At 66.5% G+C, this 57671-nt stretch carries 43 protein-coding genes and 4 pseudogenes; 24 read left to right on the top strand and 23 right to left on the bottom strand.

Features of this window, described 5'->3' with window-relative positions; translation table 11 throughout:
- Window positions 1-318: 318 nt before the first annotated feature.
- The 4 genes from MAAFP003_RS20840 (at window position 319) to MAAFP003_RS20825 (ending at window position 5120) form a co-directional block, all read left to right on the top strand.
- Entirely contained in the window at window positions 319-750 is a 432-nt protein-coding gene (locus tag MAAFP003_RS20840) for an MmpS family transport accessory protein (protein WP_096291304.1), read from the top strand.
- Complete coding sequence (locus tag MAAFP003_RS20835) at window positions 747-3620, top strand: MMPL/RND family transporter (RefSeq protein WP_096289633.1); 2874 nt, start codon at window positions 747-749, stop codon at window positions 3618-3620. The genes MAAFP003_RS20840 and MAAFP003_RS20835 overlap by 4 nt, the downstream gene beginning before the upstream one ends.
- Entirely contained in the window at window positions 3617-4291 is a 675-nt protein-coding gene (locus MAAFP003_RS20830) for a TetR/AcrR family transcriptional regulator (protein WP_096289632.1), read from the top strand. The genes MAAFP003_RS20835 and MAAFP003_RS20830 overlap by 4 nt, the downstream gene beginning before the upstream one ends.
- A 151-nt stretch (window positions 4292-4442) precedes the next feature.
- Window positions 4443-5120, top strand: a complete 678-nt coding sequence (locus tag MAAFP003_RS20825) for a Crp/Fnr family transcriptional regulator (protein ID WP_096291303.1) — start codon at window positions 4443-4445, stop codon at window positions 5118-5120.
- A 71-nt stretch (window positions 5121-5191) separates the two neighbouring features.
- Here the strand turns inward: MAAFP003_RS20825 and MAAFP003_RS20820 are convergent, their stop codons facing one another.
- Entirely contained in the window at window positions 5192-6547 is a 1356-nt protein-coding gene (locus MAAFP003_RS20820) for an FAD-binding oxidoreductase (RefSeq protein WP_096291302.1), read from the bottom strand.
- A gap of 33 nt (window positions 6548-6580) precedes the next feature.
- The gene (gene tap / locus MAAFP003_RS20815; protein WP_096289631.1) at window positions 6581-7828 is read right to left on the bottom strand and encodes a multidrug efflux MFS transporter Tap; all 1248 of its coding nucleotides are present in this window, start codon (window positions 7826-7828) and stop codon (window positions 6581-6583) included.
- A 71-nt stretch (window positions 7829-7899) separates the two neighbouring features.
- On the opposite strand from tap, the gene MAAFP003_RS20810 reads away from it, so the two are divergent.
- The 3 genes from MAAFP003_RS20810 to MAAFP003_RS20800 are packed head-to-tail and all read left to right on the top strand — an operon-like array spanning window position 7900 to window position 10955.
- Complete coding sequence (locus tag MAAFP003_RS20810; RefSeq protein WP_096289630.1) at window positions 7900-8736, top strand: uracil-DNA glycosylase; 837 nt, start codon at window positions 7900-7902, stop codon at window positions 8734-8736.
- A 6-nt stretch (window positions 8737-8742) separates the two neighbouring features.
- Window positions 8743-9873 (top strand): FAD-binding protein, encoded by a 1131-nt coding sequence (locus tag MAAFP003_RS20805; protein WP_096289629.1) that lies wholly within the window; start codon window positions 8743-8745, stop codon window positions 9871-9873.
- A gap of 38 nt (window positions 9874-9911) precedes the next feature.
- Window positions 9912-10955, top strand: coding sequence for an LLM class flavin-dependent oxidoreductase (locus tag MAAFP003_RS20800; protein WP_096289628.1), 1044 nt, complete (start codon window positions 9912-9914; stop codon window positions 10953-10955).
- On the opposite strand, the gene MAAFP003_RS20795 is transcribed toward MAAFP003_RS20800, so the two are convergent.
- The 3 genes from MAAFP003_RS20795 to MAAFP003_RS20785 form a co-directional block, all read right to left on the bottom strand.
- Entirely contained in the window at window positions 10952-14920 is a 3969-nt protein-coding gene (locus MAAFP003_RS20795) for a bifunctional diguanylate cyclase/phosphodiesterase (RefSeq protein WP_096289627.1), read from the bottom strand. The two genes, MAAFP003_RS20800 and MAAFP003_RS20795, sit on opposite strands and share 4 nt — an antisense overlap.
- Before the next feature lie 110 nt (window positions 14921-15030).
- Entirely contained in the window at window positions 15031-15483 is a 453-nt protein-coding gene (locus MAAFP003_RS20790) for a nitroreductase family deazaflavin-dependent oxidoreductase (RefSeq protein WP_096289626.1), read from the bottom strand.
- 10 nt (window positions 15484-15493) lie between these two features.
- Complete coding sequence (locus MAAFP003_RS20785; RefSeq protein ID WP_096289625.1) at window positions 15494-15922, bottom strand: HIT family protein; 429 nt, start codon at window positions 15920-15922, stop codon at window positions 15494-15496.
- A 48-nt stretch (window positions 15923-15970) separates the two neighbouring features.
- On the opposite strand from MAAFP003_RS20785, the gene MAAFP003_RS20780 reads away from it, so the two are divergent.
- Entirely contained in the window at window positions 15971-17359 is a 1389-nt protein-coding gene (locus MAAFP003_RS20780) for an amidase (protein ID WP_096289624.1), read from the top strand.
- Between the two features lie 5 nt (window positions 17360-17364).
- On the opposite strand, the gene MAAFP003_RS20775 is transcribed toward MAAFP003_RS20780, so the two are convergent.
- A complete protein-coding gene (locus MAAFP003_RS20775; protein WP_096291301.1) occupies window positions 17365-17859 on the bottom strand; it encodes a DNA-deoxyinosine glycosylase in 495 nt (164 codons plus the stop codon).
- Between the two features lie 39 nt (window positions 17860-17898).
- On the opposite strand from MAAFP003_RS20775, the gene MAAFP003_RS20770 reads away from it, so the two are divergent.
- The gene (locus tag MAAFP003_RS20770; protein ID WP_096289623.1) at window positions 17899-19026 is read left to right on the top strand and encodes an adenylate/guanylate cyclase domain-containing protein; all 1128 of its coding nucleotides are present in this window, start codon (window positions 17899-17901) and stop codon (window positions 19024-19026) included.
- A 242-nt stretch (window positions 19027-19268) separates the two neighbouring features.
- Window positions 19269-19829 (top strand): hypothetical protein, encoded by a 561-nt coding sequence (locus tag MAAFP003_RS20765; RefSeq protein WP_096289622.1) that lies wholly within the window; start codon window positions 19269-19271, stop codon window positions 19827-19829.
- Between the two features lie 47 nt (window positions 19830-19876).
- Here the strand turns inward: MAAFP003_RS20765 and MAAFP003_RS20760 are convergent, their stop codons facing one another.
- The 11 genes from MAAFP003_RS20760 to MAAFP003_RS20710 all read right to left on the bottom strand — a co-directional run bounded on the left by MAAFP003_RS20760 (window position 19877) and on the right by MAAFP003_RS20710 (window position 34897).
- Window positions 19877-21778 (bottom strand): serine/threonine-protein kinase PknH/PknJ, encoded by a 1902-nt coding sequence (locus MAAFP003_RS20760; protein WP_096289621.1) that lies wholly within the window; start codon window positions 21776-21778, stop codon window positions 19877-19879.
- Between the two features lie 178 nt (window positions 21779-21956).
- Window positions 21957-24326 (bottom strand): FHA domain-containing protein, encoded by a 2370-nt coding sequence (locus MAAFP003_RS20755; protein ID WP_103175420.1) that lies wholly within the window; start codon window positions 24324-24326, stop codon window positions 21957-21959.
- Between the two features lie 153 nt (window positions 24327-24479).
- Entirely contained in the window at window positions 24480-26285 is a 1806-nt protein-coding gene (locus MAAFP003_RS20750) for a serine/threonine-protein kinase (RefSeq protein WP_096289619.1), read from the bottom strand.
- A gap of 243 nt (window positions 26286-26528) precedes the next feature.
- Entirely contained in the window at window positions 26529-27683 is a 1155-nt protein-coding gene (locus tag MAAFP003_RS20745) for a BTAD domain-containing putative transcriptional regulator (RefSeq protein ID WP_096289618.1), read from the bottom strand.
- 282 nt (window positions 27684-27965) lie between these two features.
- The gene (locus MAAFP003_RS20740) at window positions 27966-28664 is read right to left on the bottom strand and encodes a C39 family peptidase (RefSeq protein WP_096289617.1); all 699 of its coding nucleotides are present in this window, start codon (window positions 28662-28664) and stop codon (window positions 27966-27968) included.
- Window positions 28665-28790: 126 nt separating this feature from the next.
- Window positions 28791-29147, bottom strand: a complete 357-nt coding sequence (locus MAAFP003_RS20735; protein ID WP_096289616.1) for a DUF4189 domain-containing protein — start codon at window positions 29145-29147, stop codon at window positions 28791-28793.
- 51 nt (window positions 29148-29198) lie between these two features.
- Window positions 29199-29933, bottom strand: coding sequence for an LppX_LprAFG lipoprotein (locus MAAFP003_RS20730; protein WP_096291300.1), 735 nt, complete (start codon window positions 29931-29933; stop codon window positions 29199-29201).
- A 346-nt stretch (window positions 29934-30279) separates the two neighbouring features.
- On the bottom strand, window positions 30280-30615 hold the full coding sequence (locus MAAFP003_RS20725) for a DUF732 domain-containing protein (protein WP_096289615.1): 336 nt from the start codon (window positions 30613-30615) through the stop codon (window positions 30280-30282).
- Between the two features lie 165 nt (window positions 30616-30780).
- Window positions 30781-31116, bottom strand: a complete 336-nt coding sequence (locus MAAFP003_RS20720; protein WP_096289614.1) for a DUF732 domain-containing protein — start codon at window positions 31114-31116, stop codon at window positions 30781-30783.
- 131 nt (window positions 31117-31247) lie between these two features.
- Window positions 31248-33143 (bottom strand): ABC transporter ATP-binding protein, encoded by a 1896-nt coding sequence (locus MAAFP003_RS20715; RefSeq protein ID WP_096289613.1) that lies wholly within the window; start codon window positions 33141-33143, stop codon window positions 31248-31250.
- The gene (locus MAAFP003_RS20710) at window positions 33140-34897 is read right to left on the bottom strand and encodes an ABC transporter ATP-binding protein (protein WP_096291299.1); all 1758 of its coding nucleotides are present in this window, start codon (window positions 34895-34897) and stop codon (window positions 33140-33142) included. The genes MAAFP003_RS20715 and MAAFP003_RS20710 overlap by 4 nt, the downstream gene beginning before the upstream one ends.
- A 185-nt stretch (window positions 34898-35082) precedes the next feature.
- Here MAAFP003_RS20710 and MAAFP003_RS20705 point away from each other — a divergent pair, with 185 nt between their 5' ends.
- On the top strand, window positions 35083-35634 hold the full coding sequence (locus tag MAAFP003_RS20705) for a DUF3558 domain-containing protein (RefSeq protein WP_096289612.1): 552 nt from the start codon (window positions 35083-35085) through the stop codon (window positions 35632-35634).
- Window positions 35634-36179, top strand: coding sequence for a DUF3558 domain-containing protein (locus MAAFP003_RS20700; protein ID WP_165796463.1), 546 nt, complete (start codon window positions 35634-35636; stop codon window positions 36177-36179). The genes MAAFP003_RS20705 and MAAFP003_RS20700 overlap by 1 nt, the downstream gene beginning before the upstream one ends.
- Window positions 36180-36185: 6 nt before the next feature.
- Here MAAFP003_RS20700 and MAAFP003_RS20695 read toward each other — a convergent pair whose 3' ends face one another.
- Together MAAFP003_RS20695 and MAAFP003_RS20690 are read right to left on the bottom strand one after the other, a co-directional pair.
- Entirely contained in the window at window positions 36186-36662 is a 477-nt protein-coding gene (locus MAAFP003_RS20695) for a SixA phosphatase family protein (RefSeq protein ID WP_423790926.1), read from the bottom strand.
- Between the two features lie 32 nt (window positions 36663-36694).
- Window positions 36695-37968 (bottom strand): annotated as a pseudogene (locus tag MAAFP003_RS20690) (HNH endonuclease signature motif containing protein).
- Window positions 37969-38457: 489 nt separating this feature from the next.
- On the opposite strand from MAAFP003_RS20690, the gene MAAFP003_RS20685 reads away from it, so the two are divergent.
- The 3 genes and pseudogenes from MAAFP003_RS20685 to MAAFP003_RS20675 all read left to right on the top strand — a co-directional run bounded on the left by MAAFP003_RS20685 (window position 38458) and on the right by MAAFP003_RS20675 (window position 43517).
- Complete coding sequence (locus MAAFP003_RS20685; protein ID WP_096289610.1) at window positions 38458-39600, top strand: metallophosphoesterase family protein; 1143 nt, start codon at window positions 38458-38460, stop codon at window positions 39598-39600.
- A pseudogene (locus MAAFP003_RS20680) lies at window positions 39597-42218 on the top strand (AAA family ATPase). The gene MAAFP003_RS20685 and the pseudogene MAAFP003_RS20680 overlap by 4 nt, the downstream one beginning before the upstream one ends.
- 48 nt (window positions 42219-42266) lie before the next feature.
- A complete protein-coding gene (locus MAAFP003_RS20675) occupies window positions 42267-43517 on the top strand; it encodes an alpha/beta fold hydrolase (RefSeq protein ID WP_096289609.1) in 1251 nt (416 codons plus the stop codon).
- Here MAAFP003_RS20675 and MAAFP003_RS20670 read toward each other — a convergent pair.
- Genes MAAFP003_RS20670 through MAAFP003_RS20655 form a run of 4 tightly spaced genes read right to left on the bottom strand, consistent with a single transcriptional unit; the run spans window position 43504 to window position 48956 of the window.
- Window positions 43504-45204, bottom strand: coding sequence for an ABC transporter family substrate-binding protein (locus tag MAAFP003_RS20670; RefSeq protein ID WP_096289608.1), 1701 nt, complete (start codon window positions 45202-45204; stop codon window positions 43504-43506). The two genes, MAAFP003_RS20675 and MAAFP003_RS20670, sit on opposite strands and share 14 nt — an antisense overlap.
- On the bottom strand, window positions 45188-47038 hold the full coding sequence (locus MAAFP003_RS20665; protein ID WP_096289607.1) for a dipeptide ABC transporter ATP-binding protein: 1851 nt from the start codon (window positions 47036-47038) through the stop codon (window positions 45188-45190). Before MAAFP003_RS20665 ends, MAAFP003_RS20670 begins: the two co-directional genes overlap by 17 nt.
- Window positions 47035-47982, bottom strand: coding sequence for an ABC transporter permease (locus MAAFP003_RS20660; RefSeq protein WP_096289606.1), 948 nt, complete (start codon window positions 47980-47982; stop codon window positions 47035-47037). The genes MAAFP003_RS20665 and MAAFP003_RS20660 overlap by 4 nt, the downstream gene beginning before the upstream one ends.
- On the bottom strand, window positions 47979-48956 hold the full coding sequence (locus MAAFP003_RS20655; protein WP_096289605.1) for an ABC transporter permease: 978 nt from the start codon (window positions 48954-48956) through the stop codon (window positions 47979-47981). Before MAAFP003_RS20655 ends, MAAFP003_RS20660 begins: the two co-directional genes overlap by 4 nt.
- A gap of 165 nt (window positions 48957-49121) precedes the next feature.
- On the opposite strand from MAAFP003_RS20655, the gene MAAFP003_RS20650 reads away from it, so the two are divergent.
- From MAAFP003_RS20650 to MAAFP003_RS20610, 9 genes and pseudogenes are all read left to right on the top strand, one after another.
- Complete coding sequence (locus tag MAAFP003_RS20650; RefSeq protein ID WP_096289604.1) at window positions 49122-49466, top strand: lsr2/espR transcriptional regulator; 345 nt, start codon at window positions 49122-49124, stop codon at window positions 49464-49466.
- Between the two features lie 4 nt (window positions 49467-49470).
- The gene (locus MAAFP003_RS20645; RefSeq protein WP_096289603.1) at window positions 49471-49950 is read left to right on the top strand and encodes an NADH-quinone oxidoreductase subunit B family protein; all 480 of its coding nucleotides are present in this window, start codon (window positions 49471-49473) and stop codon (window positions 49948-49950) included.
- Window positions 49947-51900, top strand: a pseudogene (locus MAAFP003_RS20640) (proton-conducting transporter transmembrane domain-containing protein). Before MAAFP003_RS20645 ends, MAAFP003_RS20640 begins: the two are co-directional and overlap by 4 nt.
- Window positions 51901-51905: 5 nt before the next feature.
- Window positions 51906-52856 carry a respiratory chain complex I subunit 1 family protein gene (locus tag MAAFP003_RS20635; RefSeq protein WP_096291297.1) on the top strand — a complete coding sequence of 317 codons (951 nt, stop codon included), beginning with the start codon at window positions 51906-51908 and terminating at the stop codon, window positions 52854-52856.
- Complete coding sequence (locus MAAFP003_RS20630; RefSeq protein ID WP_096289602.1) at window positions 52853-53515, top strand: hypothetical protein; 663 nt, start codon at window positions 52853-52855, stop codon at window positions 53513-53515. The genes MAAFP003_RS20635 and MAAFP003_RS20630 overlap by 4 nt, the downstream gene beginning before the upstream one ends.
- Entirely contained in the window at window positions 53515-54987 is a 1473-nt protein-coding gene (locus MAAFP003_RS20625) for a proton-conducting transporter transmembrane domain-containing protein (protein ID WP_096289601.1), read from the top strand. Before MAAFP003_RS20630 ends, MAAFP003_RS20625 begins: the two co-directional genes overlap by 1 nt.
- Window positions 54984-56456 carry a hydrogenase large subunit gene (locus MAAFP003_RS20620; RefSeq protein WP_096289600.1) on the top strand — a complete coding sequence of 491 codons (1473 nt, stop codon included), beginning with the start codon at window positions 54984-54986 and terminating at the stop codon, window positions 56454-56456. Before MAAFP003_RS20625 ends, MAAFP003_RS20620 begins: the two co-directional genes overlap by 4 nt.
- 136 nt (window positions 56457-56592) lie before the next feature.
- Window positions 56593-57084, top strand: a complete 492-nt coding sequence (locus MAAFP003_RS20615; protein WP_096289599.1) for a beta-class carbonic anhydrase — start codon at window positions 56593-56595, stop codon at window positions 57082-57084.
- A gap of 214 nt (window positions 57085-57298) precedes the next feature.
- Window positions 57299-57538: pseudogene (locus tag MAAFP003_RS20610) on the top strand (sulfate adenylyltransferase subunit CysD); the annotation flags it as partial.
- Window positions 57539-57671 lie beyond the last annotated feature (133 nt).

Below are 57671 nucleotides of genomic sequence, written 5' to 3'. Positions count from 1 at the left end.
TAGTGATCTGAATCATAGCAACGCCAGATGCTGGCTGACCGCCCCGATCGCGGCGGATCAGCGCAGGCTATCGGGCCTTTCGGCGAGGTCTCGCCGGTGCGGTCGTGGTAGAACTTGGCGTTCCCGCCTCGGCGCTTCAGGCAGCCGTGGCCAGCCTTGGTGACGCCGCTCACCGCGCGTGGGCGGGTGTCCGCCCGTATGTGGGGTAAGTTTCTGACGGTCCGGTTATGGAACTCGGGTTCCGTTATGGCGAGGGGCATGGCTACTCGACTGCCATGCCTTGAATGAACGAAGCAGGGGGCGGGGGGGCATGCAGTGTTGTACCGGCTGATGAAGCGCTTCTGGATCCCCATGGTTCTTGTTGTCGTGGTCGCGCTCGGCGCCTACGCCATCGTCCGCATTCACGGGTCTACAGGACCGCGAGCGCCGAAGTCGGCTGAGGGGTCAGGGATTACCGCGAACTTCAACCCGAAGCACATCACCTACGAAATCAGCGGGTCCGGCGGCACCGCGAACCTCAACTACCTCGATGAGAACGGTCAACCCCACCTCATCGAAAACACGCCGCTGCCTTGGTCGTTCACTATCGTGACGACACTGCCCTCGATGTCGGCCAACGTCATGGCTCAGGGTGACCGAAACGTCAGTGACCTTCGATGCCGGGTCACGGTCGACGGCGACGTGCGCGACGACCGGGCCAGCACCGACTTGGTCAAACCGTTCATCTACTGCTTGGTGAAATCCGTATGAGCATCCAACATTCGAAGCCCCATCGTCCGTTCTTGGGGCGGATGGTCCGGGTCTTCTCGCTGCCGATCATCGTGTTCTGGGTGCTCGTCGCGGTCGGCCTGGGCATCCTGGTCCCGTCACTCGACGACGTCGCGGCGAGCCGGTCGGTGCCGATGAGCCCGACCGACGCGCCGTCCTATCGGGCGATGCTGAACATCGGCAAGGTCTTTCACCAGTACGATTCGGATTCTTCGGCGATGGTCGTGCTCGAGGGGAAAGACAAGCTCGGCGATTCCGCGCATAAGTTCTACGACGAGATCGTCGCGAAGCTGACTGCCGATCACCAGCATGTGCAGAACGTTCAGGATTTCTGGAGTGATCCGCTGACCGCGGCGGGCTCGCAGAGCGTGGACGGCAAGTCCGCCTACGTGCAGATCTTCCTCAACGGCTCGCAGGGCACTAGTGAAAGCCATGAGTCGGTGGCTGCTGTTCGTCAGATCGTCGCTTCGGTGCCCGCGCCTCCGGGTATCGAGGCCCATGTCGCGGGCAACAGTGTGCTCAACGCCGATACCAGCGTCGCGGGGCACCAAAGCATGGCGACGATGGAGTTGGTGTCGGTCGCCGTCATCGTCGTGATGCTGCTCGCCATCTACCGCTCGGTCGTGACGATGCTGGTGTCCATGGTCATCATCGGGCTGGAACTCTTTGCCGCACAGGGTGTTACAGCCGGAGCGGGTTACCTGCACATCATCGGTTTGACCCCGTACGCGGTGAGCATGGTGACCATGCTGGCCTTGGCCGCCGGAACGGACTATGTGATCTTCCTGCTGGGCCGATATCAAGAGGAAAGATCGAAAGGCTTGGATCGCGAAGACGCGTTCTACGTGGCCTATCACGGTGTCTCGCACGTTATTCTGGGTTCCGGCTTGACGATTGCGGGTGCCACCATGTGCCTGAGCTTCACCAGACTGCCGTACTTCAATACCATGGGTTTGCCGTGCGCGATGTCGGTCTTGGTGGTCATCGCCGCGGCGCTGACGCTGGCACCGGCGATTCTCACGGTGGGGTCCAGATTTGGTCTGCTCGACGCCAAACGTGAACTCTCGACGCGGAGTTGGCGCAGGGTCGGCACCGCGGTCGTCCGGTGGCCGATCCCGATCATCTTTGTGACCACCATGGTCGCCGTCATCGGCTTCGTCAGCCTGCTGACTTACGTACCGCAATACAACGACCAGAAGTTCACCCCCGCCGACATGCCCGCCAACCTCGCAATGGGCGTCGCGGACCGGCACTTCTCCCAGGCTCGGATGAACCCGGAATTGTTGATGCTGCAGGCCGATCACGACCTGCGCGACCCCGCGGACATGCTTGTCATCGACCGGGTCGCCAAGAACGTGGCACACATGCGGGGCATCGACCGGGTGCAGACCATCACCCGCCCATTGGGTGCACCGATCGATCACAGTTCCATCCCGTTCATGCTCGGTGCGCAAAACGCCGGCACCCTGCAAGCCGCCAAGTTCAACAACGACAACTCGGCTCAAATGCTCGAGCAGGCCGACGAGATGAGCAGGACCGTCGCCAGCATGGAGCGCATGTACACCATCACCTCCGAGCTGACCGCGACCACACACAGCATGGTCGGCCGCACGCACGAGATGCTGGAAACCACCAAGGAGTTGCGCAACAACATCTCCGACTTCGAGGATTTCTTCCGGCCACTGCGTAGCTACTTCTATTGGGAGAAGCACTGCTTCGACATCCCGATCTGCTGGTCACTGCGCTCCATCTTCGACACCATCGACGGCATCGACGCGCTCAGTGACCAGATCCAGGGGCTCACAACCGATCTGGACCGCATGGATCAGTTGATGCCACAGATGTTGCCAATTCTGAGGTCGACCATCGACTCGATGACAAAGATGCGCGACTTCATGATCGCGACCCACAGCACCATGGCCGGCACCCAGGCCCAGCAACAGGAATTGGCCAAGGGCGCGACCGAGATTGGCCTGTACTTCGACCAGGCCAAGAACGACGACTTCTTCTACCTGCCACCGGATGTGTTTCAAAACCCCGATTTCAAACGTGGCCTGAAGATGTTCGTCTCGCCCGACGGCAAAGCGATCCGCTTCATCATCACCCACCAGGGCGACCCCGCCTCTACCGAAGGCATCGCACACGTCCGCGACCTCAAAGGTGTCGTGGCGGACGCCGTCAAGAGCACCCCACTAGCCAACGCGAAGGTTTCGCTTGCCGGCACCGCGTCGATGTACGCCGATATGCAGGACGGCGTCAAGACCGACCTGATGATCGCTGTCATCGCGTCGATGATCCTGATCTTCGCGATCATGTTGGTGATCACCCGCAGTCTGGTGGCAGCACTGGTGATCGTCGGCACCGTGGCCGCGTCGCTGGGCACCGCATGCGGGCTGTCCGTGCTGCTGTGGCAAGACATCCTGGGCTTGGGAGTGCAATGGATCGTAATCCCGCTGTCCATCGTTATCCTGCTGGCAGTGGGCTCGGACTACAACTTGCTTGTGGTCTCTCGCCTCAAAGAGGAGATACACGCAGGTCTCAACACCGGCATCATCCGAGGTATGGGCGCAACCGGACGCGTCGTCACCGCGGCTGGAATGGTGTTCGCGTTTACCATGATGTCAATGATCGTCAGCGACCTGCGTGTCATCGGCCAACTGGGCATGACCATCGGCATCGGCCTCGTCGTCGATACGTTGATCGTGCGTGCGTTCATGACCCCATCGATCGCCGCGGCACTCGGCCGCTGGTTCTGGTGGCCCCTGAACACCTTCAAAATCGTCACGAGGACGCGTCCCGGGCGGCATTCTGACGACAGCACCGCGCCAATCCCGCTGCTGGCAACCAGATGAGTGACACGCGAACGTCTGGTCGACCCGAGGACTGTATCGCCGAACCCGAGTCCAAGCTGCGCCAACGCACCAGCGGGCGCCTCGACCGGTCACGTGATCCCGCAATCCTCAACGCTGCCTTGGAGATTCTGGCCGAACAAGGCTATAGCGCCACCAACATGAACGACATCGCCGCGCGTGCCGGTGTCGGTAAAGCTGCTATCTATCGCCGCTGGTCATCGAAGACGGCACTGATCACCGACGCGTTGGTCTATTGGCGACCGCATCTGTTGGACGACGGCCCGCCCGATACCGGCAGCCTATCGGGTGATCTGCAGGTCATCGTCGAGCGTGTAGCCCGCAACGACGACGACCTGATCTCCAATGACCTGATCCTGCGCGTCGGGTTGGAAGCTGCCCAGGATCCCGATATGGCTTCTGCGCTCGACGAATTGATTCTCTTCAAAGGCCGCCGCGTGCTGTCAGCCATTTTCACCCAAGCTGCCGACCGCGGCGAGATAGCCGGCGACCGTGATTGGTCACTGGTCGCCGACGTGATCGTGGCGATGGGTCTGCTACGGGCCCTGAGCGGCCAGACCGTCGACGCCGATTTAGTGCGGAACGTCATCGATACGCTTGTGCTGCCGGCAGTCACCCGCCCCTCCAGTGCTGCCGGACCCGATCGGTCGTAACTCGCGAGGCCTGCGCACACCCGGCCAAAGCCAGGGTTAGATGAGCTAACATTCTTCGTGAACACCACGCCGGGAAGGTGCGCGAAACATGGTTGTGCCGCAGCCCTCACACCGGACTTCCCGTGACGCCGCGGACGCGAAAGGCGCTCTGGTGCAAGATGTTCTAGCGCGAGTTGCAATGCTGCACGGCGTTGGCCCCGACGCCCTTGCCGTCCTGGCGGGCGAGCTCGAGCAGGTGAGCTTCCCGCCCCGCCGCACCGTGTTCACCGAAGGCGAACCAGGCAACGACTTGTACGTCGTGCTCGCCGGGAAAGTCAAAGTCGTGCGTAAGACTCCAGACGGCCGCGAAACCCTGATCGCAGTGCTCGGCCCGACTGACATGTTCGGCGAGCTCGCCCTGTTCGATCCGGGACCACGAACCTCGACCGTAGCCACGTTGACCGAAGTACAGGCAGTGCGGATGGACCGCGGTGCGCTGCGGGCCTGGACCGCCGCCTACCCCAGCATGGCCGAACGACTCCTCACAATGCTGGCCCGCCGACTACGACGCACCAACGACACGCTGTGCGACCTGATCTTCACCGACGTTCCGGGCCGGGTGGCCAAACAATTGCTCTACCAGGCGCAGCGATTCGGGGGGGTCGGCACCGAACAAACGCTCAGCGTCGTGCTCAATCTCACCCAAGAAGAGTTGGCTCAACTCCTTGGCTCCTCCCGTGAGACGGTCAACAAAGCACTCTCCGACTTCACTCAGCGCGGCTGGATCCGCCAAGAAGGCAAGACCCTCTTCATCCTTGCTCCCGAAAAACTCGCCCACCGCGCCCGCTGATCATTCACGCCGGGATTCCCTTCACCGTCTGGGCACACCGCCAACCCGCCGCCGCACGCCGACCCGTAGAACTAGATCGCCGCGCCGGGGTTGAGGATGCCCAGCGGGTCCAGGGCCTGTTTGATGCGCTGGTTGAGCGCCATCACCTCGGGCCCGAGGTAGCCGTCCAGCCAGGGCCGCTTCAGCCGGCCCACCCCGTGCTCGCCGGTGATGGTGCCACCCAATCCGACTGCCAGGTCCATGATTTCGCCGAACGCGAGCTGGGCGCGCGCGGCCATCGCGGCGTCGGCGGGGTCGAACACGATCAGCGGGTGGGTGTTGCCGTCGCCGGCGTGGGCGATCACCGAGATCATCAGGTCGCGCTGCGCGGCGATGTGGGCAATCCCGGTCACCAGCTTCCCCAGCGCGGGAAGCGGCACCCCGACGTCTTCGAGCAGCAGCGAACCCTTGGCCTCGACGGCGGGGATACAGAACCGGCGCGCGGCCACAAACGCCTCGCCCTCGGCCGGATCGTCGGTAGTGAAAACGTCCGTTGCCTTGTTCTCGGCGAATATCGAGGCGATCAGTTCGGCGTCCTGGCCGCTGGCGCGGCCGCGCTCATCGGAGCCGGCCACCAACATCGCGGCGGCCCCACGGTCCAGGTCCATGCGCAAGATGTCCTCGACGGCGTTGATCGCCGCCGAATCCATGAACTCCAGCATTGCGGGCCGCAGCCGCGACGTGACGCCCAGCACCGCGTCGACGGCCGACTCCACCGAGGCGAAGCTGGCCACCACGACGCTCGACGTGTTCTGCGCGGGCAGCAGCCGCAGCGTCACCTCCGTGACGACGCCCAGCGTGCCTTCACTGCCGACGAACAGCTTGGTCAGCGACAGCCCCGCGACGTCCTTCAACCGCGGACCACCCAGCCGCACCGCGGTGCCGTCGGCCAGCACCACCTGCATCCCCAGCACGTAGTCGGTGGTGACGCCGTATTTCACGCAGCACAGGCCGCCGGCGTTGGTGGCGATATTGCCGCCGATGCTGCAGATTTCATACGACGACGGGTCCGGCGGATACCACAGGCCGTGCTCGGCGACGGCCTTCTTCACCTCGGCGTTGAGCAGCCCGGGCTGGCATACCGCGGTCCGGGTGACCGGGTCGATGGTGATGTCGCGCATCTTCTCGGTCGACAGCACGATCCCGTTGGCCAGCGCCGTCGCCCCGCCCGACAAGCCGGTGCCGGCCCCGCGCGGCACGACGGGCACCCGGTGGGCGGTGGCCCAGCGCAACACTTTCTGCACGTCTTCGGTGCAGCGCACCCGCACCACGGCCAGCGGCGTGCCGGCCGCCGGATCGAAGGCGCGGTCGTGGCGATAGCCGTCGGTAATGGTCGGGTCGGTGACCACCATCCCGTCCGGTAGATCGGCGATCAGGCCGGCCAGCATGTCTTCATTGACTGTGGTGCTCACGTGCCGATTTTACGGCGCGGAATCCTCAGCAAACTCCGGCGCGCGATCGAGTTCGCGCAGCGACGGCAGCGCGCAGGCGATCAGGCCGACCACGATGATGGGCACCGCCAACGCCAGGAACGTGACCCGCAGCCCGGCGGCGTCGGCCAGCGGACCGGCTACCAATAAGCCCAGCGGGCCCGCGGCGAAGGTCAGCCCCGTCATCACCCCGACCACCCGGCCGCGCAGATGGTGCGGAGCCCGGGTCTGCATCACGTAGTTGTAGATCGGCTGGATCGGCCCGTATACCAAGCCGGTCAGCGCGCACAGCACCAGGATCACCGGCAGCGGCGGCAGGAACGCGATCCCGACCGACGCGGCACCGAACGTCAGCGTCGCGGTCAGCACGGCCGTGCGCCGCCGCAGATACTTCGACAGCACGGCATAACCGAGGGCACCCGCCACGCCGCCGGCCCCGAGCGCCATCAGCGCCCAGCCCAACTCCGCGGGTTCGTGACGATCGCTGAAGTACTTGGGAAACAGCACGCTTTCCATCGGCAGATACAGCGCCGTGACAACCAGATCGACCAACGCGAGCGTGCGTAGCACGCGCATGTTCCAGACGAAACGCAAACCCTCGGCGACGCCGGACACCAACCCGTCGGGCCGGGTGGCGTGATGCGGCTTGCCGATGCCCTCGAGCCGCAGCACCCCAATTGCGATGAACGACAACCCAAAACAGCCCGCGGTGATCCACATCGTGTTGACGCCGCCGACCGTGGCGATCATCAAACCGCCGATACCCGGACCCACGATGTAAGCCAGATTGAGAATCGCCTCGTACACGCTGTTGGTGCGGTCCAGCGACCAGTTGGCCCGCGCGGCGGCCTCGGGCAGCATCGACTGGCGCGCCGTTGTCCCGGCGGGGTCGAATCCGGCCGAAAGAAATGCCAATACGGCCAGCTCGGCGACATTGAGCGCATTCGCCCCGAATAGCCAGGCGATCACCGGAACCGAGGCCACCGCCATGCCGGACAACCAATCGGAGACCAGCGAAATGCGCCGGCGCCCGAAAAAGTCGACCGCGGTCCCGGCGACCAGCGTGGAGAGCACCAGCGGCACCGTCATCGCCGCTGCCACGATCGACGCGTCGCCTGCGCTCTCCCGGTGCTGCAGCGCCAGCCAGGGGAAAGCGACCAGCGAAATGCCGGTACCCGCGGTCGCCACCAGCGTGGCGAACAGGATCAGAAGTGCCGGACCTCGGCTGGAATGTGTCATAAATATCGCCGGGAGAATCTAACCCCAAAGCGATCGCGGCAGCCACCGAATTTCGTGCTCCTGTCGGCTGAATGCAGGATGTTCATGTGCTTGTTCATCCGAATACCGGATTGGCCTTCGATTCGCCGGTGCTGCCCGGCACCGGATGGCCCGGCGATCCGGCCGAACCGGGGACCCCGAAGGCCGCCGACGCGGCACAGGTCCGGGCGCTGGCCGGCGCGGCCGGCTCGGTGCCGGAACTGGACGCCGTGGTCAGCGTCTGTCGCGCCTGCCCGCGTCTGGTCGCCTGGCGGGAGGAGGTCGCCGTGGCCAAACGGCGTGCGTTCGCCGACCAGCCGTATTGGGGCCGGCCGGTGCCGGGATGGGGATCGATACGGCCGCGAATCTTCATCGTCGGGCTGGCGCCGGCCGCGCACGGCGCCAACCGAACCGGGCGGATGTTCACCGGCGACCGCTCCGGCGACCAGCTGTACGCCGCCCTGTATCGGGCCGGGCTGGTGAACCAGCCGACCAGCGTGGACGCCGCAGATGGGTTGCACACCAAGCAGGTTCGCATTTCCGCCCCGGTGCGATGCGCGCCGCCGGCCAACGCCCCGACCCCGGCCGAGCGTGACACGTGTTGGCCCTGGCTGGAAGCCGAATGGCGGTTGGTGGCTGAGCACGTGCGCACCATCGTCGCCCTTGGCGGGTTCGGCTGGCAGATCGCGTTGCGGCTGCCGGGTGTCACCGCGATGCGAGCAACGCCCAAGCCGCGCTTCGGCCACGGTGCCGTCGCCGAGTTACCGTCGGGCGTGCGTTTGCTGGGTTGCTACCACCCCAGCCAGCAAAACATGTTCACCGGTAGGCTGACTCCGGCAATGCTTGACGATATCTTCATTGAAGCCAAGAAGCTGGCAGGGATTAAGTGACCTTCTATGGTTAAAGTACTGATTTCCGGGGCCAGCGTCGCCGGTACAACGTTGGCGTATTGGCTTGGGCGGCATGGCTATTCGGTGACCGTTGTGGAGAGCCACCCAGGCCTGCGCCCGGGCGGGCAGGCCATCGATGTGCGCGGTCCGGCGCTCACGGTGCTGGACCGCATGGGTCTGCTGGCCGCCGCCGCCGATCGCAAGACGGGCATTCGCGGCTCCTCGGTCGTCGACCGCGACGGCAACGAGCTCTCCCGCGACACCGAATCGACGCCGACCGGTGGCCCCATCGACAACCCGGACATCGAGCTGCTGCGCGACGATTTGGTCGAGTTGCTTTACGAGGCAACGCAGCCCGCGACCGAGTACCTCTTCGACGACAGCATCACCGGTCTGCAGAACCGCGGCCTGGCCGTCGATGTGACGTTCGAACGTGCACCCGCGCGCAGCTTCGACCTGGTGATCGGCGCCGACGGTCTGCATTCCAATGTGCGCCGACTGGTTTTCGGTCCCGAGGAACGATTCATCAAGCGGCTGGGCACGCACGCCGCGATCTTCACCGTGCCCAATTTCCTGAATCTGGACTTCTGGCAGATGTGGCACTACGGCGACACCACGATGGCCGGGGTCTACAGCGCCCGCAACAACACCGAGGCGCGCGCCATGCTGGGCTTCATGGACACCGAACTGCGGCTGGACTACCGCGACATCGAAGCCCAATTCGCCGAGGTCGAGCAGCGGATGGCCGGCGACGGCTGGGTACGCCCACAACTGCTGAAGTACATGCGCGACGCACCGGACTTCTACTTCGACGAGATGGCGCAGATCGTGATGGATCACTGGTCGATCGGCCGGGTGGCGCTGGTCGGCGACGCGGCGTACTGCTGCTCGCCGCTGTCGGGCCAGGGGACCAGTGTCGCGCTGCTGGGCGCCTACATCCTGGCCGGCGAGCTCAAGCGGGTCAGCCAGGGCGACTGGGTCGACCACGGGGTCGGCTTCACCAACTACTTCAAGCGCTTTCACGGCTATACCGAGCGCACCCAGTTCCTGGCCACCGACAACATTCCCGGCGGGGCCCCGATCTCGCAGGAGCAGTTCGAGGCCGTCGTGAATTCGATTACGCCGAGCAACTACTAGCCGGGAACGAACCCCGCGCCGAATGCGTTGAGGCCATCGTGCGCCTTTCCGTCCTCGATCTCGTCCCGGTACGCACCGACCAGTCGACCGGTGACGCGCTGGCCGCGACCGTGCAGCTGGCGCAGAGCGCCGACCGGCTGGGCTACACCCGCTACTGGGTCGCCGAGCACCACAACATGCCCTCGGTCGGCGCGACCAGCCCGCCGGTGTTGCTGGCCTACCTGGCCGCCCAGACCTCGCGGGTGCGGCTGGGATCCGGCGGAGTCATGCTGCCCAACCACGCGCCGCTGGCCGTCGCCGAGCAGTTCGCCCTGCTGGAAGCCGCGGCGCCGGGCCGAATCGACCTGGGCATCGGACGGGCGCCCGGCTCCGACCCGGTCACGTCGTACGCGTTGCGCGGTGCCCGCTCAGCAGCCGAGCAAGATCGCGACATCGAGAACTTTCCCGAATACCTCGACGACGTCGCGGCGTTGATGAGTGCGCGCGGCGTGCTGCTTCCGTTGCGCTCCGGCGACTACCGGCTCAAGGCCACGCCGGCCGCGGCGAGCGAACCGCGGTTGTGGCTGTTGGGCTCGTCGATGTACTCGGCGCGTTTGGCGGCGGCCAAGGGGCTGCCGTATGTGTTCGCACATCACTTCTCCGGCAACGGAACCGAAGAGGCGCTCGAAATCTACCGCACGCGATTTGAGCCCAGCGCACTGACCGCCGAGCCCGTGACGTTCTTGACGGTGAACGCCGCCGTAGCCGAAACACGGGAAGAGGCAACGGCATTGATGTTGCCCAACTTGCAGATGATGGCTCGGCTGCGGACCGGACAGCCGCTGGGCCCGGTCCCGCTGGTCGAGGAGGCCGAGGTGGCCGAACTGACGCCGGCTCAGCAGCACATCGTGGACAGCGGGTTGGCGCGTGCCGTCCTCGGCACTCCGGCCCAGGCCGCCGAGCAGGTGCGAGCGCTGGCCGGGCAGTTCGGCGTCGACGAGGTGATGGTGAACCCCGTCGCGTCGGCTCATCGCGGCACCGACCCGGCCACCGCGCCGGGCCGGGTGGCAACGCTGGAGCTGTTGGCCAAGGAGCTGTTCTAGTCGGCTACCCCGGCCTGCTCCGACGTTCTCGGATTCTGTTGGGGCACATTGTGACTGATCCATTCCTCAAGCTCGGCCGGCGGCAACGGCGGGGTGTGTACGAACCCCTGGGTGATCGTGCAGCCGAATCGCTGCAGGGCGCTCAGCGTGACCTCATCTTCGACTCCCTCGGCCACCAGGTCCGCGCCCAGGCTGTCCGCCAGCGCCACCGTCGACCGCACGATGGCGACCGAGCGCGCGTCTTGGGCCAGCCGCGCCACGAAAATGCGGTCGAGCTTCAATTCGTCGACCGAGACATCCTGCAAGCGCGCCAACGACGACCAGCCGGTGCCGTAGTCGTCCAGCGAGACGCGCACCCCCAGGCGCTGCAACTCGGCTACGGTGTTACGCGACCGCGCCGAGTCGACCAGGGCGCTTTCGGTGATCTCGACGATCAGGGCGTCGGCGGGCAAACCGCGTGCCCACAGCAGCCTTTCGATCGAGCCGACCAGCTCGAGGTCGAGCAGGTTGGTCGTCGCCAGGTTCACCGCGACCGACGATGTGACACCCTTTTCGCGCCAGTACTGGATCTGTGAGAGAGCGAGTTTGAGTGTGCGATCAGCGATCTTGCGCATCAGCCCGGCTCGTTCGGCGGCGGGCAGGAATTCTTCGGGCAGCAGCACCCCGCGGGTCGGGTGGTCCCACCGCAGCAGTGCCTCGACGCTGTGCACGCTTCCGTCGCTGGTGTTGATCTTGGGCTGGTAATACAGCGTCGGCTCCTCACCCTCGAACAGCGCGGCGCGCAATTCCTCGACGAGGTTGGGGTCGGTGTCGCGGTGCAACTCGAACGCCGAGTCGTAGACCGCGATCTTGCCCAGAGCGGATTTGGCGTGCGGCATCGCCGCCTCGGCGCGACTCAGCAGGTCCTGCGGATGCTCGCAATGGTCCGGGCACAGCGCGATGGCGATGCGCGCATCGACTCGCACCGTGATTGCGTCCAATGCGAATGGCTCGCTTAGGGATTCGAGCAAGCGGCCCGCCTGGGCCCGGGCGCCGGTCAGGTCGGATCCCTCGGTCAGCAGGATCGCGAATTCGTCATCGGTCACCCGCGCCAGAAGATCCTCGCGGCGCACGGTCGTGGCAAGCCGGTCGGCGATATGGCGCAACAGCTCGGCACCGAAATGGCGGCCGAGTGAGTCGCTGATCTCGTCGATCTCGTACAGCTTCACCAACAGCAACGCCTTGCGTGACGGCGTCTTGAGTGCCGGGTCGAGCTCTGCCGACGGGGAGTCGGACATCGACGTCAGCGCGGTGGCCAGTGACCGCCGGTTGGGCAATGTCGTCAACTCGTCGGTCATGGCGTGCTTGTAACTTTCGGCCATCATGCTGACGTCGCGCAGCGTCAGCGAAAACCGCACGGCGGCCGTAACCAGGCTCAAAGCCGCCAAAGCCGTTGCCAGTCGCGAGTTTTCGTCCAAGATGATCACGCTCAGTGCGACTGCCGTGCACGCTACCGGCACGGCGTAGGAGCCGAATCCTCGCTTGAGTGCCGGCGGTACCGACGCGGCGGGCGCCCAGCTGGCCATGGCCACCAGTAGCGACGCCGCGGGCCAGGCGGCATCCAGCGTGGTGCCGACCCGGTAGGAGCCCGCGGCCGTCTCGAAGAGATAAACCGTGTCGGCGAGCGCAAATCCCACCAGCCCGGCCACCAGTAAGAGCCAGCGAAATTCGTTGCGCCAACCCACTACTGGCAGCATGCCGGCGGCCAGGGCCGCCAGCACCAGATCTCCCCACGGGTAGAGCAGTCCTACCAAGACGGTGTCCGGCGTCCGGGTCGCCGCCGCGTGGAAGGGTCCGGCCCGCAGCGCCACACCCAGTGCGGCCATGGCCAAACCACATACCAGCGGATCGAGGCGGATCGGGATCGGTACGGCGGCCAGGCGTGCCCGGACGAGCAGCAGCAGCCCGAGATAGACGAATGGGTAGAACGCCAGATACTCGGCGTCGGCCACCGAGGGCGACTGCCCGTCGGGCACCCGCAAGAGGTAGACAAAGTCGCCGACGGCCGAGCTTGCCATACCGAGCGCAATCAGCCACCAGGCCAGTCGATCGGCCGCGACGCGATAGGCGCGTGCTCCAATGAGCATGGCCGCCAACAGGTTCAACGCCGCGTACAGGATATTGGTGAAGGCGGTGTCTTTGGCATTGAGTCCGGCCAGGCTGGTCGCGGTAAAGGTGATCACGCCAATTGCCAAGAACGCCATAGTAATTCGTACTGGCAACGGTCCCCATTGTGGGCCTTCGGGCGGGTCCGCCGCGACGGCCGGCATCGATGTGTTCGGGTGTGCCCCCGCGGTGCGTGGCGCGCCGGAGGCGCCCGAGACGGCGGCCGAAACGGGCACCCAGTCCGCCAGTTTGGCCGGCAACGCCGAGGCCGCCGAGACCGCCGACTCGGTGGACCGCGGGAATGTATAGGAGAACGGAATGTCGGGCACAAAACTGCGGACGCAGTGTCCGCCTTCCCGTTTCGCGGTGTACATGGCCAGGTCGGCGTGCCGGAGAAGCTGGTCGACGGTGCACGTCGACGCGGCCGTGGCCACGGTGAAGCCGATGCTGGGTCGCACCGCGACGGGCACGCCGTCGATCACGATCGGGGCGCTGAACGCCTCGAGCACGTCCTGCGCGGCGGCCTGGGACTCTTCGACGGAACCTTCGAGCAGCACCGCGAATTCGTCACCGCCGAGGCGGGCGATCAGGCCGTTGTCGTGCAGGGCGGCGGTGAGGCGTCCGGCTACCCGGATGAGCAGCTCGTCGCCGGCCGGGTGCCCAAGGCCGTCGTTGACCGCCTTGAAGTTGTCCAGGTCGAGGCACAGCACCGCTATCGGTGCGCCGTCTTCATTTCGAGCCGCGACGGCGTCTTCGAGCCGATGCAGGAAATGCGGCCGATTCGCCAGGCCGGTCAGGCTGTCCCGAAACGCCTCCCGCGCGACCGCCGACAACAGCTCCTGGTTCTCGGTGAGCGCGATGAATTGCCGGACCAGCACCGCGCCGACGAGAATGCCCAGCAGAGCGGTCAACACCCCGTGCTGGGCCCGGACGATGGCGCCGAATCCGACGACCGCGGCCAGCGCCAGCGGCAGGTAGGGCAACCACAGCAGGGTGCGCGACAACACCTCGCTGCGCGACGCCGAGACCTGGGTGGTCTCGTTGACGCTGGCCAAGGCGCCGAGCGTGATCATGCACAGTCCGGCCACTCGGCCCAGGTCGCCCAGATCGCTGACGTGATAGCTGCCTATCCCGGTGTCGAACACCATCGTGATGTCGGCAATGCTGATCACCGCGATGCCGGCGGCCACCAGGCTGCGGCTTGGTCGCTCACCGGGGCGGCCCCGGGACAGCATCAGGATCGCCGTCGTCAGCAGGATGCCGTCGTTGACCACCTGTGCGACCGTCGCGGTCCGGGAGCCGGTGGTGTCACGCAGCTGCTTTTCCAGCACGAAGACCCACGACACCACGAGCAGCGAGGTGACCAGGATCAGGCCGTCGAGCACCAGCCGCCGCGAACTGTGCCGAGACACGTTGGACAGCGCCACCAAGGACGTCATGGCGCCGAATGGCCACAGCAGCAGCACGATCTCGGCGGCCGCCGGGTGCGATGCGTGGTCCAGCTGGGAGCGCACGTCGTAGAACGCCCAGATGAGCTCGCCGATCGCCCAGCCCAGCTGGGCCGTCACCATGGCCAGCCAGCCCAGTCTTCGACGCCCGTCGGCGAAGCGCGCGGCTCGCAGACAACATGCCGAACCGAACAGCAGACTCCCCGCCAGCGCGATCTCGTCGACCGGGCGGGTCGCGTAGGCGCCTTCCAGGTTCCGGACGTCCGCGATGACGATCAGCAGGCCGGCGCAGCCGTATCCCGCGACGACGAGCCACCCGAGGCGCGCGGACAGCCCGAATCGCTGCCACGGGATCCCCGTCCAGCGCTTCATTGCCGCTCCAGCCGATCAGTCCCCCCGGGTGAACGCATGGAGGCTTCACCAGTGCTAGGGCAGAATAAACGTCCCCGTTGGCTTAGCTGGTGCTTTTGTGCAGGTTAGTGCTATTTGGTAGGCGTTAACGCGACGATCGGGATCGGCCGCGACGTCCGGGTCTGATAGCCCTCGTACCGGTTGGCGTTGTTCTTGTTGACGATCTGCCACAGGCGCGCATAGTCGGGGTCATCGGGACCGATGCTGCGCGCGGTGACCGCGAAGCGCTTCGAGCCGACGTTGATTTCGCACTCCGGACGCTTGCGCAGGTTGTGGTACCAGCCGGGCGCGCTGTCGCTACCTCCATAGGACGCGACGACCAGGTACGAGTCACCGTCCTTGGCGTAGCTCAGGGTGGAGGAGCGCTGCTGGCCGGTCTTGGCGCCGATCGTGTGCAGCAGCAGGCTGTCCGGCATGCCGGGTATGTGGTGGCCGATCCGGCCGTCGGTTTTCCGGTAGAGCGAGTCGTGAACGCGCAGCAGTGGAGCCAGAAAGATCCGCTCCAGGGTGGTGAGGTTGCTCATGAAGTCAGTTCTACTGACTGGCGTCGATGCGTGCCAGCGCGTCGCGCAGGATCTGCCCGGTGGCCTCGCGATCGGGGTCGCGGCGTAGCAACATCCCCTTGGCCACCGACAGCTTGTCGCCGTTGCGGCGGGGCAGCACGTGCAGGTGGATGTGGAACACGGTCTGGAAGGCCGCACTGCCGTCGTTGATCCCGATGTTGGTCGCGTCGGCCAATTCGGTCGCCCGGGCGGCGCGCGCGATCCGCTGGCCGATGGCGATCATCCCGGCCAGCGTCGACGGCGGGGTGTCGGTCAGATCGACGGTGTGCTGTTTGGGGATCACCAGCGTGTGCCCGCGGGTGAACGGGCGGATGTCGAGGATCGCCAGGTAGTCGTCGTCTTCGTAAATCCGGATGGCCGGAGCCTCCCCGGCGACGATCGCACAGAACACGCAGGACATGTCGCCACCGTACTGGGGCCGGGCCGACCCGAGGGTTACGCTGCCGCAGTGGACGCTCGCGATGTCGCATTCGCCGGTGCGGGCGCACTGGCACGGATGCTCGCCGACGGTGAAATCAGCGCTGTCGACCTGCTCGAGGTCTACCTGGAACGGATCGCTCGGCTGGACAGCGACCTGCGCTGTTACCGCGTGGTGCTGGCCGACAGCGCACGTGAGGACGCCTACGCCGCTCAGGAACTGCTCGACGCGGGCGAGCGGCTGCCGCTGCTGGGCGTGCCGATCGCGATCAAGGACGACGTCGACGTCGCGGGCGAGGTGACGGCCTGCGGCAGCGGCGGCCACGGTCCGCCGGTGACCTCCGACGCGGAAGTAGTCCGCCGGTTGCGCGCGGCCGGCGCGGTCATCATCGGAAAGACCAATGTGCCCGAGCTGATGATCTTTCCGTTCACCGAGTCGCTGACGTTCGGCGCGACCCGCAACCCGTGGAATCTCGGGCGCAGCCCCGGCGGGAGCAGCGGGGGTAGCGGCGCCGCGGTCGCCGCCGGGCTGGCCCCGCTGGCGTTGGGATCCGATGGCGGCGGCTCGATCCGTGTCCCGTCGTCCTGGTGTGGGCTGTACGGTCTGAAGCCGCACCGCGATCGCGTCTCGCTGGAACCGCACGACAACGCCTGGTACGGCCTCTCCGTGAACGGCCCGATCGCGCGCTCGGTGGCCGATGCGGCGCTGTTTCTCGATATCACCTCGACGATCCCGGGACCCGAGGGCGAGTTCGTCGCCGCGGCGTCGCGCGATCCGGGCAAACTGCGAATTGCGTTGAGCACCAAGATCCCGACGGTTCCGCAGCGGGTCGGTCGCGAAGAGCTGGCGGCGGTCGAGGCGGCCGGTGCGCTGCTGCGCGATCTCGGGCACGAGGTGATCACCGCCGATCCCGACTATCCAGTGGCCCAGCTCTATACGAACTTCCTGCCGCGCTATCTGCGCGGCATCTGCGACGACGCCGACGCGCAGGCTCACCCGGAACGGCTCGAGTCCCGCACCCGCACGCTGGCGCGGATGGGGTCGTTCTTCTCGGACCGCAGGATGGCAGCCGTGCGGGCCGCCGAGGAAGGCATGAACACCAAGATTCAGTCGATCTTCGACGATGTCGACGTCGTGATCACGCCGGGCACCGCGGAAGGGCCGTCGCGCATCGGTGCGTACCGGCGCCGCGGCGCGGTGTCGACGCTGTTGCTGGTCGCCCAGCAGGTGCCGTACTTCGCTCCGTGGAACGCGACCGGTCAGCCCGCCGCGGTGGTGCCGTGGGATTTCGACGGCGACGGCCTGCCGTTGTCGGTACAGCTGGTGGGCCGGCCGTTCGACGAGGCGACGCTGCTGTCGCTGTCCGCGCAGATCGAAGCGGCGCGACCGTGGGCGCGCCGCCGACCGCCGGTGTCATGACGGGGTCATAGCCGCAACATCTCGCGCCAGGCCGCCAGCTTGACGCCGGGCCGGGTGGCATGGGCCGGGCTGCTGGACGGCAGCCGGTGGAACTCGATCCGCTCGTCGGGCTGGGCCAGCCTGCGGTACATCTCGGCCGCCTTGGCGCCGTTGAAGTAAACCCCGGCGATTCCCGGGTAGTCGGCGAACAACCCGGCAAAGTCGTTGACCACCAAGCTTTTCGGATCGATCGCCGAGTCGGCACTACCGGCTCGGCGGCAGCTGCGCAGCACGTCCCACAGCGCCACCCCGCGGGATCGCAAAACGGTCAGCCGGGACTCGTAGGGCGCGTCGGGGTCGAATCCGAAAAGCGCACCGGCGATGGGCCAGAACGCATTTCGCGGATTGGCGTAATACTGCTGGGCCACCAGCGACTGGGCACTGGGAAACGAGCCCAGGATCAGCACCCGGGCGCGCTCGTCGACGACGGGTGCGAAACCATGCAGCAGCGGCGGGGTCATCACTGCCATCATCGCCCGCCGGCGTTGTAGGTTGGCCACGTGGACGACGAGGTCGACGCCAACATTGACGATCTGCTCGACGGACTCGACGGCGACGCGCGCAGGGAACGCGCCGAGCTGGTCGCCTGGCTACTGGGACAGGGCGTCACCCCCGCGGAGATCCGGGCCACCAATCCGCCGCTGCTGCTGGCCAGCCGTCGCCTGATCGGAGACGACGGCACCTATGTGTCGGCGCGCGAGATCAGCGAGCAACACCACATCGACCTGACGCTGCTGCAGCGCGTGCAGCGGGCGATCGGGCTGGCCCGGGTGGACGATCCGGACGCGTCGATCCACATGCGCGCCGACGGCGAAGCGGCCGCCTACGCGCAGCGCTTCGTGGAGCTGGGGCTCAACCCCGACCAGGTCGTGCTGGTGGTGCGGGTGCTCGCCGAAGGCCTCTCGCACACCGCCGAGGTGATGCGGTATGCCGCGCTGGAGGCGATCATGCGCCCGGGAGCCACCGAGCTGGAGATCGCCAAGGCATCCCAGGCGCTGGTGGGCCAGATCGCGCCGCAGCTCGGACCGATGATCGAGCAGATGCTGTTCATGCAGCTTCGGCACATGATGGAGACCGAAGCGGTCAACGCCGCCGAGCGCGCCGCGGGCGAACCGTTGCCGGGCGCGCGCGAGGTCACCGTCGCGTTCGCCGACCTGGTCGGTTTCACCAAGCTGGGCGAGGTGGTCTCGCCCGAGGAGCTGGGGCAACTGGCCAGTCGGCTGGCGGGGCTGGCCCGGGACGTGACGGTCCCACCGGTCCGGTTCATCAAGACGATCGGGGACGCGGTGATGTTCGTCTGTCCCGAGCCCGCGCCCTTGCTCGATGCCGTGCTGAAGCTTGTTGAAACGGTCGATACCGACGACGACTTTCCCCGGCTGCGGGCGGGGGTGGCCGCCGGGATGGCGGTGAGCCGGGCCGGTGATTGGTTCGGCCGCCCGGTCAACGTCGCGAGCCGGGTCACCGGCGTGGCCCGCCCCGGCACCGTTCTGGTCGCCGACTCGGTGTGGGAGGCCGTCGGCGAAACCCTGGAGTTTTCCGCGTCTTTCGCGGGCGCACGCCGCCTCAAGGGCGTCAAGAATGAGGTCAAGCTGTTCCGGGTGCGCCGCGGCGACGGTGACAACGACTGAGTCCGTTACAGGTTTAGGCAGGCCCGGGCGGCGCTGGGGGGCGTCTGACACGGTCCGACGCGGCCGGCTCCTTCCCCTCTGCCGGCGCTTTGACTTGGCCGCTTCCGGGCCTGCTTCGTGATCAAAAATACGCCTGTGAGCGGGCCATATCAACGGTTTTGCGGTCCATGCCCAGGACCGGTTGCCGTTCGCCGCGAGCGAACCGGTCCTGATTACATGTGCAACGGTGTAATGATGTAATCATGAAATCACACCATCACAGTTCTAGGCGGTACGGCCGCCCCGGGGGCTGGCAGCAAGCCCAGCAACCCGATGCCACCGGCGCGGCGGAATGGTTCGCCGGACGCCTGCCCGAAGGCTGGTTCGACGGCGACCCGACGGTCGTGGTGGACCGCGAGGAGATCACTGTCATCGGCAAGCTCGCGGACGCGGCCGAAGACAGCGAGGCGCGCGCCGAGGGCCGGGCCTCACGGTTCCGCGAGGAGACCCGCTCGGAGCGGATGCGCATCGCCGACGAGGCGCAGGATCGCTACGGCCGCAAGGTTTCCTGGGGCCTGGAGATCGGTGGCGAGCGAATCCTGTTCACGCACATCGCAGTTCCGGTGATGACGCGCTTGAAGCAACCGGAACGCCAGGTGCTCGACACGTTGGTGGACGCCGGTGTCGCCAGGTCTCGCGCCGACGCTCTGGCGTGGTCGGTCAAGCTCGTCGGCGAACACACCGAGGAATGGCTCGCCAAGTTACGCGACGCGATGTCGGCGGTCGACGACCTGCGCGCCCAGGGGCCAGACCTACCCGAATAGGCTCCCGAATAAGCTAATGCCGCAGCGCCGCTTAGGTATTGGCGTCGCTAGGTGTTGTTCACCTTGTCGACGATCTTTTCGGCGATCTGGCTGGACTGATCGCTGATGTGGTAACCGCAGGCGTTGACGTCGACGATCACATTGTTCGCCACGCTCATCGCGTGCTCACACTGCCAGCCGTCGGCCCCCTCCTGGGTCTGCAGCACCGATATCTTCGGTGAATTGCCTTGGACGGGGGCGAAAGTCCACCGATAGGTCTTGCCCGAATTGTCCACCGTCACCGTCTGGCCGACACACTTCTTCCACTTGTCCAGCGAGCCCTGCAGGAACGCCTTGGCCTTGTCGGCGGTCGGGAAGGCCACCACCGCCTGGTTGACCCAGTGGTCGTTGTTGTCGCCCGGTTCGGCGGACACCAGGCCGTAGATGCCCGTCCAGCCACTGCCGGCGTACACCGGATCCTGAGTCGTGTACAGCGCGCCCTCGCAGTCCGGTATCGACACCGTCATCGAGGAAGTGCCCATCGTCGTAATGGGCTTGCCGGGCTGGATGTTCGTCGCGCCCATGATGGTGTTGATATCCGAGGCGCTCAGCAGCAGCGAGTTGAGCCGCGTGGACGCAATCGGTTCCGGTGGCGGCTTGGGGTCGGGAATGATCAGCCAGATAGCCACCGCGCTGACCACGACCACGAGCAGCACGGCGGCCGCGGCGATGATCGGCCACGGATTGCGCTTGGGTCGGGGCGGCTGCTGGCCCAGGTTCCACTGGGTGGGGCCGACGGGCTGCGCGTGCGGGTGGGCACCCGATGGCGGGCCGCCCCAGTTGCCGCTGCTGCCTTGGTAATACTGCGGGCCCGAGACGGGCTGACCCGGGGTGGGGACGGGCCCGCTCTCGGGCGCCCAGGGCCGCGGGCTCGGAGCGTGGTGCGGCGGCACCGGCGGGGAGCTCGGACGCGGATACGGCGTCGGCGTCGGCGGCGGCGAGGGTGTGGCCGGCCGCTGCACGGGCGGCGCGGCCGCGGTGCCCGCGATCGTCGGTGGCTGCTCGAGCTTGTCCTTGCCGGGCAGGGTCGCTTCCTGACTGCGGCGCAGGATGTCCGACGCATGGTCTTGATCGGGAGTGCTCAGTGCCTCATGCGCGGCCAGCGCCAGATCGCCCGCGCTCGCGTAGCGGTCTTCGGGCTTCTTGGCCATCCCGCGTGCGATCACCGCGTCGAAAGCCTTGGGAATGCCCGCGCGGACCGCGCTGGGCAGCGGGACGGGATCGCTCATGTGCGCCTTGACCAGCACACCGGCGCTGTCGGCGCGGTACGGCGGGGCTCCGGTCAGGCATTCGTGCAGCACACACGCCAACGCGTAGATGTCGGCGCGGTAGGTCACCTCGTCGTTGGTGAATCGCTCCGGGGCCATGTATTTCCAGGTGCCGACCGCGGTGCCGAGCTGGGTGAGCTTCTCGTCGGTGGTGGCGCTGGCGATGCCAAAGTCGACGAGGTAGGCGAAATCATCCCGGGTGACCAGGATGTTGGGCGGCTTCACGTCACGGTGCATAACGCCGGCGGCGTGGGCGGCATCCAGAGCCGACGCGATCTGGGTGATGATCGCGACCGCGCGTGGCGGCGTCAGCGGACCGTACCGTTTGAGCAAGCTGTCCAGGTCGGTGCCCTCGACGAGGCGCATCTCCATGAACATTTTTCCGTCGATCTCGCCGTAGTCGTGGATCGGCACGACGTGCGGTTCCTGCAAACGGCCCGCGGTGCGCGCTTCGCGCTTCATCCGCTCACGAAAGACGGGGTCCGAGCTGAACTGGTCCGACATCAGCTTGACCGCGACGGTCCACTCTTTGACGGTGTGCTCGGCCTCGTAGACCTCGCCCATCCCACCCCGGCCCAGCAGCCGTTTCAGGTGGTAGGGCCCGAACGTCGAGCCCTCCCGTGAGGCCTGCCCCTCGCTCATCGCTGATCCTCCAAACCAACCGCAGACCCGCCGACCATATCAACAAAATCCCCGCAAACCCGTCGGCCGCAATGCCCGGCAAGCACGCACGACGGTGGGCGCGGCCGACCCGCCGCTCGGCGACGGCAAACGCCGACGGAACGCCTCCGTCTCGATCGCGGCCCCCGGGGGGCGAGCGTCACTTGGCCGCTTTGCGTTGCGGGTCAAGCTGTCTGAGTCGCAGCGCGATCAGGATGATCAAGACGATCGCCTGGATGGCGCAGGCAGCCGCGGCCGTCCACCAATCGCCGGGGTCGTACTCCCACAGCGGGTCTTCGTCGCCGCCCGCGGTGCGGCGCAGATCGTCGAGATCGATGGTCGAGGCGGCCATCGCGTAGGCCCAGCGTGACGGCGATAGCCACGCCAGTTGCTCCAGCGGGATGCGGCCCTTCACCCCAAACATGCCGCCGCACAGCACGAGTTCGGCCATGACGACGAGCACCAGCAGCGGCATGCCGCGGTCGGCGTTGCCGATCATCGCCGAAATCAGCAGACCGATCAGCATCGAGACCACGGTGACGGCGACGACCGCCATCGCCACTTCGGCTCTGGGCCAAGGCAGGACGACGGCCTGGTCCGGGGGAGGCAGGCCGACCACCCCCAGGAAGCCCAGAATCAGCCCTTGCAGTGTGGTCAACGCCGTTAAAACCACCACTTTGGAGGCCAGATAGGCGACGCGCGACAACCCGATGCCGTGCTCGCGTTGATAGATGGCCCGTTCCTTGACGATCTCGCGGATCGAGGCGGCGCAACCCATCAGGGCGCCCCCGATGATCAGCAGCACCAGCAATTGCGAGGGCTGGGTGGACTTCGTTTCGATGGCCTTGGTCAGCGACAGCCCGGCCTCCCCGGGGACGGCGTGCGCGAACAGACTCAGCAGCAGCGGCAGGACCAGCAGCGTCACCGCGTACTGGCGATCCGCGGCGATGACCGCCAGATACCTGCGGCACAGCGTGGCGAATTGGGCGACGGCGCTCTGCTGGGCGACCGCCTTCGCGGGACGGCTGGCCGGAGCCGGGGCCTTCAGCGTGGCGTGCGGTCCGGTCAGGGCGCCGTGAATCGGCGATGCGACATAGCGGCCGGTCCAGTCGGTCGTGGTGTCGTGTTCGAGGAGGTTGAACAGGTCGGCGAAGTCGTTGCAACCGAAGTAATTCAGAGCCTGTTGCGGGGGACCGAAGTACGCCAGCCGGCCGCCCGGCGCCAGGATGAGCAGCCGGTCGCACAGATTCAGTTGCGCCGTGTTGTGGGTGACCACCACGACGGATCGACCGTCGTCGGCCAGCGCGCGCAGCGTTTGCATGACGGACTTCTCGTAGCCCGGATCGAGTCCCGAGGTGGGCTCGTCGAGGAACAGCAGGGATGGTTTGGTCAGCAGTTCCAGTGCGACGCTGGTGCGCTTGCGCTGACCGCCCGACAGGCTGTCGATCCGTTGATTGGCATGTGCGGCCAGCCCGAGCTCGCCCAGCACCTCGTCGATGCGCTGCCTTCGTTCCCGGGTCGATACGTCCTGCGGAAAGCGAAGCTGCGCAGCGTAATTCAGCGCTCGTCGCACCGTCAACTGAGTGTGCAGGATGTCGTCCTGCGGCACGAAGCCGATCCGGTGCCGCAGCTCGGCGTAGTTCTGATAGAGGTCGCGATTGTCGTATCGGACCTCACCGCTAGAGGCCGGACGGAATCCGGTCAACGCGCTCAACAACGTGGATTTGCCTGCGCCGCTTGGCCCTACCACCGCCATGAAGCAGCGTTGCGGTAGGGCGAAACTGACGTTGGCCACCAACACCTTGCCCTTGTTGGAGACCACCCGCAGGTTCGACGCCTGGTAGGACACGTCGCCGGTGTCGGTGTATTCGACGAGTTGGTCGCCGGACAGGTGCAGCAGCTGGTGGCCGATGCCGACGATGTCGTTCGGGCCGATGATCGCGCGCGCGATCCGGTGACCGTTGACGTAGGTTCCGTTGGCGCTGTTGCTATCTACCAGTTCCCACTGTTGTCCGGAGCGGCGCAGCACCGCATGGTGGCGAGAGACCAGCAAGTCGTCGAGCACGACGTCGTTGTGTGTTCCGCGGCCAATCCCGATGGTTATCTGGTCCATCGCGTAGACCGCGGTTGGAGGCCGGGCCACCGTGGTCTCGCCGACCGACCCCATCGTCGGCGCGACGGTTTGGGTCCGAGCCGGACTCGGAGGTGGGGCGATCGGGCAGAGCTCGAGCGACTGCCCGGAGGACGGCGACCCCAGCACGACGGTGATCGGCTGGGTTATCGGCAGGCTCTGGACTCGCCGCCCGTTCACGAACATGCCGTTGTTGCTGCGGTTGACCAGAACCCAACCCGCGGGCGTCGGCTGTAGCACCGCGTGCTGGCGCGACACTCTCGGGTTTTCCAGCTGAATGTCGGCCTCGTGCGCACGGCCAACGCTCCAGGACCGGCCAGCGGTGGCCTGCCAGGTACGCCCACCCGCCCGCAGTTGTAGCCCGGGAATGGTGGTGACCATGTCGGTCCTGTCGTCCACGCATTGCCTCCGCTGTGTTAGCTAGCCGCCTCGAGAACGGTACTCACATCCACCACTTGTATAGCTGATCCAGGCGTGGTCCTCGCGTTATTGCGCCCTCGGGCGCGGTTGCTGGCAATGCCGTTGGGCTGGTTGATCTTTAGCTGCCGCGGGTCAGCCACCGTATTTGGTCCACCAGGTGTGCAGCTCCTCGATGGTCGGGGGGTCGCCGAAGACGTCGCACAGCAGCAGCTTGACCTGGTTGCTCCACACCATGTTGGGGTGGTTGTTGTAGGTGCCGCAGGCGACCACGCCGACGTCGACCTTCGGGTCATTCGGGTGCTGCCAGGTTTCCGGGTTGTTGGTTTCCCCGGGACAGGTCGCCAGCGTCAGGAGCTTGATGTCGGCGTCCGTCGCGTCTTTGAGGACACCCGGATTGGGGAAGAGCCCATAGCGCGCTTTGGACGGGCCGCCGGGGTTGGTGTTCTGGTCGCAGTCGACCACCGCCAGCGCGTCCGACCACACGGTGTTGGGTTTTGCGGTGGCCGGTGTGCACACGCCGCTCGGGTAGCCGGGGGGCACCATGCTGAGCAGCTGGCCTTCCAGGTCGCCGGGCGCGGGTGTCGTGGTGGTGGGGGTGGTCGTGGTCGTGGTCTTGCGCGGGGTGGTGGTGCTGGTCGGTGGGGGATGCGGAGTGGGTTTGTCGTCCTCCTTCGTGGCCAGGTAGACGCCGATCGCGGCAAGCACCAGGACCACGACCAGGGCGACCGCTCCGATCACGATCGGCCAGGGGCTGCGTTTGGGTTTGGGCGGCGGTGGCTGTCCCAGCGTCCAGGTAGTGGGCCCGGCGGGCGGGGGTGCGCCCGGCGGCGTGCCACCCCAGTTGCCGCTGGTGCCTTGGTAATAGTGCGCGCCGGAGGCGTGCTGGCTCGGAGTCGGCACCGGGCCGCTCTCGGGTGCCCAGGGCCGGGCGGTCGGTGTGGGCCGCACCGGCCCGGAGCTCTGGCCCGGATACGGCCCCGGCGGCGTACTGGGCGGCGGTGGCGCCGTGGCGGGAGTGGTCGGGGGAGGGTCGCTCTTGATCTCGGCGGCCAGGGTGGCCTCGACGCTGCGGCGCAGGATGTCGTCGGCGTGGTCTTGATCGGGGTTGCTGAGCGCCTCGTGGGCGGCCAGCGCCAGATCACCGGCGCTGGCGTAGCGGTCCTCGGGCTTTTTGGCCATGCCGCGCGCGATCACCGCGTCGAAAGCCTTGGGGATTCCCGAGCGGACCGCGCTGGCCTGCGGGATGGCGTCGGTCGTGTGAGCCCGGACCAGCTCGCCCGCGGTGCCCGCGCGGTACGGCGGGGTGCCCGTCAGGCACTCGTACAGTACGCAGGCCAACGCGTAGATGTCGGCGCGGTAAGTTACCTCGCCGTTGGAAAAGCGTTCGGGCGCCATGTATTTCCAGGTGCCGACCGCGGTGCCGAGCTGGGTGAGCTTCTCGTCGGTGGTGGCGCTGGCGATGCCGAAGTCGACCAGGTAGGCGAAGTCGTCGCGGGTGATCAGGATGTTGGGCGGCTTGATGTCGCGGTGCATGACGCCGGCGGCGTGGGCCGCGTCGAGGGCCGAGGCGATCTGGGTGATGATCGCGACCGCGCGCGGTGCGGTCAACGGTCCGAACCGCTTGAGCATGTCGTCCAGGTCGATGCCCTCGATGAGGTGCATCTCCATGAACATCTGGCCGTCGATTTCGCCGTAGTCGTGGATCGGCACGACGTGCGGTTCCTGCAAACGGCCCGCGGTGCGCGCCTCGCGCCGCATCCGCTCACGAAAGACGGGGTCCCGGCTGAACTCCGCGGTCATCACCTTGACCGCGACCGTCCACTCCTTCACGGTGTGCTCGGCTTCGTATACCTCGCCCATCCCGCCCCGGCCCAGCAGCCGCTTGAGGCGGTAGGGCCCGAACATCGTCCCGACCCGCGAGTTCTGCTCCTCGCTCATCGCTGATCCTCCAAACCGACCGCAGACCCGCCGACGATATCAACAATTACGGGCAGATCCTCGCTCGTAACCACCGCGACTAGCAACCATCACGGTAGGCCGTCGCGCATCCGAACGCGTGACAAATCGCGAGATCCCCGCGCGGGCGAGTCGCCCACCGACACCGGTGCGGCCCGGCGAAAAGCCTTGTGGTGATTGACCATGCCAGCATTTATTACGAAAGAACTTGTACGACAACAATATTCAGTTTGCTGCGTCGCTGTTGTAGCCCCGGGGGATCTCGAACGTGAATTCGTGGTCGCAGATTCGGACGTGATCGCCGTCCTTCAGCGTGGCCGCCGAGCGGATGCGTTGGTGTTGCACGTGTACGCCGTTGGACGACCGCAGGTCGTTGATGATGTAGCTGGTGCCGGTGTCGACGATGACGGCGTGATGGCGGCTCACGTTGGCGCTGGCCAGGACGATGTCGTTGTCACTGAGACGCCCGATCCGGGTCTCCGCCATGCGCAGTGGGTAACTGCGACCCGACGCCTCGTGCAGGTAGGCGGCGGGCTTGCCGGCGGGGACCTTGGTGCGCTGGTCCAGCAGGGTGATGGTGCCCACCGCCGTGGTCCGCGCCGATTTCTTGGCGTCCAGCGGCTCCTGGCGCAGGATCTTTTCGTTCAGGTCACGCAACGTCGGGCCGGGGTCGATCCCGAGCTCGTCGGCCAGTGTCGTCTTCACCCGCCGGTACGCGGCCAGCGCGTCGGATTGGCGGTCGGTCAGATAGTAGGCCGTGATCAGCTGGGCCCACAGCGGCTCGCGATAGGGGTGCTCGGTGATCAGGACCTCGAGGTCGCTGACCACGGAGGCGCCACGTCCGCAAGCGATTTCGGCCTCTGCCTTCGCGGTGTGGACGAGAATTTTCTCCTCCACGAGCGAGGTGGCGAAGGTGTCGACGAACTGAAAGTCGCGCAGGTCCTCGAGCACCGGTCCCCGCCATTGCGCCAGCGCCGTCGACAGGTGCTGGCTGGCCTGCTCGAACCTGCTGAGCGCGGCCGCCTGCACGCCCGCGGTCTTCTCCGTGATGAACCGTCCCAGATCGCAACTGTTTTCGTCGACGGTGAGCCGGTAACCCGGCGGTGCCGCGGCCAGCACCACCCGCGGGTCAATACCCGCGCCGCTGAGCAGTTTGCGCAGATTCGACACGTAGGAGTGGATGCTGGCCCGGGCGCCGGACGGGGGCTCGTCCTGCCACAGGGCGGTGATCAGCCTTTCGACGCCGACCGGGCTGTTCCGGTTCATCAGCAGCATGGCCAGCACCGCCCGCTGTTTGGGCGTGCCCAACGGCACCATGGTGCCGTCAACAGTCATCTCCAACGGCCCGAGCAGGCCGAATTCGAGACTTTTGTCTACCATCGTCGCTAACCAGCCCTTCCGGGTTCCCTGCGCGGCGTCATCTGCCCATACGGTGAGTCATTCCTTGACATTGTGATACGAACCCACCGAATTCGGTAATACCGGTGAACATTGGTGTGCCGCGGTTTCGGCGTTGCCGCCGACTGAAATGCGTTCCCTGCCAGCGTGATCATGGACGGCTCGCTCGAATTCGGTTGGGATTCATCGAAACGCATCAGGCGGGCAGCCGGCCCGATGCGTGTGCTTCGGGTGGCTGCCCGCCGGTTTGCCGTGCGTGTGCGGCTAGGTGGTGAATACCATCAGCTGCTTGCTGGCCTCCCAGGCTTTCATGAAGAGCGCCATCGGGATCTGCTCGTCGCGGCCGTCCTTGGTGCCGCTGTCGTTGAGGTGGACCACATCGTTGGCGGTGTCGATACCGGTGACCACCACCGCGTGGTCACCGCGGGGGTTGCCCTTGTCGTCCTTGTTTTCGACGGGCTGGCCCCAGATGAGTTCTCCGTTGACGCTGACGATGACCTTGTGGCCCTCGCCGAGTTGCTCCTCGAGCCCTTCGATGCCACCGAGGATGCCGTCTTTGGCGGCGTGCTCCCTGTTGGTGATCGTGCCGTTGATCTTGTACAGCTCCAGCAATGTCGGGATGTCCGCAAAGCTGGTGCCCATACCGGAATTCGGGTTCTTGGTGTTGGCCGGCGTGGTGTAGATCGAACCGGGGTGCACGACGCTCGGCGTGGCTTGGGCCGCCTTGATGATGGCCCGCTCCGAGGGCTCCTTGCCGGTGATCTGGCCGATCACGTCGGCGCTCGACATCAGGACGCAGTCGTCGTACTTCTGGTAGCGCCAGTACTTGGCGGCGGCCACCGGGTCGCCGTACATCGTGCCGGCGGCGGCGCCGGCCGGTGCGGCCAATCCCAGCGCGACGGCAACGGCGATGATTGCCAGGGTGGCGGTCTTGGCGATCGCGGCGATCTTCGTGGTCTTCATCGTTGTCCCCTTTTCTCGTCCCGCGGTTGTGCGGGGTGGTTGAGAAAAGGCTCTGATCGTGGCCTATTTGTTATCTCCACGAATTCTTGGAGTGACCTCGCGCCGTCCGCGCGGGGATGAAGACCGCTAGTTGCACGCCCACGTGTCGATGGAGCCGCCACCGAGTTTGGTCAGCGCGTCCCTCATCGCGGCGGCCAGGGTGGCGCCGACTCCGCCCTGGAACGCCCTGCCATTGGTCGCGACAGCGCCGCAATCGGTGAAGCTGGTCAGCACCTTGCAGTCCGTGTAGGCGCAATTTTTGACCGCGGTGGCCTCCGCGGCCGGCCGGGTCGGGTAGTCCCAGCTGCGGCCCCAGGAACCGTTGCTGGAGTAGGCGATCGCGCCGTATTGATCGGCGGCGCCGGCCGCGGGAGCCAGCGCGACGCTGACGACGGCGGCAGCGGCCATGCCGGCCATCGTGAACCGCCGGCGACGAGTAATCATCCTCATTGGTGATTCCTTTCCGAGTGCCGGCGGTCCGGCGGTTTGCACGGTCTACACAGGCTTGGTGGCGGTGACTGTCTTGCCCCAGTCCGACATCGTCAGCGTCACCGAGGTGTCATTCGTGGGATGGACCTGGAGCTGGACCAGGTGTGAGGAGCCGTCCGAGGCGATCCAGACCGTGGTGGGCACCGTCGTCACACTCTGGGCGGTCAGCTTGGAGCCGGCCAGCGTGGCGACGTCGTCCGCCGACGAGTTGCCGGTGATCTTGGTGGTCGCGACGCCGTTGACCTGCTCGGTGCCGGCCACCGCGCCGCCCTGCAGTTTCGACAGCAGGTTGGCCAGCCCCTTACCGGGGTCCAGCAGCACCGACACGTTGTAGATCGAGGCGCCGTTGCCGAAGTCGGTGTAGGTGCCCGGTTGCCCGAGGTCGGAGTAGAGGTGGCCGTCGACGTAGACGAACTTCGCGTCTTGCGGGGATTTGCCGACGAGCAGCGTCGCGCTACCGGTGGCAACCGTCTGCGGTGTGTTGGAGATGTCGCCGTCGAGCTTGGTCACCCGCAGGTTGGGCACGTCGCCCTGCACCGCCACGCTGACGTGCATCCCGGTCACCTTGGTCATCGCGTCCGCGGCCTGCTTGAGCAGCGTGGCCGCCTCACTGCTGGAGGTGGTGGCGGTGGTCCCGGGCGATTTGCCGGTGTTCGAATTGCTCGAGCAGCCGGCGATGGTGAGGACGAGGGCGAGCGCGGCGGCAGCGGCGGCGCTAACGGTGCGAGGCGAGAGCTTCATCGACATCTCCTTGAAGTGTTGGCCACAGCTGCTTCCTGCATATCAATCGCCGCGCAGCAAATCAACAGCCGCCCTGAAAGCTTAGTGAGGCCGATGCCGGATTCGGAAGGTCTGAATCGGGTCACGCGGCCTTGATGAACCGGCCCGCAGCCGGATGTCTGCCACCGATGCGATGAATTACCTTGATTGACAAAGCGTTCCAATGCGGCTTCGGTGTTGTGGACGCGGCTGTTCCGTCGAGTGCAGTGCGTGGCCGGCGCGCAGGTGTGCGTGTCTGTGGCCAATGCATATGCCTAACGGGGGGATCCCGGTTACCGAGATCCCCGCGTTAGGCCGGTGCTGCGATTCAGCTGAGCGGGCCGCCCAGTTGCGGGCAGTACGCGGTGGCCGCATTGACGACGAAGTGGGCGGCCTGGCTGCGGGTCAGGTTCGTCTGGCCGACGACCTCGTTGGCGATGTCGACGCCACTTTCGCCGGAGGCCAGCGCCTGGCACACCTTCTGGCCATTGTTGACTGCCTCCGCCGGTGAGGTGAAGGTGACGCCCACCTTGCCCATCTGCGTGATGAAGGAGTCGTCGACGGTGCTGGCGCCGGCAACGCCGGCGCTGGCGACTGCGGCGATCCCGATGGCGGCGGCGCCGATCGCGGTGCTGGCAATTGTGCGGATACGGTGAGCGAACATAGCTGTGGTCCTTTCGGGTGTGCGGTCTGTCTGGCCGATGAACACAGCGTCGCGCCGACCCCTAAAAGGATTCTCAATGACTTGGCCGGCGGACTTGGCCGGCCGGTAAATGGCGGATGGGGGATCCCGGTTACCCGAGACCCCCCATCCAGTGGGTGGGCGCGATTAGGTGAGCTGCGGTGCGAGTGACGGGCAGTAGGCGTGGGTCGCGTCGACGACGAAGTAGGCCGCCTGGTGGTTGGTCAGGTCCGTCTGCTGCAGGATCTCGGTGGCGATGTCGGTCCCGGTTTTGCCGGCGGCGAGTTCCTGGCAGACCTTGTGGCCGTCCTTGATGGCGTCCGCCGGCGAGCGGAAGGAGATGCCGAGCTTGTCCATCTGAGCGAGGAACGCGTCGTCGGCGGTGGTGGCTCCGGCGGTGCCGGCGGTGCCGATCGCGACGATCCCGATGGCGGCGCCGCCGATGATGGTGCTGGCGATGGTGTTGATGCGGCGAGTGAACATTGCTGTGATCCTTTTCAGGTGTGCGGTTGGGGTGCTGATGGGACTAGCGTCAGCCGCACTTCTAAATGGATCCTCTATAACTTCTTGGCGCCGTTTCAGTAACGCCTCAGGTTCGCGGCCGGACCGAAAACTCAGACCCTGGTCATCGCGTAATAGGCGCCGCGGAGCGCCATCAATTCGGAGTGGTTGCCCTGCTCCACGACGCGCCCGGACTCGACCACCACGATGCGGTCGGCATCACGAATCGTCGAAAGTCGGTGCGCAATAACGAAACTCGTGCGGTCGCGGCGAAGCTCGTGCATGGCCCGCTGAATAAGCGCCTCGGTGCGGGTGTCCACCGAGCTGGTTGCCTCGTCCAGAATCAGTAGCTGCGGGCGGGCCAGAAACGCGCGGGCGATCGTGATCAGTTGCTTCTCGCCGGCGCTGATGTTGGCGCCGTCGCCGGTGACCCGGGTCTGGTAGCCGGCCGGCAGGGTCTGGACAAACCGGTCGACATAGGCCGCCCGGGCGGCTTGGACCACCTCGTCCGCGTCGGCGGCGGGGCGTCCATAGGCGATGTTCTCCGCGATGGTCCCGTCGAACAGCCAGGTGTCTTGCAGCACCATGCCGATTCGCGATCGCAGGGCTTGCCTGCTCATCGTGGTGATGTCGACGCCGTCGATGGAAATGCGGCCGGAATCGGCGTCGTAGAAGCGCATCAGCAGGTTAACCAGCGTGGTCTTGCCCGCTCCGGTCGGTCCGACGATCGCCACGGTGCTGCCCGGCTCGGCCGTCATCGACAGGTCTTCGATCACCGGCGTGCCGGGGCGGTAGGCGAAGCTCACGTGCTGGAATTCGACGCGTCCGCGCGGCTGGCCAATGGGCGGCATCGGCGCGGCGTCCGGCGCTTCCTCGGGCTCGTCGAGCAGCTCGAACACCCGCTCGGCGCTGGCCACCCCGGATTGCAGGGTGTTGTACATCCCGGCCACCTGGCTCAGCGGCGTGTTGAACTGCCGGACGTATTGGATGAACGCCTGGATGTTGCCGAGGGTGATGTGCCCGGTGGCCACCTGCAGGCCGCCGATCACCGCGACCGCGACGTAGCCGAGGTTGCCGATGAACGTCGTGGCCGGTGCCACCAAACCGGAGAAGAACTGGGAGCCGAAGCTGGCGTGGTAGACGTCGTCGTTGAGGCGGCGGAATTGTGCGCGTGCCGCCTCCCGGTGACCGAAGGTCCTGACCACGGTGAATCCGCTGTAGGTCTCTTCGATGTGGGCGTTGAGCGCTCCGATGCTGGTCCACTGCGCCACGAACAGGCGGTGTGAGCGACGCGCGATCGCGCGCGATGCCAGCAGCGACAGCGGCACGGTCAGCACGGTGATCAGCGTCAGCAGCGGCGAAATCGACAGCATCATGACCAGCACGGTGACGACGGTCAGGATCGACGTCAGCAGCTGGCTGATCGTCATCGAAAGCGAGGATTGGACGTTGTCGATGTCGTTGGTCACCCGGCTCAGCAGCTCGCCACGCAGCCGTCCGTCGAAGTAGGACAGTGGCAGTCGGTGGACCTTATCCTCGACCTCGCTGCGCAGCGCGACCATGGTGCGCTGCAGAGTCAGGTTGAGCAGCCGGGCTTGAGACCAAATCAGAAACGCGGCAACGATATACAGAGCCAGGGCAAGGGCCAGTGTTCGTGCCACCGCGCCAAAGTCCACGCCCTGGCCGGGCACCACGTTCATTCCCGACAGCAGGTCGGCAAACGTTTCGTCACCGCGCGCTCGCGCTTGGGCGACGGCCTGTGCCTTGCTGATTCCCGCCGGGAGCCCGCGCCCGATCACGCCGTTGAAGAGCAAATCGGTAGCGTGCCCGAGGATTCGGGGAACAATGACGCCGATCACCGTGCCGGTCAGGCCCAGGGCGATTACCGCGATGCTCAGCGCCCGTTGGGGCGCAAGCCGTTCCACCAGCCGGGCCGCGGTGCCCCAGAAGTCCCGGGATCGCGTGCGGGGCGCGGTTTCGCGGGCGACCCGGTTCGTCGCCGTGGTCACCGCGGTCCTCCTACTTGGCCTGATCGCAAGGCGCCGACCGACTGCGAGTCGGCGAATTCCGCGTAGCTGGCGCAGTCGGCCAACAGCGACTCGTGGGTGCCCGAGCCCACTATCTTCCCGTCGTCGACGACGACGATGTGGTCGGCCTGGGACGCGGTCGAAATACGCTGTGTGACAACGATGATGGTCGCGTCGCCGGAGATCTCCCGCAGGGCGGACCGGACCCGCGCGTCAGTGTGCACGTCGAGCGCGGAGAACGCGTCGTCGAACAAGTAGATGGCCGGGCGGCGGATGACGGCCCTGGCGATCGCCAGCCGTTGCCGTTGTCCGCCGGAGAAATTCATCCCGGCCTGGCCGACGCGCATCTGCAGCCCGTCGGCGTGCGCGCGCACGAATTCGTCGGCCGCCGCGACCCGCAACGCTTCCCACATCTCCTCGTCGGTCGCGTCGGCCTTTCCGAAGCGCAGGTTCTCCGCGACGGTGCCGGAGAACAGATATCCGCGCTGTGGGACCAGGCCGATCGCCGACCAGAGCCGCTCGGTGTCGTAGTCGCGGACGTCGAGGTCGTCGAGCAGGACCGCACCGTCGGTCGCGTCGTAGAGCCGACAGATCAGCGACACCAGCGTCGACTTGCCCGAGCCGGTGCTGCCGACGACCGCGGTGGTGGTGCCGGGTAGTGCGGTCAACGAGATATGTTGCAGCACAGGGCGGTCGGCGCCCGGATAGGTGAACGTCGCACCGTCGAGGCGGACAACGCCGGTGATCCCCGCGTCCGGAAGCCGGGGATGTTGCGGGCTCTCGATGGCGGGACGGGTGGACAGCACCTCGCTGATCCGCTCGGCGCATACCGACGCGCGCGGCAGCACCACCAGCGTCATCGTCGCCATCAACACCGCCATCAGGATCTGCGTGAAGTAGGCCAGAAACGCGGTCAGCGAGCCGACCTGCATCTGGCCGCGATCGATGCGCAGCCCGCCGAACCAGATCAGCGCGACGCTGGACACGTTGATGGTCAGCGTGGTCACCGGAAGCATCAGCGCTTGCCAGTTGCCGGCGGTCAGGGATGCATTCGACAGCGCGGTGTTGGCGCGGGAAAACCTCTCGCGCTCAAAGCTTTCGCGGGTGAAGGCCCGGACTACCCGCACGCCGGCCAGCTGGTCGCGCAGCACCCGGTTGATGCCGTCGATCAGAGCTTGCATGCTGCGGAACAGCGGCAGCATGTGCGACATGATCCAGTAGTTGGCCACGGCCAGGATCGGGACGCTGACGAGCAACAGCCAGGTCAGTGCGGCCTCTTGGTGGATGGCCATGAAGACCCCGCCGATGCACATGATCGGCGCGGTGATCAGTACCGTGCCCGTCATCTGAACCAGGTACTGGATCTGCCGGACATCGTTGGTGCTGCGGGTGAGCAGCGTCGGCGCGCCGAATCGGGCGGTTTCGGGCTCGGAGAAGGTGGTGACGTGTTCGAACATCGCCAGTCGCAGGTCGCGGCCAAACCCCATCCCCGTGCGTGAGCCGAAGTAGGTGGCCCCGACCGAGCACAGCACCTGCAGCCCGGTGACGGCCAGCATCACCACGCCGAGCCGGACGATTGTCGCGGTGTCACCCTTGCTGACGCCGTCATCGATGATCGCGGCGTTGACCGTCGGCAGGTACAGCGTCGCCAGCGTGCTGATCAGTTGAAGCACCATCAGCACCGCCACCAGCCGGCGGTACGGCCGGATGTACTGGCGCAGCAGTGCCAGAAGCATTTGGTAACTGTCGCATACGGCACGCATCGCGGGGCGCAGCACCGCCGGGCGGTTGGGTGCGCGCGCGTCGCCCGGCAAACACTTTGAAATGCCTGCTCAGGTGGCGCGTCGGTGGTTGACCCGGTGGGCTGCCGCTACAGTGCATCGTGTGGACCAGCAGCAGGCTGAGCAGAAGCAGGGTAGCGGTGCGTCGTAACCTCACGGCGCTGGCCATTGCGGCCATCACGATCTTCGTCCCGGCGGTTGCGGGCTGCTCGGGTTCCGGCGACAACAAGCCGGGCGGGACGTCCTCGTCGACGCCGGGCAACGCGGAGGGCCACCACGGACCGATGTTTCCGCAATGCGGAGGCATCAACGACCAGCAGGTCGCCGAGCTGACCAAGGTCAGCGGGCTGATCAACACGGCGCGCAATTCCGTGGGCTGCCAGTGGTTGGCCGGCGGCGGCATCCTCGGTCCGCACTTCTCTTTCTCCTGGTACCGCGGCAGCCCGATCGGGCGTGAGCGCAAGACCGAGGAGCTGTCGCGCGCCAGCGTCGACGACATCAACATCAACGGTCACAGCGGCTTCATCGCCGTCGGCAATGAGCCGAACCTGGGCGACTCGCTGTGCGAGGTCGGCATCCAATTCCAGGACGACTTCATCGAGTGGTCGATCAGCTTCAGCCAAAAGCCCTTCCCGCCGCCGTGTGACATCGCCAAAGAACTGACTCGTCAATCGATTGCGAACTCGAAATGATGACAAGACGCGTCCGGACGGCGGTGGTCATCTTGACCGCCGCGCTGATGGTCCTGACCGGTTGTTCGAGGTCGATCGGCGGCAACGCCGTCAAGGCCGGCGCCGGCGGGGTGCCGCGCAACAACAATTCCCAGCAGCAGTACCCGAACCTGCTGAAGGAATGTGAGGTTCTGACCAGCGACATCCTGGCCAAGACCGTGGGCGCCGACCCGCTCGACATTCAGAGCACGTTCGTCGGCGCGATCTGCCGGTGGCAGGCGGCCAACCCGGCCGGCCTGATCGACATCACCCGGTTCTGGTTCGAGCAGGGCAGCCTGAGCGAAGAGCGTAAGGTCGCGGACTTCCTCAAGTACAAGGTGGAAAACCGGACGATCGCCGGGGTGAGCTCGATCGTGATGCGTCCGGACGACCCGAACGGTGCCTGTGGGGTGGCCAGCGACGCCGCCGGTGTGGTCGGCTGGTGGGTCAACCCGCAAGCACCTGGTATCGATGCCTGCGCTCAGGCTCTCAAGCTGATGGAGCTGACGCTCTCGACGAACTCCTGACGGGGTTCAGCGCGGGATGTGAAAGCCGATCAACGCGGCTCCGTCTAGCTGCAGGTCCTTCCAGTTGCCGGTCACCTTCAGGATCGCGATCGCCGACGTCGGGAACTTCTCTGAAATGCGTTGCACTGCAGCCACATCGGTGCCTTCGTCTCTCGCCAGACCGAGCGCCAGCGACGACATGGTCGGTTCGTGTCCGACGACGAGCAGAGTGTCGACGGAGTCGGGAACCTTATTGATCTCGTCGATCATCGTCCCGGTGGTGGTGTCGTAGAGGCTTTCGCGGAATTGCACGGGCGCATCGATGCCAGTGCGGTCCAGGGTCTGGCGGGTCCGGGTGGCCGTCGAGCACAGCACGGCGTCGATGTCGGGTTGATTGGCGCGCAGCCAGTCACCGCCCAGCGCCGCTTCCCGGATGCCCCGGGGTGCCAACGGCCGCTCGTGGTCCCCGACACCGGGTGGGTATCCAGATTTCGCATGCCGCATCAGCAGCAGGGTGCGCTCGCCGTTCACGCGGCTCACGCTACGTCGTCTCCGTCGTGGAGGAGTTTGTTGGGGTGGTGGTAGGTGTTGGTGCGGGGTTGGCCGCGATCCAAATGGGGTGGGGGGATCCATTCGGTGTGGCCGTTGGGGTGTTTTCGGGTGGTCCAGCCGCGGGGTTGTAGGAGTCGGTGGTGGGGGCCGCAGGCCAGGGTGAGGTTGTCGATGTCGGTGTCGTGGCATTGGGTGTAGTCGGTGATGTGGTGGACTTCGCAGTAGTAGCCGCCGACGGTGCAGCCGGGAGCGGTGCAGCCGCGGTCTTTGGCGTACAACACGATTCGTTGGCCGGGGGAGGCGAGGCGTTTGGCGTGGTATAGGCCGACGGGTTTGCCTTCATCGAAGAGGGTGAGGTAGTGGTGGGCGTGGCGGGCCAGGCGGATCACGTCGGAGATGGGTAGCCGGCTGCCGCCGCCGGTGATCGCGTGGCCGGCGGCGGCTTCAAGCTCTTGCAGGGTGGTGGACACGATGATGGTGGCGGGTAGCCCGTTGTGCTGGCCCAGTTCCCCGGAGGCCAGGACCGCGCGCAGGGCGGCGTTGAGCCCGTCGTGGTGGCGTTGCGCGGGTGAGCGGGGGTCGTGGTCGATGGCGTCCTGTGTCGGAGCCCCGTCCACGCAGGGGGTGTCGTCGTCGGGGTTGCACATGCCGGGGGCGGCGAGCTTGGCCAGCACCGCTTCCAGCGACGCCCGCGCCTCCGGGGTGAGCCAGCCACTGAGTGCGGACATGCCGTCGAGTTGTTGGGGGCCCAGGGTCAGCCCGCGCCGCCGCGCCCGGTCGGTGTCGGTGTAGTTGCCGTCGGGGTCAAGCAATCGGTCAGGTGTTCGGCGAACCCGAGGAGTTGATCGGGCCGGTACTGGGTGGCCAGCCGCGCCAGGTCGGCTTCGGCGCGGGTGCGGGTCTCGATGTCGATCCAGCCCGGTAGCTGGTGGTAGAAGCGGCGGATCACCGCGACATGCTCGCGGCCCAGCTTTCCGGCCCGTTGCGCGGTGGCGGTCGCGGCCAGCACCGGCGCCAACGGTTCGCCGGTCAACGCCCGCCGCTCGCCCAGGTCGGCGGCTTCGCGGACCCGCCTCCCGGCGTCGGCGCGGCTGATCAGCGTGGCATCGGCGATTGCGTGGGACAGTTTGCCGCCCAACTCCGCCGGCGTAGCCTCCTGCTGGAGTTGAGTGATCAGTGGGTGCTCGCCGGCGGATAGGCGGCGCCGCACCTTTTCGTAGCGGGCCAGCCGGTCCAGGCGCTCGCGGGTGTTCAGCATCGAGGAGTCCAACCCGAGCACGGCATCGAGGGCGGCGTCCAACGCCTCAAAGGCCACGTCCTGCGCGGGGGCCACACCTGAACTCATGCCCTGAAACTATCGGCACCCACCGACAGAAAACCCCCACCCAGAGACCACTGAAACGAAAGTGGCACAAGAGAATTCACCCGTGTGCACCCACGCCGATTGTCGCTACTAGGCGGGCAAATCACCGCGTGGTCCGAACACTTCGGCAGGCGGCCGGCCCCAGCCTGCCAGCCCAAGCCCACGCCGATTGTCGCTACGAGGCGGGCAAATCACCGCGTGGTCCGAACACTTCGGCAGGCGGCCGGCCCCAGCCTGCCAGCCCAAGCCCACGCCGATTGTCGCTACGAGGCGGGCACAAAGTCACATGGACCGAGGCATGCCGGTGCGCTTCCCAAGAGTTGTCGGCCAACCAATTTAGACTCGCGATGCCTTGATAGCCACGTCACGAAAGGGGGAGCCGGGATGCGATTCCTGCACACCGCCGACTGGCAGCTGGGAATGACTCGCCACTTCCTGGCCGGCGACGCCCAGCCGCGGTATTCGGCCGCGCGGCGCGACGCGGTGGCCGGCCTGGGCGCCCTCGCGACCGAGGTGGGCGCCGAGTTCGTCGTGGTCGCGGGTGACGTCTTCGAACACAACCAGCTCGACCCGAAGGTGATCGGGCAGTCATTGGAAGCCATGCGCGCCATCGGTATTCCGGTCTATCTGTTGCCCGGCAACCACGACCCACTCGACGCGTCGTCGGTATTCACCAGCGCGTTGTTCACCCGGGAATGCCCGGACAACGTGATCGTGCTCGATCGGACGGGTACGCATCAGGTGCGGCCGGGCCTCGAGATCGTCGCCGCGCCATGGCGGTCCAAGGCCCCGACCGCCGATCTGGTTGCCGAAGTCCTCGAGGGACTCGACGCGGGCTCCGTCACCCGCGTGCTCGTGGCCCATGGCGGCGTCGACGTGCTCGACCCCGACCGCGAGAAGCCGTCGCTGATCCGGCTGGCCGGGCTCGAAGAGGCGCTGACCCGCGGCGCGATCCACTATGCGGCACTGGGGGATAAGCACTCGCTCACCCAGGTCGGTGAGAGCGGCCGGGTCTGGTACTCCGGGTCGCCGGAAGTCACGAATTTCGATGACGTCGAATCCAATCCGGGGCACGTCCTGGTCGTCGACATCGACGAGAGCAACGAGGTGGCGGTGACGCCCCGGCACGTGGGCCGTTGGCAGTTCGTCACCCTGCACCGTCAGGTCGACAGCAGCCGCGATATCGCCGACCTCGACATGAATCTCGATCTGATGACCGACAAGGACCGCACCGTGGTGCGCCTGGCACTCACGGGTTCGTTGACGGTGACCGACCGCGCCACCCTGGACGGCTGCCTGGACAGATTCGCGCGGCTGTTCGCCGACTTGCGCACCTGGGAACGCCACACCGACCTCGCGGTGATACCCGCCGACGGCGAGTTCACCGATCTCGGCATCGGCGGATTCGCCGCCGCGGCCGTCGAGGAGCTGGTGGCCACGGCGCGCGGGGACGACACCGACTCCGCGACCGACGCCCAGGCCGCACTGGCGCTCTTGCTGCGCCTCACTGATCGGGGCGCGGCGTGAAGTTACACCGGTTGGTCCTGACGAACTATCGCGGAATCGGCCACCGCGAGATCGAGTTTCCCGACCACGGCGTGGTTGTGGTCAGCGGGGCCAACGAAATTGGCAAGTCCTCGATGATCGAGGCGCTCGACCTGCTGCTGGAGTCCAGGGACCGGTCGACGAAGAAGGAAGTCAAGCAGGTCAAACCCACCAACAGCGATGTCGGCTCGGAAGTGACCGCCGAAATCAGCAGCGGCACTTACCGTTTCATCTACCGCAAACGCTTCCACAAGAAGTGTGAGACGGAGTTGACCGTGCTGGAGCCGCGCCGCGAGCAGCTGACCGGCGACGAAGCCCACGAACGGGTTCGCAGCATGCTCGCCGAAACGGTGGACAACGACCTGTGGCACGCCCAGCGCGTGCTGCAGTCCACATCGACGTCCGCGGTGGATCTTTCCGGCTGCGATGCCCTTTCGCGTGCACTCGATGTCGCGGCCGGTGACGAGGCCGCCCTATCCGGCAACGAGCCGCTGCTGATCGACCGGATCGACGCCGAGTACGCGCGCTATTTCACCCCCACCGGGCGCCCCACCGGCGAGTGGGCCACGGCCATCGCTGCACTGTCCGACGCCGACGCTGCGGTTGCGGAGTGCACGGCGGCCGTCGCGGAGGTCGACGACCGGGTGCGTCGCCATGCCGCGCTGACCGAGCAGGTGGCCGAACTGTCGCAGCTGCGGCTTGCGGCCGGCCCGCGGTTGGCCGTCGCGCAAGCCGCCGCGGACAAGGCCGCCGAACTCACCCGCCAAGCGCGGGAAGCCAAGCTGGTCGCGGCCGCCGCCGCGGCGACCAGTGCAGCGGCCGACGCCGCACACCACGGCCGGTTGCGTCTGGTCGCTGAAATCGCAACGCGCACTGCGGCTGTCGCGACTGTCGAGGCGGAAGCTCAACTAGCCGCCGATGCGCTGACGGCCGCGCAGGCCGATGCCGAGGCGGCCGGTACCGCGTTGCAGGAAGCCACCCGAGTTCTGGCCGATCTGCAGACCCGCGTCGAATCGGCCCGCCGCGCCGTCGATCAGCTCGCCGAGCGCGAGTAGATCGACCGGTTGAGCGCCCGGCTGGCCAAGATCGATGCCATCCGCCGTGACCGTGACCGGGTCGGTGCGGAGCTCTCCGAGGTCGTGCTCACCGAGGAGCTGCTGCGCCGAATCGAAAGCGCCTCAGCGGCGGTCGATCGCGCCGGCGACCAACTGACGTTGATCTCGGCGGCCGTCGAGTTCACGGCGGTCGCCGACATCCAACTCGCGGTCGGGGCAGAACGTGTCTCGTTGTCGGCGGGTCATACCTGGTCGACGACGGCCACCGGCCCGACCGAAGTCGAGGTTCCGGGTGTCCTCACCGCGCGGATCACTCCCGGTGCGACCGCGCTTGATATACAGGCGAAATATGCGGCGGCACAACAAGAACTGGCCGACGCACTAGCCGCAGGTGACGTGGCCGACCTCGCCGCGGCGAGACTGGCCGACCAGCACCGCCGCGAATTGCAGAGCGTCCGCGACCAATTGAGCGCGACGCTGGCCGGACTGTGCGGCGACGACGATATCGATGTGCTCCGGGAGCGGCTGGCACAGCTGCGCGCCGGGCAGCCGGCCGAGCCCGATCTGTTCGCCATCGATATCGCCGCTGCCCGCGCCGAACTCGACGCCGCGCGGGCCGCTCGCCTGGCCGCGGAAGCCGCATCCGAGGCCAGTCGCCGGGCCGCCGCGGCCGCCGATGCGAAGCTCGTCGAAACCTCCACCCGGGCAAAACTTTTGCTCAACGAATTGACAACGCATCGAGCCGAACTCGCCAGGGCGACCGAACAGCTCTTGGCCGAGCGTACCTCGGTGGCCGACGAGGACCTGGCTTCGTCGGCGCAGGCCGGACGGCAGGCCGCGGCAACCGCCGAGCGTCAGGCCGCCGAACTTGCCGAAGAATTGTCCGCGGCTGCGCCCGATGCGGTGACCGCCGAATTGGCCGCGGCCAACGAGGCTGCCGCGTCGCTCGGGGCGAGCTACGAAGACGCGGCTCGCTCGCTGCGCGAGCTCACCATCGAACTGTCGGTGTTCGGCAGCGAGGGTCGCCAGGGCAAGCTCGATGCCGCGCAGGTCGAGCGTGAGCACGCCGCCAATCAGCACAACCGGATCGGCGGCCGGGCCCGCGCCGCACAGCTGTTGCGTTCCGTAATGGCCCGCCATCGCGACACCACCCGGCTGGGCTATGTCGAGCCCTACCGCACCGAATTGCAGCGACTCGGCCGCCCGGTGTTCGGGCCCAGCTTCGAGGTCGACGTCGACACCGACTTGTGTATCCGCAGCCGAACACTCGATGGCGTCACGGTGCCGTACGACTCCCTATCTGGCGGGGCCAAGGAGCAACTCGGTATCCTGGCGCGGTTGGCCGGCGCCGCGCTGGTAGCCAAGGAGGACGCCGTTCCGGTCGTCGTCGACGACGCGCTCGGGTTCACCGACCCGCAGCGGCTGGCCAAGATGGGCGAGGTGTTCGACACCGTCGGCGCGCAGGGTCAAGTGATCGTGTTGACCTGTAGCCCCGATCGTTACGACAGCGTGAAAGGTGCGCACCGCATCGATCTCAATGCGTAGCACCCGCCGCGCTGCTGATCGCCACTGACCCCGGCAGAATGGGCGGCGATGACCATGAACGCGAAAAGGCGCCGAATGCACGAGAGGCTTGCGGGAATGCCCGGCGTGCGACCGGTGCGCAGGCCGATATCCCCGGGCAGCGCCGAAGAGTTCGATCTGTACTACGTGCGCACCGGCCGCAAGTCCGCCCACCCGCTGGTCATCATCCCGGGCGGTCCGGGCGTGGCGTCGGTGCAGGTCTACAAGGGATTACGGCGTCGCGCCGCCCTCGCCGGTCTGGACATCATCATGATCGAGCACCGGGGGATCGGCATGTCGCGCCATGACGACTCCGGCGCGGACCTGCCGCCCGAAGCGATCACGGTCGATCAGGTGGTCGACGACATCGCCGCCGTGCTAGACGACGCCCATGTGGACTCCGCGGTCATCTACGGCACGTCCTACGGCAGCTATATCTCAGCCGGGTTCGGGGTACGTCACCCCGGCCGGGTGCACGCGATGGTTCTGGATTCGCCCCTGCTGTCACGACACGACATCGAGGTCGTTCGCCGCGCGGTCCGGGGCCTGCTGTTCGATGGCGATACTCCGGAGACCGCCGCATTGGCTCCCAAGGTTCGCAAACTGATCGACACCGGGGTGATCGCCGGGACGGCGGGGGAGATTGCCACCACCATCTACGCTTACGGCGGGGCGCCGCTGCTGGATCGTGAACTCGACTTGTTACTCAGTGGCCGAATGACGTTGTGGCGGATGTTGTCGCGCTTCTCCGCGGTAGTGAGTATGAATGTCGCGTACCGTCACGAAATCGACCTGGTGAGTCGCATCGCGTTCCGCGAGCTCGACTACGGCGCCCAGCCCGACGGCCTGCCGCTCGATCCGGCGGTGGCGCTGCGTGAAATCATCAGCGGGACAGATGCTTTCGAGTCCGAGCCGTACGATCTGGTCGCGGAGATGCCGAAGTTCACCTGGCCCACGGTCGTGGTCTCCGGCGGCCGTGACCTGGTGACACCGCGGGCGGTCGCAGAGCAGGTGGCATCGCTGGTGCCGAATGCTCTGTTACTCGCGTTGCCGACCATGGCGCACAGCGCCGTGGACTTTCGTGAGCCCGCGGCACTGATCATCGCGGAGGCGGTGTGCCGCGGCGAAGTCGACCAGCTTGCCGGCCGGGGACCGGCGCTGGACACCCTGCCGGCCCGCCCGGCGATGCGCCTGCTGTGGAAGGCCGTCGAGGTGGCCGCGATCGCGGAGGGTGCGCTGCCGGTGGTGACACCGCCATGGCGGCGGCTCAGGTCCGCATGAACCCGACCGCGGTGTAGTCCACATCGGCCAACCCGGCCGCGCCGTAATTGGCCAAATCCTTTCGTACCGCTCGGTTCCCGGGCGACTGGAACAGCGGCAGGTTGAAGCCCTCCTGCCAGATCATCTGGTCAACCTGGTTGGCGAGGTCACGCGCTTTGTTTACGTCCAGCTCAGAAAGCGTCTCGGCGATCTTCGCATCGATCGCGGCGTTGCCGATCCTGCCGAAGTTGCTGTCACCGTCCGAGGTATAGATCTGTGCAAGTGCGGACAACGGGAAAGCGTTGCCCTCCCAACCGAATTGGGCGATATCGAAATCGCCGACGCCGACGTACTGGCTGAAAAAGCCGCTGCCGGCCTTGAGGTCGAGTACCAGCTTCACACCGATCTGCGCCAGGCTGTTCTGCGCGACCATGGCAATCTGCCGGTTGGATGCCGCGTCGAAGAGCACGTCGCGAACGACGAGCTGCCTGCCGTCCTTCTCCCGCACCGCGCCGTTGAGTTTCCACCCCATGGCATCGAGATCTCTTCTGGCCTTCTCCGGGTTGTAAGCGCCCGGCGCGCTGTTGTCTTGGTAGCCAACCTGTCCGGCCACATAGACGTGATTGTTCAGCGGCACGGGATGGGTGCTCAGCCCGTGCTGGACGACATCGACGATGGCTTGGCGGTCGATACCCTGGCAGATCGCGAGCCGCAGCCGCTCGTCGGCCATGATCGAACCCTCGGCGCCGTTGAACGTGAAGTGGAACCACGTCGGGGCCGGCGCGCGCCGGATCACGATGCCGGGTGTGCGCCCGGCGGTCACCATATCGTCGAGCGTCGTGATGCCGGCGGCATCGATGGCCTTGTTCTGTAAGGCAGGGATGATGGCGGAGACATCGAGCACCAGGAAGGTGATCGAATCCAGCCGAGGCTTGCGGCCCCACCATCGTGGATTACGGGTCAGCACGATGCGCTGCGCGGTCCGGTCGATCGTGGACACGACGAAGGGGCCGGCCGACGGGCCCGGCGCTTCGAGCTGGCCCTTGTTGAATACCTCCGGGTTGGCCGTCATGCTGCGCGGTTGCATCCCGCCGGCGAACATCCCCCGCCATTCGGCGTACGGATCGGAGAAGGTGACCACCGCCTGCCGGTCGTTCACACCCCTGGTCACCGACTTCACCCGTTCGAACCCGGCCCGGCTGGCGATCAAGTACCTCTTGTCGCGGCCGTTGCACGCGTCGACCTCCGACTTGAGGTCTTCCCAGGTGATCGGCGCGCCGTCGCTCCACGTTGCTTTGGGATTGATTGTGTACGTGACGGTTTGGGGGTTGGTCCCGGTCAGCTCGGCACCGGTGAAGTAGTCGGTGTTGAGCGTCAGTCTGCCGTCCGCCTGGGTCATGAACGCCCCCGGCAGCGTGGCCGCCAGCACCGCGCCGGTGTCAGAGGTATTGCCGTCGATGTTCAACTGATTGAAGTTGTCCGGGAACTCCGTCAGCGGTAGTCGCAGGTTGCCGCCGTCTTGCAGCGTCGCCGGGTCTTGCGGATTCATGTCGCTGGTGGCGCCGACCTGAGCCGCTCGGGTCTCCGGCATGTCCTCGTAGCCACTCGAGCAGCTGGTGACCACCACCACGAACGCCAGTGCCAGCGCCGCGAGCGTGCGGGCTCTCGGTAGGTGTGTCACGCGCACGATGCTAACCGGACGCGGCATCGGGATGCGCCCGTGGAACGGCGGCCAGCAGTCGCCGGGTGTAGTCGTGCTGAGGGTTGGTGAAAACCTCATCGCCGTCGCCCTGCTCGACGATGCCACCCCGGTACAACACCACCACCTGGTGCGCCAGGTGCTTGACGACGGAAAGGTCATGCGAGACAAACAGATACGACAGACCGAAGCGCTCCTGCAGGTCGAGCAGCAGGTTGATGATCCCGGCTTGGATCGAGACGTCCAGCGCCGACACCGGCTCGTCGAGCGCCAAAATCTTCGGCTGCAACGCCAGCGCTCGGGCGATACCGATGCGCTGCTTTTGCCCACCGGAGAACTCGGCCGGATAGCGAGCGGCGTCCGCATAACGCAGACCGACGGTGTCGAGCAGTTCGGCTACGCGTGCATCGGCATCGACCTTCCGGAATCCATTGGCCTGCAAAGGTTCGGCTATGATTTCGGAAACAGGTAGACGGGGGTCCAGCGATGCCACCGGGTCCTGGAACACCACCTGAATGTCGTGCCGCATCGCGCGCCGGCTCTCCGGATTCAGCCCGGCGACGTCGGCGCCGAGAACCTCAATCGAACCCGATTGCGGCTCGTTCAATTCCAAGATCTGTTGCAGAATAGTCGATTTGCCCGAACCGGACTCTCCGACGATCGCCAGAGTCCGGCCCTGCTGCAGGGTGAAGCTGACGCCGGCGACCGCTCGCACCTCTCCCACCCGCCGGCGAAATACCACGCCCTTGGTGAGCGGGTAGGTCTTGCTGAGGTCGGTCACCCGCAGCACGGTTGCGTCCTGGTCTGCCGCGGTATCGACGGCTGGCGGCGCGGTTGTCACGTCGAAGATCTCGGAGGCGGTGCGCCCGGCGACGTCGTCGGTGCGAATGCACGCCGCCCGGTGGCCTTCGGAAACCATCACCAGAGCTGGCTCGGTCGAGCGACATTCGTCGATGGCCAGCGGACAGCGGGGGGTGAACGGACAGGCGTCGGGGACAAGCGTGGCCAGGTTCGGCGGCGCTCCGGGAATCGGAACCAGCCGGGTGCCCTGCGGGGCGTCCAGGCGCGGCACCGACCCGAGCAATCCGACCGTGTAGGGCATGCGGCGGTCCCGGTAGAGATCGTCCACGGCCGCGATCTCGACCTCACGTCCGGCGTACATGACCATTGCCCGGTCGGCGAACGCCGATACCACCCCCAGGTCGTGGGTGATGATCAACACTCCCGCGCCGGTGACGTCGCGTGCGGTCCGCAGAACATCGAGGATTTGAGCTTGCACGGTGACGTCCAGCGCGGTGGTGGGCTCGTCACAGATAAGCAGGTCCGGATCGTTGGCGATCGCGATCGCGATCACCACCCGCTGGCGCTCGCCGCCGGATAGCTCGTGCGGGAACGCTTTTGCCCGCCGATCTGGCTGCGCGATACCGACCAGCTCGAGCAGCTCGACGGCCCGGATCCGGGCCGTTGCGCGGTTGACGTCGTGGTGGTGAACCTGGATGGCTTCGGCGATCTGTTCCCCGACGGTGTAGACGGGAGTCAGCGCCGACATCGGGTCTTGGAACACCGTGCCGATCGTCTTGCCGCGGATACGTGACATCGCCTGGTCGGGCAGCCCGAGCAGCTCCTGGCCGTGCAGCCGAACCGAACCCGAAATCTCGGCGTATTCGGGCAGCAGCCCGACGACCGCCATCGCGGCGGTGCTTTTGCCCGAGCCCGATTCCCCGACGATCGCGAGCACCTCGCCCGGATCGATGTGATAGGTCGCCCCGCGCACCGCGGGCACCCGCGTATCCCCGGTGTCGAAGGTAACGCTGAGGTCGGTCACCTCCAGCAGTGCGGTCATTGCGGCGGCCCGATTGGCTTGAGCTTCCTGCGGCGGGACGGCTTCGCGCCCGGATCGATCGCGTCGCGCAGACCGTCGCCGGCGAGGTTCGCGCACAACACAATCAATATCAACGCCGAGCCGGGGACCAGGAAGACCCAGGGGAAGGTGGTCGCCGACGGAGTGCCTTCGGCGATCAGCGTGCCCAGCGATACGTCCGGTGGCTGAACACCGAATCCCAGGAAGCTCAACCCGGTTTCGGCCAGGATCGCGAAACCCACGTTGAGCGTTGCGTCGATGATCAGGATCGAGGCGACGTTCGGCACGATGTGATGCACGATCACCCGTCGGCTCGACACTCCCATATACCGTGCCGCACGGACGAATTCGCGTTCCCGCAGGCTCATGGTCAGGCCACGCACCATCCGCGAGCTGACCATCCAGCCGAACGCCGCGAGCAGCACAATGAGCCACAGCACGCTGTTCGAATGTTTGGTGCGCGGCGTGACGATCGCAATGAGCAGGAAGCTGGGCACCACCAGCAGCAGGTCCACCAGCCACATCAGTGCCCGGTCGCGCCAGCCACCGAAGTAGCCGGCTACCGATCCGACGGTGGCGGCGATGGTGGTCGAGATCACCGCCACGCAAACACCGATCAGTAGCGACTTCTGCATGCCGGTAAGAGTGCGGGCCAGTAGGTCCTGGCCCAGCGCGTTGGTGCCCAACCAGTGTCGCCACGACGGCGGCTGCAGCAGTGAGTGCAGATCGAGATCGGTATAGCTGTACGGCAATAGCGGCGGCACCGCGTAGCAGCCGACGAATGCCAGCGCCAGCAGAATCAGCGCCACCGCCGCAGGCTTGTTGCGAAAAAAGCGTCGCAGCAACAGGTTTCGGCGCGATGTAAAGGTGGCGACCGGGTGGATGTCGGAGCGCCCCGGTGCGCTTTGATCGGTCTTCTGGGTCATGAAACCCGCACCCTGGGATCCAGTGCCGCATAAATGACGTCGGACAACAGCCCCGCCAGCAGAACGGCCGCGCCGGAGAAAAGCGTGATCGCCGCGACGACGTTGGCGTCCTGGGTCGCGATTCCGGACACCACCCATTCGCCCATGCCGTGCCAGCCGAAGATCTTCTCGACGAACACCGCGCCGACGACGAGCCCACTCACTCCGTAGGCGAACAGGGTCGCCATCGGAATGAGCGCGGTGCGCAAACCGTGTTTGAACAGCGCCCGCCGACGGGTCAGTCCTTTTGCCCGCGCGGTCCGGATGAAGTCCTCGCCGAGCACGTCGAGCATCGCATTCCGTTGGTAGCGGCTGAAACCCGCGATGGCGCCCAGGGCCAGGGTCAGGGTGGGCAGCACGATGTGCTGCAACCGTTCGATGATCGCGTCGACGGTTCCGGTGGGCGCAAGCGGCGAGGTTTCCCCGGTGTACTGAAAGATTCCCACGCCGGCGAACATGTTGATCCGCAGTGCGCCCAGAATCAGCAGGCTTGCCAGGACGAACGACGGGATGCTCAAGACGATCAGCGACAGCACGGTGATCACCCGATCGCTGAGCCGGTACTGCCGCACCGCGCCCCAGGCCCCCACGATGACGCCGATCAGCGTGCCCAGCACCGAACCGGTCACCACCAGTCGCAGGCTCACCCCGACCCGGCGCCACAGTTCCTGGGAGACCGGGTGACCGCTCACCGTCACCCCGAAGTCACCGTGGACCACACCGGAAACCCATTTCGCGTAGCGGATGGCCACCGGTTTGTCCAAGCCCAGCGCAACGGCCTTGGCGTGAATCGCCTCCGGCGGCGGCGTCGGGTGGCGCTGCATAAAACTGTCGAGCGGATGAAAGGTCTGCGAGGTCAGCAGGAAGGTCAGGAAGGACGCGAGCACCAGCAGGACGACGTAGTTGAGGAAACGCCGGGCGAGGTACCGGATCATGCCCGGCGGGCCTGCCTGCATCGCATTGGGACAGGGTAGCGAGATACGCGCGACCCGGCTTGGATCGCCCGGCGCCGGCCGCGCCGAAGCGGTTCGCCCGGAGTTGCGTATGATGAATTCTTCAATTGATGAACTACAGCATTAACAAAGCCTTCAGGAGCACGGGTGGAAGCAAAGCCCCTCTACAAGCTCAAAGCCGATTTCTTCAAGACGCTTGGGCACCCCGCGCGCATCAGGATTCTCGAGCTCCTGGTGGAGCGGGACCGCTCCGTTGGAGAGTTGTTGGTGTCCGATGTCGGACTCGAGGCGTCCAACCTGTCCCAGCAGCTGGCGGTGTTGCGTCGGGCGGGAGTCGTCGCCGCTGACCGTGACGGCAACGTGGTGACCTACTCGATCGCCTCGCCCGACATCGCCGAGCTCCTCGCGGTTGCTCGCAAGGTGCTTGCCCGGGTGCTTACCGACCGGGTGGCGGTGCTGGAGGATCTGCGCGCCGACCACTCGGCGAATTAGCGCCATGGGTTGGTTCGCCAAAATTCTGCACGTGGGCCGCGTCGTCGAGCCCGCGGGCGCGCCACCGCCGCCGGCAATGGAACCACCGGCGGGAGTGCGTGGTTCGCTGCAGATCCGGCATGTCGACGCGGGTTCGTGCAACGGATGCGAGGTGGAGATATCGGGTGCGTTCGGGCCGGTGTACGACGCCGAGCGGTTCGGGGCCCGGCTGGTCGCCTCGCCCCGGCATGCCGATGCGCTGCTGGTGACCGGGGTGGTGACGCGCAATATGGCCGGCCCGCTGCGCAACACCGTGGAGGCGACGCCCCGCCCACGGGTGGTGATCGCGTGCGGAGATTGCGCCTTGAACGCAGGGGTGTTCAAGGATGCCTATGCCGTGGCCGGTGCGGTCAGTGACGTGGTGGGAGTCGATATCGAGATCGCGGGGTGCCCACCGACACCAGCCGCCATCGTTGCGGCTCTGCGGTCGGTGACTGGGAAATGACGGCCACGTCGACTCTTGGTTCGGTGACGACGCCGAAAACGTTGTCACGAAAGGGTTTTGGTCCGGCGGTCGGTGGGATCAGCACGTCGGGCGTGGGCATCGCCGGGGTGTGGCTGGGCTTGCAGGCCATGTTCGGGTCGGTGCGGGCGATACATATCGACTGGCTTCTTCCGCTGTCCGGTGTACACCTCGAGCTTGACCCGCTGGGCGGATTCTTCATGGCGCTCACCGGCGCGGTAGCGGTCCCGGTTGGTTGTTATGCGATCGGGTACGCGCGGCATGAGCGGCTGAGTGGGGCCACGGTTGGCATGCTGCCGATGTTCGCCGCGACGATGATGCTGGTGCCGGCCGCGGGTTCGGTGACGACCTTTCTGCTGGCGTGGGAGTTGATGGCGATCACGTCGCTGATACTGGTGCTGTCCGAGCACACCCGTGCGCAGGTCCGCGCGGCGGGTATGTCGTATGCGGTGATGACCCAGCTCGGGTTCGCCGCGATCCTGGTCGGGCTCATGGTGTTGTCGGCAGCCGGCGCATCCGACCGGCTCGCCGACCTCGAGGGGGTGTCCGGTGGGGTCCGCGCGGTGGTGTTCGCGCTGACAGTCGTCGGCTTCGGGTCGAAGGCGGGATTGGTGCCGCTGCACGCCTGGTTACCCCGCGCCCATCCCGAGGCGCCCAGCCCGGTGTCGGCGTTGATGAGTGCGGCGATGGTCAATCTGGGCATCTACGGCATCGTTCGCTTCGACCTGCAGTTGCTCGGGCCGGGTCCCCGTTGGTGGGGTCTGGCGCTGATGGCCGTTGGTGCCGTGTCCGCGCTCTACGGTGTGCTGCAGGCCTCGGTGGCGACCGACATCAAACGGCTGCTCGCATATTCGACGACGGAGAACATGGGCCTGGTGACGCTGGCGCTGGGTGCCGCCGAGCTTTTCGTGGACACCGGTGCCGACGGTCCGGCGACAATTGCCGCAGCCGCTGCGGTAGTACATCTGATGGCGCACGCGGCGTTCAAGAGCCTCGGGTTCTTGTCGGCCGGATCGGTGCTGGTCGCCACGGGTGTGCGCGATCTCGATCTGCTCGGCGGACTGGCCCGCCGGATGCCGGTCACCACAGTGTTCTTCGGCTTGGCCGCGCTGGGCGCGTGTGGACTCCCGCTCGGCGCCGGCTTTGTCGGTGAGTGGCTGCTGGTGCAGTCCCTGATCCACGCCCCACCCGGACACGATCCGACGGTGGCACTGACCACTCCGTTGGCGGTCGGCGTGGTCGCACTTGCCACCGGCCTGAGCGTGGCCGCGATGGTCAAAGCGTTCGGGATTGGGTTCCTCGCCCGTCCCCGCTCGAGCCAGGCCGCCGGCGCGGGTGAGGCGCCGGCCAGCATGCGTGCCGGGATGGCGACCGCGGCGGGCGCCTGCGTGATCCTGGCGGCCGCGCCGGGGTTCGTCGCCCCGATCGTGCGGCGGGCCGTCGCGACGCTGCCGTTCGCCCACGGGTTCGCCGACTTCGGCACCGTGGTCCGACTGCCCGGAGTGCCCGGTTCGATCGCACCGGGTGTGATCGCCGCCAGTGTGCTCGCCACCGCACTGGTGGCGTCCGGGCTGGCCCGGTTACGCGCCCGTCGTGCTGCCGTTATGGGCTTGTGGCGCAGACGATCTCACCGAGCGCATGCAATACACGGCAACGTCCTTCGCCGAGCCGCTGCAGCGAGTCTTCGGTGAGGTGCTGCGCCCCGATACCGACATCGAGGTCACCCAGACGGCCGAATCACGGTTCATGGCTGACCGAATCACCTACCGTAGCGCGATCACCGACGCGGTCGAACAGCGTCTGTACGCCCCGGTGGTCGCGGCGGTCGCCGCCGCCGCCGGCTTGATGCGCCGTGCCCACACCGGCAGCGTGCACCTCTACCTGGCCTACGGGGCGCTTGGCGTGCTGATCGTGCTGGTGGCCGCCAAGTGAACGCGATGTCCTACGTCGCGGGGGCGGCTCAGCTCGGCCTGGTCACACTCGGTGCGCCGCTGGTGATCGGCGTAACGCGTCAAGTGCGGGCCCGCTGGGAGGGCCGAGCAGGCGGCGGAGTGTTGCAACCATGGCGAGATCTGCTCAAACAGCTTGGTAAGCAACAAATCACGCCGGCGGGAACGACGATTGTGTTTATTGCCGCGCCCGCGATCGTCGCCGGGACCACATTATTGATCGCGGCGATCGCACCGATCGTCGCCACGGGATCACCCCTGGACTCCAGCGCCGATTTGTTCGCCGTGGTGGGCTTACTTTTCCTGGGCACTGTGGCGCTCGCTCTTGCCGGCATTGACACCGGCACCTCGTTCGGCGGTATGGGCGCGAGCCGCGAGATCACCATTGCCGCCCTGGTCGAGCCGACGATCCTGCTGGCGGTGTTCGCGCTGTCCATCCCGGCCGGCTCGTCGAATCTCGGTGCGCTGGTGACAAATACGATCGCGCACCCAGAGCATGTACTGTCCTTGACCGCGGTGCTCGCCTTTGTTGCGCTGGTGATCGTCATCGTCGCCGAGACCGGGCGCCTGCCGGTCGACAACCCGGCGACTCACCTGGAATTGACAATGGTGCATGAGGCGATGGTCCTCGAATATGCCGGACCCCGGTTGGCGCTCGTCGAGTGGGCGTCTGGGATGCGACTCACGGTTCTGCTGGCGCTGCTGGCAAACCTGTTCTTGCCGTGGGGTATTGCCGGTGCCGCACCCACCGCGCTTCAGGTGCTGGCGGCTGTCGCGGCGATAGTGATCAAGGTGGCGGTGCTGGCCGCATTACTCGCGACATTCGAGGTGTTCATCGCCAAACTCCGATTGTTCCGGGTGCCCGAACTGTTGGCGGGTTCGTTCCTGCTGGCCTTGCTCGCTGTCACCGCCGCCAACTTCTTCACGGTGCGCACATGACGGACGCGAACTTCTCGACCTTGGTCGACTTCGCCGCGGGCGGGCTCGTGCTGGCCGCCGTCTTGATCGTCTGGCGCCGCGACGTGCCCGCCATCGTGCATCTGCTGGCCTGGCAGGGCCTGGCACTGACCGCGATCCCGGCGCTGCGCGGCATCCACGACCACGATGGCGCACTGATCGCGGTCGCCGTCGTCGTAATGGTGCTGCGCGTGGTGGTGTTGCCGTGGCTGCTCGGGCGCGTGGTGGGTGCCGAAACCACCTCGCGACGCGAGGCCACGCCGCTGATCAACACCACCAGTTCGCTGCTGATTACCGGGGGATTGACGGTCGCCGCCTTTGCGATCACCCAACCGGTCGTGGACCTGGCACCCGGTCCCAGCACCAACGCCGTGCCCGCCGCGTTCGCGGTGGTGCTGATCGCGCTTTTCGTGTTGACCACCCGGCTGCACGCGATCTCGCAAGCCGTCGGATTCCTGATGCTGGACAACGGGATTGCCGCGACGGCTTTCCTGCTTACGGCGGGAGTGCCGTTGATCGTCGAACTCGGAGCCTCACTCGATGTGCTCTTGGCCGTCATCGTGATCGGCGTGCTGACCGGCCGGCTGCGGAACACCTTCGGCGACGCCGACCTGGACAAGTTGCAGGAACTGCACGACTGATGACCGCTTTGCTCCTCACCGCGATCCTGGCGCCACTTGCCGCGTCGATCGCCACCCTGGTCGGCGGATGGCGGCGCGTGACCGCGGCACTGACCGTCCTGTCCGCAGTCATCGTGCTGGTGTGTGGCGTCGCGTTGGGTTTTCGGGTCGGATCCGGTACCCGGTTCGCGCTCGGTGGGCTGCTGCGTGCCGACGCGCTCACGGTGACGATGCTCATCGTCATCGGGATCGTCGGCACGCTGGCCACCTGGGCGAGCGTTGCCTACATCGACGGCGAGCTGGCGCGCGCCCACACCGATGACCGCGGTGCCCGCCTGTTCGGTGTACTGACACCGGCGTTCTTGGCGGCGATGGTTCTCGCGGTGAGCGCCAACAATATTGGCGTGGTGTGGGTGGCGATCGAGGCCACCACCGTGATCACCGCCTTCCTGGTGGGGCATCGGCGCACGCGCACCGCGCTGGAAGCGACCTGGAAGTACGTGGTGATCTGTTCGGTCGGTATCGCCGTCGCGTTCCTGGGAACCGTGCTGCTGTACTTCGCCGCACGCTACGCCGGGTTGCCCGCCGCCCACGCGTTGAACCTCGATGTCCTTGCGGCGCACGCGCGCGGCCTGAATCCCGCGGTCGCGCGGTTGGCCGGGGGACTGTTGCTGATCGGCTACGGGGCCAAGGCCGGGCTCTTCCCGTTCCACACCTGGCTGGCCGACGCCCACAGCCAAGCCCCCGCGCCGGTGTCCGCGCTGATGAGTGGCGTGCTGTTGTCGGTCGCGTTCTCGGTGATCCTCCGACTGCGACCGATCGTCGACGCTGCCACCGGGCCCGCTTTTCTGCGCGGCGGACTGCTGGTTGTCGGGTTGACGACGCTGCTGGTCGCCGCGCTGATGCTGACCGTCACCGGCGACATCAAGCGGATGCTGGCGTACTCCTCGATGGAGAACATGGGGCTGATCGCGATCGCGGCGGCCGCGGGCACCACGCTGGCGGTCGCCGCACTGCTGCTGCATGTGCTCGCCCACGGAATCGCCAAGACGGTGTTGTTCCTGGCGGGCGGTCAGCTGCAGGCCGCGCACAACTCGACGGCGATCGCCGATATCACCGGCGTCATGCACCGGTCGCGGCTGATCGGCGTGTCGTTCGCCACCGGCCTGATCGCGCTGTTGGGCCTGCCACCGTTCGCGATGTTCGCCAGCGAACTGGCGATCGCGCGCTCGCTGGCCGGCGCGCGGCTGGCCTGGGTGCTGGGGATCGTAATCCTGCTGATCGCGATCGCCTTCGCCGCTTTGGCCCGCAACTGCGGGCGAATACTGCTCGGTGCGCCCGCGGCGGGTGCGCCACCTCTTGCCGTGCCGGCCACAGCCGCAACGGTCTTGGTCCTTGGCATCGCCGCCTCCGCCGCCCTCGGCATTACCGCTGGTCCGCTCACCCAGCTGTTCACAATGGCCGCCAGCGCCAACACCGGAGCCTCGCGATGAACCGAATCTGGTTGCGGCACAGGGTGTCGCAGCGCGAGCTTGCAGAAAGGGCCGAACAACTGCTGGACGATTCCTTCAGGCTGGCCTTGGTCGCCGCACACGACGATTCAGACAGCCTGCGTGTCGTCTACCTGTTCCTGGCCGGCTGCCCCGATCGCCGCGTCGAGCTTGAATGCGTTGTGCCCGTCCATAATCCAATGCTCCAATCGTTGGCCTATGTGTCGTTTCCGGCGAGTCGATTCGAGCGCGAGATGGCCGATCTCTACGGAATCCGGCCCGTCGGCCACCCCAAACTTCGCCGCCTGGTCAGTCACGCGCACTGGCCCGACTGGTATCCGATGCGCACCGACCCGGGACCCGCGCCCGAATTCGCCGGCACCGGCGCGTTCCCGTTCCTCAACGTCGAAGGGCCCGGGGTGTACGAGATCCCGGTTGGCCCGGTCCACGCCGGTCTGATCGAACCGGGCCACTTTCGCTTTTCGGTCGCGGGTGAGACCGTCGTGCGGTTGAAAGCCCGGCTGTGGTTCGTCCACCGCGGCATCGAGAAGCTGTTTCACGGCCGGACCGCCGATGGGGCAGTCGATCTCGCCGAACGGATCAGCGGCGATACGTCGGCCGCGCACGCCCTGGCCCACAGCCTCGCCGTCGAAGACGCCCTCGGCATCGAGCTGCCCGAAGAGGTGCACCGGCTGCGCGCGCTGATCGTTGAACTTGAGCGGCTCTACAACCACGCCGCCGATCTCGGCGCCCTCGCCAACGACATCGGCTACTCCATCGCCAACGTCCATGCCCAACGCATCCGGGAAAGACTGCTGCGGCTCAACGCCTCCGTCACCGGCCACCGGCTGCTACGCGGTGCCATTCGCCCGGGCGGCGTTGTGCTGCAGGGTCTTCCCGATATCGAGGAACTTCACCGGCTCGCCGCGGACCTGGCCGAGGTCGTGTCGCTGACACTGACGAACGCGGTCGCCTACGACCGATTCGCCGGCACCGCGATTCTTCGCTGCGAAGACGCTCGTGCCCTGGGTTGTCTGGGGTACGTCGCTCGGGCCAGCGGCCTTCGCACGGACGCCCGGGTCGAGCACCCCACCGTCGATCTGCCCGTCGTGGAAATTGCCGCGACGACAGGCGATGTTCTGGCCCGTTACACCGTGCGGCGCGACGAGTTCGCCGCGGCCGCTGACCTGGTCCGGCACGTCGTCGAGTCACACAGCGGCCCAATCGAATACGGTGTCAGCACCGAAGCGGGTACGCCCGGCAGCGGTGTCGGCATAGTCGAGGGTTGGCGTGGCACCATCGTGCATCGCGTCGAAATCGACGCGACCAACCGCATCACCCGGTCCAAGATCGTCGACCCGTCCTGGTTCAACTGGCCCGCGCTTCCCGTGGCGATGGCCGACACGATCGTCCCCGACTTCCCGTTGGCCAACAAGAGCTTCAACCAGTCCTACGCGGGCAACGACCTGTAGCCGAGGCAAGCCCGGACTCCCGGCCGGCCGCCGCCGAGACATTCAAAATTCGCTGAGCAAAATTAGACCCTGCGCCTATGGCAGGAGATATGCTGCGGCACCGATTGCCTGGCAATTTCCATCCGAGGAGGCTTGCGTGACGGTTACCGATGATTACTTGGCAAACAACGCCGGTTACGCGAGCGCATTCAATGGTCCACTGCCGCTGCCGCCGAGCAAACACGTCGCGGTCGTGGCGTGTATGGATGCCCGGCTCGACGTCTACCGCGTCCTCGGCCTGAACGAGGGCGAGGCCCATGTCATCCGCAACGCCGGCGGAGTTGTCACCGACGACGTCATTCGGTCACTGGCCATCAGCCAGCGACTGCTGGGGACTCGGGAGGTCATCCTGATTCACCACACCGACTGCGCGATGCTCACGTTCACCGACGACGACTTCAAGCGCGCCATCCAAGAAGAGATCGGTGTGAAGCCGCCGTGGGCGGCCGAGGCGTTCGCAGACCTCGCCGAGGACGTGCGGCAGTCGTTGCGGCGCGTCGAAAACAGCCCGTTCGTCACCAAGCATGTGTCGGCGCGCGGATTCGTCTTCGACGTCGCCAGCGGCAAGCTCGAAGAGATCACCCTCTAGCACTCCCGTCTCTTGCGCCGACTTCGGCGCGCTGGAGTGCATGAATACTTGCCCCCTTCGAGCGACAACCGAATTTCCCGTCGATCGGCGCTCGGATTGTCGCTCGGAGGAGGGCAAATCGTGATGTCCTCCGAAGTGCGCATCAACCGCCGCTAATCAGCGCCATTGACACGGCCGGGCCGGGCTGGTTCTATGAACGTCAATGACCGTAAACATGGTCAGTTCTACCAAGATTATCCGGATAAGCGGTTTGGACAGGGAAGCCATGACCAGTGGTGTGACGACGGGCCCCGCGGCCGGTCAGTACGAATTGAGCCACCTGCGCTCGTTGGAGGCCGAGGCCATCCACATCATCCGTGAGGTGGCCGCGGAGTTCGAGCGGCCGGTGCTGCTGTTCTCCGGCGGCAAGGACTCCATCGTGATGCTCTACCTGGCGCTCAAGGCGTTCCGCCCCGAACCGCTTATCTGTAACGGGAACTGTGAAACCGTTCGCTGCCGCTGGTAGGCACGTAAGTTACATGTGTACTACCGACCGGGTAGGTCTGCTAATCCGTACGCATGTGTAGGACGTGTGTCAGGGGTCTGAC

It is taken from the genome of Mycobacterium ahvazicum (genome assembly GCF_900176255.2).
GTDB lineage: Bacteria > Actinomycetota > Actinomycetes > Mycobacteriales > Mycobacteriaceae > Mycobacterium > Mycobacterium ahvazicum.
Note: the sequence above shows the minus strand (reverse complement) of the source record. Positions and strands in the feature narration are given on the sequence as shown.

What these genes read in the sequence shown, in the direction of transcription:
- MAAFP003_RS20835 (WP_096289633.1), top strand. Translation starts at nt 747, where the DNA reads ATGAGCATCCAACATTCGAAGCCCCATCGTCCGTTCTTGGGGCGGATG.
- MAAFP003_RS20830 (WP_096289632.1), top strand. Translation starts at nt 3,617, where the DNA reads ATGAGTGACACGCGAACGTCTGGTCGACCCGAGGACTGTATCGCCGAA.
- MAAFP003_RS20820 (WP_096291302.1), bottom strand. Translation starts at nt 6,547, where the DNA reads ATGCTGGCCGGCCTGATCGCCGATCTACCGGACGGGATGGTGGTCACC.
- tap (WP_096289631.1), bottom strand. Translation starts at nt 7,828, where the DNA reads ATGACACATTCCAGCCGAGGTCCGGCACTTCTGATCCTGTTCGCCACG.
- MAAFP003_RS20810 (WP_096289630.1), top strand. Translation starts at nt 7,900, where the DNA reads ATGCAGGATGTTCATGTGCTTGTTCATCCGAATACCGGATTGGCCTTC.
- MAAFP003_RS20805 (WP_096289629.1), top strand. Translation starts at nt 8,743, where the DNA reads ATGGTTAAAGTACTGATTTCCGGGGCCAGCGTCGCCGGTACAACGTTG.
- MAAFP003_RS20795 (WP_096289627.1), bottom strand. Translation starts at nt 14,920, where the DNA reads ATGAAGCGCTGGACGGGGATCCCGTGGCAGCGATTCGGGCTGTCCGCG.
- MAAFP003_RS20790 (WP_096289626.1), bottom strand. Translation starts at nt 15,483, where the DNA reads ATGAGCAACCTCACCACCCTGGAGCGGATCTTTCTGGCTCCACTGCTG.
- MAAFP003_RS20785 (WP_096289625.1), bottom strand. Translation starts at nt 15,922, where the DNA reads ATGTCCTGCGTGTTCTGTGCGATCGTCGCCGGGGAGGCTCCGGCCATC.
- MAAFP003_RS20775 (WP_096291301.1), bottom strand. Translation starts at nt 17,859, where the DNA reads ATGACCCCGCCGCTGCTGCATGGTTTCGCACCCGTCGTCGACGAGCGC.
- MAAFP003_RS20765 (WP_096289622.1), top strand. Translation starts at nt 19,269, where the DNA reads ATGAAATCACACCATCACAGTTCTAGGCGGTACGGCCGCCCCGGGGGC.
- MAAFP003_RS20760 (WP_096289621.1), bottom strand. Translation starts at nt 21,778, where the DNA reads ATGAGCGAGGGGCAGGCCTCACGGGAGGGCTCGACGTTCGGGCCCTAC.
- MAAFP003_RS20750 (WP_096289619.1), bottom strand. Translation starts at nt 26,285, where the DNA reads ATGAGCGAGGAGCAGAACTCGCGGGTCGGGACGATGTTCGGGCCCTAC.
- MAAFP003_RS20745 (WP_096289618.1), bottom strand. Translation starts at nt 27,683, where the DNA reads ATGGTAGACAAAAGTCTCGAATTCGGCCTGCTCGGGCCGTTGGAGATG.
- MAAFP003_RS20740 (WP_096289617.1), bottom strand. Translation starts at nt 28,664, where the DNA reads ATGAAGACCACGAAGATCGCCGCGATCGCCAAGACCGCCACCCTGGCA.
- MAAFP003_RS20735 (WP_096289616.1), bottom strand. Translation starts at nt 29,147, where the DNA reads ATGATTACTCGTCGCCGGCGGTTCACGATGGCCGGCATGGCCGCTGCC.
- MAAFP003_RS20730 (WP_096291300.1), bottom strand. Translation starts at nt 29,933, where the DNA reads ATGAAGCTCTCGCCTCGCACCGTTAGCGCCGCCGCTGCCGCCGCGCTC.
- MAAFP003_RS20725 (WP_096289615.1), bottom strand. Translation starts at nt 30,615, where the DNA reads ATGTTCGCTCACCGTATCCGCACAATTGCCAGCACCGCGATCGGCGCC.
- MAAFP003_RS20720 (WP_096289614.1), bottom strand. Translation starts at nt 31,116, where the DNA reads ATGTTCACTCGCCGCATCAACACCATCGCCAGCACCATCATCGGCGGC.
- MAAFP003_RS20710 (WP_096291299.1), bottom strand. Translation starts at nt 34,897, where the DNA reads ATGCTTCTGGCACTGCTGCGCCAGTACATCCGGCCGTACCGCCGGCTG.
- MAAFP003_RS20700 (WP_165796463.1), top strand. Translation starts at nt 35,634, where the DNA reads ATGACAAGACGCGTCCGGACGGCGGTGGTCATCTTGACCGCCGCGCTG.
- MAAFP003_RS20695 (WP_423790926.1), bottom strand. Translation starts at nt 36,662, where the DNA reads ATGCGGCATGCGAAATCTGGATACCCACCCGGTGTCGGGGACCACGAG.
- MAAFP003_RS20685 (WP_096289610.1), top strand. Translation starts at nt 38,458, where the DNA reads ATGCGATTCCTGCACACCGCCGACTGGCAGCTGGGAATGACTCGCCAC.
- MAAFP003_RS20675 (WP_096289609.1), top strand. Translation starts at nt 42,267, where the DNA reads ATGACCATGAACGCGAAAAGGCGCCGAATGCACGAGAGGCTTGCGGGA.
- MAAFP003_RS20670 (WP_096289608.1), bottom strand. Translation starts at nt 45,204, where the DNA reads ATGCCGCGTCCGGTTAGCATCGTGCGCGTGACACACCTACCGAGAGCC.
- MAAFP003_RS20665 (WP_096289607.1), bottom strand. Translation starts at nt 47,038, where the DNA reads ATGACCGCACTGCTGGAGGTGACCGACCTCAGCGTTACCTTCGACACC.
- MAAFP003_RS20660 (WP_096289606.1), bottom strand. Translation starts at nt 47,982, where the DNA reads ATGACCCAGAAGACCGATCAAAGCGCACCGGGGCGCTCCGACATCCAC.
- MAAFP003_RS20655 (WP_096289605.1), bottom strand. Translation starts at nt 48,956, where the DNA reads ATGATCCGGTACCTCGCCCGGCGTTTCCTCAACTACGTCGTCCTGCTG.
- MAAFP003_RS20645 (WP_096289603.1), top strand. Translation starts at nt 49,471, where the DNA reads ATGGGTTGGTTCGCCAAAATTCTGCACGTGGGCCGCGTCGTCGAGCCC.
- MAAFP003_RS20635 (WP_096291297.1), top strand. Translation starts at nt 51,906, where the DNA reads ATGTCCTACGTCGCGGGGGCGGCTCAGCTCGGCCTGGTCACACTCGGT.
- MAAFP003_RS20630 (WP_096289602.1), top strand. Translation starts at nt 52,853, where the DNA reads ATGACGGACGCGAACTTCTCGACCTTGGTCGACTTCGCCGCGGGCGGG.
- MAAFP003_RS20625 (WP_096289601.1), top strand. Translation starts at nt 53,515, where the DNA reads ATGACCGCTTTGCTCCTCACCGCGATCCTGGCGCCACTTGCCGCGTCG.
- MAAFP003_RS20620 (WP_096289600.1), top strand. Translation starts at nt 54,984, where the DNA reads ATGAACCGAATCTGGTTGCGGCACAGGGTGTCGCAGCGCGAGCTTGCA.